The organism is Faecalimonas canis (assembly GCF_054601575.1).
Genome location: NZ_BAAHSI010000036.1, coordinates 1 through 57296, shown reverse-complemented (window position 1 = coordinate 57296; position 57296 = coordinate 1). Strand labels below are relative to the sequence as shown.

The following is a 57296-nucleotide window of genomic DNA, read 5'->3' as shown; positions in this document are numbered from 1 at the left end:
CCATTGGTTAGATGAAGGAAACTAAACCATGTTTACAAACATAGATGCAGGTATTGACACACACAAATCAATTATGTTACGGTGCTTTATGGCAAAAGAAAGCATATAAGCACCTACCAAATAGGTACTTTATTCTAAAAAGCAGATACGGACATTGCTTCAAGCGGCGTAAGAATACCATTCTGTTTATTTAGAGATTTTACTGGCTTTGTTTGTAGGTTTACGCAAGGGTGAAATTTTAGGGTTAAAATATTCAGAATTTTTCAAGAATTAGAAATTCGAAAAAAGGAAAATATGCAGTTGTTTGAAAAACTTGGAGAAGATAAACCAGAATTTGCTTGAACTCCTTCTGCAAAAAGCATATAATATGATGGGTTAGCATGCTGTCTCAGAATGTTATCTGCTGCTTTATATCAAATAATATCATATTCTCATATAGGGTGTTAAATGATAGAAAAAGCAGGACAAAATTTTTAAGAATTTAATTGCAAAATAAGTGATTTATAGTATTGAATTATGTTATGCAGTGCTATGTATTTTATGCAAGACTATGAAAATGGTGTATGATTATGCATAGTGTTGCACAGTAGAAAAAAGTAAATTTGTTACGCAAGGGCAAAAATCAGGTGAAAAACAGCATTTTTCATACTGAAAAGCGTCCCTGAAAATCAAAAAAAACAGCTATTTTTCGTGAAAATCGAAAAAGAAAAGAAGATTACTTTGTGGTATATATTAGACAAAAACGAAAGGAGAAATATGAGAAAACTAGCTTTAAATGATGAAATATTACTAAAAATCGAGAAGCCGGCCCGCTATATCGGGAACGAAGTGAACTCGGTGATGAAAGATAAGAACGAGGTGGATATCCGTTTCGCTATGTGCTTTCCGGACGTGTATGAAATTGGTATGTCCCACTTAGGAATCCAAATCCTTTACGATATGTTCAATCGCCGTGAAGATATCTGGTGCGAACGAGTATATTCTCCTTGGGTGGATTTGGATAAAATCATGAGAGAACAGCATATTCCTCTCTTTGCATTGGAATCACAGGACGCTATTAAAGATTTTGATTTCTTAGGAATTACAATTCAATACGAAATGTGTTATACGAATATTTTACAGGTATTGGATTTAAGCCAAATTCCTCTTTTCGCAAAAGACCGTGGAGAAGAAGATCCGATTGTTATCGGAGGTGGACCTTGCACATATAATCCGGAACCATTGGCAGATTTCTTTGATATTTTCTATATCGGAGAAGGTGAAACTGTCTACAATGAATTATTTGACGCTTACAAAGAAAATAAGAAAAATGGCGGTTCAAGACAAACATTTTTGGAAATGGCAGCAGAAATTGACGGACTGTATGTACCTGCTTTTTATGATGTGGAATATAAAGAAGACGGTACTATTTTATCCTTCACCCCAAATAATGTTCATGCAAAAGAAAAAATTCATAAACAGATGGTTTCTGATATAAGTGAGAGTCCTTATCCTGAAAAACCCGTTGTACCATTTATTAAGGTGACACAGGATAGAGTTGTTCTGGAAATAATGCGTGGGTGCATTCGTGGATGCAGATTTTGTCAGGCAGGTATGATTTATCGTCCGACAAGAGAAAAAAATCTTGAAAAATTAAAAGATTATGCTTATAAAATGCTTAAAAATACAGGACATGAAGAAATTTCTTTAAGTTCCTTAAGTTCAAGCGACTATAGACAGTTAGAAGGACTTGTGACATTTTTGATTGAAGAATTTAAGGGAAAGGGGATTAATATTTCCCTTCCATCACTGCGTATTGATGCATTTTCATTAGATGTCATGGGAAAAGTACAGGACATTAGAAAAAGCAGTCTTACTTTTGCACCTGAAGCAGGGTCACAAAGATTGCGTGATGTTATTAATAAAGGACTTACGGAAGAAATCATTTTAGAAGGAGCCGGACAGGCTTTTGAGGGCGGTTGGTCCAGAGTAAAATTATATTTTATGCTTGGACTTCCTACTGAAACAGAAGAAGATATGAAAGAAATTGCGCATTTGGCAGAAAAAGTTGCTAAACGCTATTATGAGGTACCAAAAGAAAAAAGAAATGGAAAATGTCAGATTGTCGCAAGTACATCTTTCTTTGTGCCAAAACCATTTACTCCATTTCAGTGGGCAACTATGTGTACAAGTGAGGAGTATATCGAAAAAGCACATATTGTTAATAACGAAATGAAAGCACAGTTAAATAAAAAAAGTTTAAAATACAACTGGCATGAAGCAGATGTTACCGTGTTGGAAGGCGTATTTGCACGAGGTGACAGAAAGGCCGGAAAAGTACTTTTAGAAGCTTACAAACTGGGCTGTCTGTATGATTCATGGTCTGAATATTTCCGAAATGATTTATGGATGCAGGCTTTTGAAAAAACAGGTATTGATATTAGTTTTTATAATTTACGCAAACGTGAATTAGATGAAATTTTCCCATGGGATTTCATTGACATCGGCGTAACTAAAAAGTTCCTGATACGCGAATGGACTCGTGCAATGGAAGGAAAAGTCACACCAAACTGTCGTATGGGTTGTTCCGGTTGCGGTGCTGCAATTTATGGAGGAGGTGTCTGCGTTGAAGGCAAGAATTAAATTTAAAAAATATGGAGCAATGAAATTCATCGGACATCTTGATATTATGCGATATTTTCAAAAAGCAATGCGAAGAGCAGATATTCCAATTGCTTTTTCAGGCGGATATAGTCCGCATATGATTATGTCCTTTGCAAATCCCCTTGGTGTAGGAGTGACAAGCGATGGAGAATATTTCGATATTGAATTGACAGAACCGATTTCTTCCGATATTGCGGTAAAGCGTCTGAATGATGTTATGGTTGAGGGAATGGAAATTGTAAGTTTTGTAGAAATTTCCGAAGATAAAAAAAAGACAGGAATGGCAATTGTTTCCGCTGCAGACTATATTTCTTCTGTGAAAAGTGGAAAATTGCCGGTTGACTGGAAAGAAAAAGCAAAAGATTTTATTTCACAGGATGAAATCCTTATCACAAAAAAAACAAAAAAAAGTGAAAAAGAAGTCAACATTAAACCAATGATTTATAGATTTGAAGTGAGAGAAGATTCTATTTATTCTCTTGTTGCAACAGGAAGCGTAGAGAACTTAAAACCGGGATTGGTTATGGAAGCATTTGTACGATATTTAGGAATAGATATGTCTTCATTAACATTTTCTCATCATCGTTTGGAAGTATACGCTGATGTTGGTACGGAAGAAAATAGAGAACTGGTTTCTCTAGAAAGTTTGGGAACAAAAATTGAAGCGTAAACTGATAATGACAAAACGGGAGGAAGATATAATCACCTCCGTTATAGAAAATGATGAGATAGTTGAAATTCATATAAGTAATATTGAAGAGAAATATCGACTTGGAAATATTTATATCGGAAAAGTTAAAAAAATTGTTTCTAATATCAATGCTGCTTTTATTGAGATTGATAAGGGTGTAGAATGTTATTATGATATGACCGAGCGTAGCAGCGAACCTATTCGTGTCGGAGAAGAATTTGTCGTACAGATTAGCAGAGAAGCCATAAAAACAAAACAGCCTACAGTAACAAGAAAAATTAGTTTTACGGGAAAATATTGCGTATTAACTGTCGGAGATAACCGTATCAGTTTTTCTTCTAAAATTGATAAAGAAAAACGAGAAGAATTAAAAGAATTTATGGAAAATTATCGCTCCAAAGAATACGGATTTATCTTAAGAACAAATGCGAAGGGAGCAGCAGTCTGCGAAATCACTGAAGAAATCGAAAGGTTTATTTCTGAATACGAACATCTTTTTCGCATTGCTCCTACTCGTGTTTGTTTCTCCTGCATAAAAGAAAATGAAAAGCCGTATATTACGGATTTGAAAAACATTTATCAGGAAGGTCTTACAGATATTTTAATTGATGATAAAGAAATTTACAGCAATGTATATTCCTTTTTGCAGCGAGAACAACCTGCGAATTTAGACAAATTACAATTATATGAAGACAAACAACTCCCTCTTGCAAAATTGTATAGTATTGAAAGTGTTATACAAAATGCATTAAAAGAACGTGTTTGGATGAAATCAGGGGCATATCTTGTTATACAGCCGACGGAAGCATTGACCGTTGTTGATATAAACACAGGTAAATGTATTGGTAAGAAAAAAGATGACACCGTTTATATGAAAATCAATATGGAAGCGGCAAAAGAAGTTGCAAAGCAAATTCGTCTGCGTAATTTGTCCGGAATCATTGTGGTTGATTTTATTAATTTAGATGATAAAGAAAAATGGGAAGAATTAATAAATTATTTTAAAGGATATTTGAGAAAGGATCCTATTCAAACTGTTCTTGTGGATGTTACGAAATTGCAGTTAGTTGAAATTACACGAAAAAAGGTCCGAAAACCATTACATGAAAGTATAAGGGGGTAATTTTGTGGCGAAAAAAGAAGCAAAAACAAATGCTGTCCGTATATTAGAACGGAGCAAAATTTCATTTGAAACAATGACCTATGAATGTCACGAATTTATAGATGGTATACATATTGCTGACAAACTTGGAATACCGCATGAAATCGTTTATAAAACAATTGTTACAACCGGGAAGAGTAAGTCACATTATGTGTTCGTTCTTCCGATTGAAAAAGAAATAGATTTTAAAAAAGCAGCAAAATCTGTAGGAGAAAAATCTTTGGAAATGCTTCCGTTAAAGGATTTAACACAATTAACAGGGTATGTTCGCGGAGGATGTACATCCATTGGAATGAAAAAGCAGTTTCCGACAGTTATAGACAAATCAGCATTTGATTTGCCACAAATGATTGTAAGCGGCGGTAAATTAGGATTGCAGTTAAAACTCTCCCCACATGATTTGGCAGATGTTGTTCGTGCAGAATTTGCCGATATAGTATTTTCGTAGGGAGGTTTTAATATGAAAAAAACAACTGTAATTTTCGACTTAGGAAAAGTTCTTGTTGAATATGATTGGCAATCTTATTTGAAAACGTTCTCCTTTGATGAAAAAATATTCCATACGATTGCAAATGCTATGTTTTTAAATGAAGACTGGGAAGAAGGAGATAAAGGTGCAGATACACAACAATGGTTATCATTATTTATTGAAAATGCTCCCCAATATGAAAAAGAAATTCGCAGGGTTTATAAAAATCTAGACGGGTGTGTTTATCGTTTTCCTTATACATTGGAATTAGTAGAATTTTTCAAAAAAAGGGGATTTCACATTTTCTTTCTTTCCAATTATTCAGAATACTTATTCGAGAGAACAAAAGAAACTCTTTCTTTTTTAGATAGATTTGATGGTGGAATCTTTTCTTTTAAAGAAAAATGTATCAAGCCAAACAAAACAATTTATGAACGTCTGTTGGAAAAATATCATATTTCTCCTGCTGAGGCGATATTTTTTGATGACCGAGAAGAAAATATTAGGGCAGCAGAAGAGTTAGGTATACAGGGGATTGTATTTACACCGGAAACTGCTGACAAAATTTTAAAAGGATAAATAATTGAAACAAAATAAGAGGGTATAAAATGAATATATTATTTTTTTTGAAACCGAAAAGCGAAATTGCATTTATACATAAAGAAGACACATTAAGGCAGGCAATTGAAAAAATGGAATATCATAAATATTCCTCTATCCCCATGATTGACAAAGACGGTAAGTATGTTGGAAGTATTACCGAAGGTGATTTGCTTTTGGGGATTAAAAATAAATATAATTTGAATTTAAAAGAGGCGGAATTAATACCAATCACCGAAATTGACAGAAGAACTGACTATAGAGCAGTAAACATTAATGCCGCCATAGAAGATTTAGTCGAAAAGGCCATGGATCAAAACTTTGTTCCCGTTGTAGATGATCAGGGAAATTTCATTGGTATCATAACACGAAAAGATATTATTGGATATTGTTACAATAAAATGACAAAAATCGAAAAATAGGTTGACGTATATAAAAAGAGATGCTATAATACAACGGTATGCCGCACAACGAGGTTATAAGTTTCATGTAAATGAACACCGAAGTTGGCGAGTAATGATAAATAGGAGGTGCCATATGTACGCAATTATAGCAACAGGTGGTAAACAGTACAAAGTAGCCGAAGGCGATATCATTAAAGTAGAAAAACTTGGTGTAGAAGCTGGAGAAACTTTTACATTTGACCAGGTACTTGCAGTAAGCGATTCTGAATTAAAAGTTGGAAACCCAACAGTAGCAGGTGCTACAGTTACAGCATCAGTAATTGGTGATGGAAAAGCAAAAAAAGTTATCGTTTACAAGTATAAAAGAAAAACTGGATACCATAAGAAAAACGGACACAGACAGCAGTATACAGCTGTTAAGATTGAAAAAATCAACGCTTAATTTAAAATTGGTGTCGTAAATGATTAAGGTATCAATTTATAAAAACGAAAAGCATGAGTATGTTGGTTTCAAGACATTAGGTCATGCAGGTTACAGTGAGCATGGACAAGATATTGTTTGCGCTGCTGTTTCCGTACTTGTGATTAATACAATTAATTCTATTGAAAAATTTACTGAAGAGAAGACTTCTTTAGTATCGGACGAAGAATCCGGTTATATTGATTACAAGATAGAGGGTAGACCGAAAAAGGAAGCAACATTATTACTGAAAGCCATGGTATTAGGTTTACGAGAAATGGCAAGTGACGAAAGTTACGAAGAGTATATTGATTTAACATTTGAGGAGGTGTAAGCCATGATGAAATTAAACCTTCAATTTTTCGCTCATAAAAAAGGAGTTGGTTCTACAAAGAACGGTAGAGATTCCGAATCAAAAAGATTAGGTGCGAAAAGAGCTGACGGACAATTTGTAAAAGCTGGAAATATTCTTTACAGACAGCGTGGAACTAAAATTCACCCAGGTCTTAACGTAGGACGTGGTGGAGATGATACATTATTCGCTTTAGTTGACGGTGTTGTAAGATTCGAAAGAAAAGGAAGAGATAAGAAACAGGTTTCTATCTATCCAGTAGCTGAATAATAATGAATAACATGGGCTTCAAATCTTTAGGTTTGGAGCCTTGTTTTGATATAGACGATATATAAAATATAGAAAGGAAATAAAAATATGTTTGCAGATAGAGCAAAAATCTATATACGCTCAGGAAAAGGCGGCGATGGTCATGTCAGTTTCCGAAGAGAATTATATGTACCAAACGGTGGTCCTGATGGCGGAGATGGCGGCCGTGGCGGAGATGTCATTTTTGAAATAGATGAAGGACTTAATACTCTAGCGGATTACCGTCACAGAAGAAAATATGTTGCAAAAGACGGTGAACAGGGTGGTAAAAGACGTTGTCACGGGAAAAATGCAGAAGATATTATTTTGAAAGTACCTGAAGGAACGATTATCAAAGAAGCAGAATCAGATAAAATTATCGCCGATATGTCCGGAGATAACAGACGACAGGTTATTTTAAAAGGCGGAAAAGGCGGTCTTGGAAATCAGCATTTTGCCACATCTACAATGCAGATTCCTAAATATGCTCAACCGGGACAACCTGCTCAGGAACTTTGGGTAAAATTAGAATTAAAGGTAATCGCCGATGTAGGACTTATCGGTTTTCCTAATGTTGGAAAGTCCACTCTTTTATCAAGAGTAACTAATGCAAATCCTAAAATCGCCAACTATCACTTTACAACAATTAACCCTAACTTAGGCGTTGTGGATATTGACGGTGCTGATGGATTTGTTATTGCAGATATTCCGGGGCTTATTGAAGGTGCTTCTGAAGGAATCGGTCTGGGGCATGAATTTTTGCGTCACATTGAACGTACAAAAATGATGATTCATGTTGTGGATGCAGCTTCTACCGAAGGACGAGATCCGATTGATGACATTTATAAAATTAATGCAGAATTAAAAGCATACAACGAAGATATAGCCAAACGTCCTCAAGTAATCGCAGCCAATAAAATAGATGCAATTTATACTGAGGATGAAGACCCCGTTGAAAAAATCCGAAAAGAATTTGAACCACAGGGAATTAAAGTATTTGCTATTTCCGGTGTGTCTGGAGAAGGTATCCGTGAATTGCTTTATTATGTAAGCGAACAGTTAAAAACATTAGATCAGGAAACAATTGTATTTGAGCAGGAATATTTCCCTGAAGAAGAATTAATTCATATCGATTTACCATATACAGTCGAAAAAGAAGACGATATGTATGTTGTAGAAGGACCGAAAATTGAAAAAATGCTCGGATACACGAACTTGGATTCAGAAAAAGGTTTTGCGTTCTTTCAAAAGTTCCTTAAAGATACGGGAATCTTGGATGAACTTGAAAATGCCGGTATTCAGGAAGGCGACACTGTTCGTATGTACGGATTACAGTTTGATTATTACAAATAGAAATAAGGAGAATAATAATGACAACAAAGCAAAGAGCCTATTTAAAAAGTCTTGCAATGACAATGGACCCTATATTCCAAATCGGAAAATCAAGTATGACTCCTGCGCTTACAGAAGCAATCGGAGAGGCTTTAACTGCACGAGAATTGATTAAAATCAGTGTTTTAAAAAACTGTGCAGATGATCCGCGAGAACTTGCTTCTATAATTGCAGAACGTACTCATTCACAGGTTGTACAGGTTATTGGAAAAAAAATCGTTTTGTATAAAGAAGGAAAAGACGATAAAAAGAAAATTGAATTGCCAAAATAATAATTGTGCAAGAGAGGTAATCATATGAAAATTGGAATTGTAGGTGGAACTTTTGACCCAATACACAATGGTCATCTTATGCTCGGTGCATATGCTTATGACAATTTTCAGTTAGATAAAATCTGGTTTATGCCGAACGGAAACCCGCCTCATAAATCAGAAGAAATTAACGTAGATTTCCGTTTGGATATGGTTAAACTAGCAATCGAAAATAAAGACGAATTTTGCTTAAGTACATTTGAAATAGAAGACGAAAAGCACTCTTATTCTTATGAAACTTTAGAAAAATTACGTCAACTATATCCACGAGATACATTTTACTTTATTATTGGAGCAGATTCACTCTTTACAATTGAATTTTGGAAAGAACCTGCCAGAGTATTACAAGCGTGTACCATACTTGCCGCCTGTAGAGATGATAAAGATATGAGTAAAATGAATAAACAGATTGAATATTTAACCGAAAAATATAATGCGGAAATCAAACTACTGACAATGCCTCTTATAGATATATCTTCCAGTGATATCCGTAGGAAACGAGAAAAAGGCGAGAATATTGACACTCTTGTTCCTCGCAAAGTATTGGAATATATCGAAACTCACAGATTATACGAGGTGAAATAAATGAAAACATTAAAAGAAATCGAAAAAATGTTGGAAGAAGTATTAACCACATCACGTTTTCAGCATACATTAGGCGTCATGTACACATCGGGAGCATTGGCAATGAAGTATAATGTAGATTTAGATAAAGCAATGCTTGCCGGACTTCTTCATGACTGTGCAAAGTGTTTATCAATCGATGAACAAAAACAGTTATGCCGAGAAAATGGTATCTCGTTATCTGAAAGTGAAGAAAAAAATCCGGCATTGATTCATGCGAAACTTGGTTCATATCTGGCAAAAACAAAATATGAAGTAACTGACGAGGACGTTTTAAACGCCATAGCGTATCACACCACAGGACGCCCAAATATGACCATATTAGAAGAAATTCTTTATGTTGCCGACTATATTGAGCCTGCAAGACATCATGCTGAAAATCTGCCGTTTGTACGCAGATTGGCATTTGAAAATATAGAGCAATGTATGTTGCAGATTTCCGGTGACATATTACATTACCTTCAGAACAATCAGAATAGTATCATTGATGTACTTACAAAAGACACTTACGAATTTTATAAAAACCAACTCGGATTGGAGGAAAAATAATGGAACAGGCAAAAAACATGGCACGTTTGGCATATGAAGCCTTATCAGAGAAAAAAGGAGAGGACATCCGTGTAATAAACATCTCTGAAATTTCTACTTTAGCGGACTACTTCATTATTGCCAACGGTACAAATGAAAGTCAGGTAAACGCTCTTGTAGAGAATGTAGAAGAAAAACTTGAAAAAGCAGGATATACATTAAAACAGCGTGAAGGTTACGGTCTTGGTAACTGGGTACTGCTTGATTTTGGTGATATTATTGTTCATGTATTTGATAAAGATAACAGACTTTTCTATGATTTGGAGCGTATCTGGAGAGATGGAAGAGTAGTGGAGAATATTGATGAACTATAACAATTTTAGTTTTACTTAGGAGGAGAATATGATAGGATTTGATTCTGCTATACTAACTATTATGGATTTACTTTTTCCCTTAGTCTTTTTATTGATAATTGGGATATTCATTATAACTATAATTAGAGGAATAGGGACATGGCATAAAAATAATAATTCACCAAGATTAACCGTGGATGCATCTGTTATTGCCAAAAGAACATCCATATCTCATCATACGCACACTAATGCGGGGAACCAGACAGGTGTGAATGGATCATACACTACAACTTCTACATCCTATTATGTAACGTTTCAAGTACTCAGCGGAGATCGAATAGAGTTCTCGGTTTCAGGAAAAGAATATGGAATTCTTGCAGAAAAAGATTATGGCAAATTAACGTTTCAGGGAACTCGATACGTAAGTTTTGAGCGAGAATACTAAAACAAAAGACGGAGAGTTGATAACTCTCCGTCTTTTGTTTTAAGGCTATACAATAAATAAAATCACTATTTCATCATACGAAAGACCCCTATAACTTTTCCTAAAATAGTTACCTCCTGTACAATAATTGGTGTCATTGTATCATTCTCAGGTTGAAGACGATAAATTCCTTCCTCTTTATAAAAAGTCTTAACAGTAGCGCCGTCTTCAACAAGAGCAACAACCATCTGTCCGTTGGATGCCGTATTACATTGTTCTACTAAAACATAATCTCCGTCCAATATCCCTGCGTTAATCATACTTTCCCCTTTAACCTGAAGCATATATACTTGATTATTCGGCATAAATTCAGCAGGAATAGGAAAGTAGTCTTCAATGTTTTCCTGTGCAAGCAAAGGCTCACCTGCAGCAACACGTCCAATCATAGGAACTTGCACAAGTTCCCTGCGTGTTAAATTAAACATATCATCAATAATTTCGATTGCACGAGGCTTTGTAGGGTCACGACGAATATATCCGTTCTTTTCTAAAGTTTCTAAATGTGAATGTACTGAAGAGGTAGATTTCAAATTCACCGCCTCACAGATTTCACGAACAGCAGGCGGATAACCTCTTTTTAAAATTTCTGATTTAATATATTCTAAAATTTCTGATTGTTTTTGACTTATTTTTCCGTATGACATAGAATAGTCCTCCCATAATTAACCTTTTCTTTATTCTAACATAAAACAATAAAAATAGCAAACAAATGTTTAGAAAATATGTTCGATTATTATTGACAAACAGATGTTCGTGATGTAATATATAGATATGAGGAACAAACGTTCGCAATACTATTCACATATTACAAGGGGGATAATTATGTTAGAGAAAAATTACAAACAGATGAAGAGAAAGAAAGCCAATATAAGAAGAAATGTTAAAGTCTTTTTAGTTTTACCTATATTGCTTGTCGTATTGGCAGGAACGATTTATTGCGGAGGCGTTCTTTCTAATGCACACGGTAATTTGGAAGAAGAACCTGTAGGGTTTAAATATTATAAAAGTATCGAAATCAAGCAGGGAGATACTTTATGGGGAATTGCTCAAAAGTATATGACTGATGAATATAACTCTCCGCAGGAATATATTGAAGAGATTAAGGAATTAAATGGTTTAACTTCAGATAACCTGAAAGAAAGTAAACATTTATTAGTCGCTTATTATGATGCATCATTTAAAGAATAGTACATATTGATTTACATAAAACTCATATGGTTTCATCCGGACAGACGGAAGACCATATGAGTTATTTTTTTACTTATAATGTATAAAAATAGTTCTTTTCTTTAAGTATATATCTATACGACAAATACCGATTTTTTAAATAGATATATACTTTTTCTTTTCAATATGCTATAATATCCATAAATTAAATGATTTTTACTATTTTAGAAAGGAACTATTTTTATGGCAAAAGAATCTAAAACTTATCATGAACTTATGTATATAGATAATACTTTGCGTTTACGTGACGTTCTGAATACGATGCCTAACTTTGTTAAAGATTATTTTCGTGCCATTGAACCGACCACTTCAGTTAAAACAAGAATTTCTTATGCTTATGACATCCGTATTTTTTTTAAATTTTTACTTGAAAACAACCCTGTTTATAAATCATATAAAATAACAGATTTTAAAGTTTATGATTTAGAGCAAATTTCTCCTGTAGATATTGAGGAATATCAGGAATATTTAAAAGTCTATCAAAATGATGATAAACAGATAACGAATGCTGAAAAAGGTCTAGCCCGTAAGATGTCCGCTTTGAGAAGTTTTTACAATTATTATTATAAGCATCAGATGATTGAGAAAAATCCCTCTTTATTCGTAGATATGCCTAAAATTCATGACAAAGCCATTGTACGTCTAGATACTGATGAGGTGGCTCTTTTACTTGAATATGTAGAAAATTGTGGAAATCAATTAACCGGACAGAAAAAAGTATATTACGAGAAAAATAAAATGCGGGATTTAGCCATCCTTACTCTTCTGCTTGGAACAGGTATCCGTGTATCCGAGTGTGTCGGGCTTGATATTTCAGATATTGACTTTAAAAACAATGGAATTAAAGTTATGAGAAAAGGTGGAAATGAAATGGTTGTTTACTTTGGACCTGAAGTACGAAAAGCACTTATTGATTACTTAGAAACAACAAGAAATACCATTACTCCCCTGCCCGAACATGAAAATGCCCTATTCTTATCTACACAGAAGAAAAGAATGGGCGTACAGGCCGTTGAAAATATGGTAAAGAAATATGCGCGCGAAGTTACTCCCAATAAGAAAATTACACCTCATAAACTCAGAAGTACATACGGTACATCTCTCTATAAAGAAACAGGCGATATTTACCTTGTAGCAGATGTTTTAGGTCATAGAGATGTAAATACTACAAAGAAACATTATGCTGCCATCGATGATGCAAGACGCAGGCAGGCAGCCGGTGCAGTAAAATTGCGAGAACCATAAAATAGAGGACGCTTTGGCGTCCTCTTCTCTTGTTATTATAATTGTTCTGAATCTAGAATAACGGTAAATGGTCCGTCATTTAGAAGCGACACTTTCATATCTGCACCAAACTGACCTTTCTGCACAGTTGGTATTGCCTTTTTGCATTCCTCAATAATGTATTCGTAAAGTTCATTTGCCTTATCTGGCGCTCCCGCCTCGGTGAAACTCGGACGGTATCCCTTCTTACAATTCGCATAAAGTGTAAACTGAGAAATCAAAAGAAGTTCTCCTGCCACATCCTTTAACGCAAGATTTGTCTTTCCGTTTTCATCTTCAAATATGCGTAAACCGACTAATTTTTTTACTAATTTATCTGCTATTTCCTTTGTATCCGATTGTCCGACTCCTATCAGAACGAGAAAACCTTTCCCAATTTTTCCAATTACTTCTCCTTCCACGGAAACAGAAGCTTCTGTAACTCTCTGAATAACAAATTTCATTTGTATTTCCTCCTATTTTTTATCAATTAACGCTATCATATCACTTTATCTACTTGTATTTCAAGTCAAAATAAGATACTATAAGCAAGACGTTTTTTTTAATATTGAAACTGGAAAGGAATATATAAAATGAAGTTACAACAGTTATTGAGTTTTACACGAAAAGCTATAGATGAATACGATATGATTCAGGAAGGCGATCACATTGCCGTTGGAATTTCGGGCGGAAAAGATAGCCTAACTCTTCTTTACGCACTTCACGGACTAAAAAGATTTTATCCGAAAAAATTTGAATTAAGTGCTATAACAGTTGATTTAGGATACAACGACTTCGATTTGTCACCTGTAGAAAATCTGTGTAAGGAATTGGAAGTACCTTATAAAATTGTAAAAACTGATATCGGACGTATTCTTTTTGAGGAACGAAAGGAAACCAACCCTTGTTCTCTCTGTGCAAAAATGAGAAAGGGTGCCTTAAATGAGGCTGTGAAAGAAATGGGCTGCAACAAAGTTGCATATGCACATCATAAAGATGATATTATCGAAACAATGCTTCTTTCACTTATCTTTGAAGGACGTTTTCACTCATTTTCTCCAAAGACTTATTTGGACCGTATGGATTTAACAGTTATTCGTCCAATGATGTTTGTCGATGAGGCTGATGTAATCGGATTTAAGAATAAATATGATTTGCCTGTAGTAAAAAATAAATGTTCTGTAGACGGACATACAAAACGCCAGTATGCAAAAAATCTTGTTAAACAATTAAATACCGAACATAAAGGAACAAAAGAAAGAATGTTTACTGCTATTTTAAACGGAAATATTTCCGGATGGCCTGAAAGAATACCGCATACACGATAGCAAAATAAACTCCCCTCTCTTCTAAATAACGAAGAAAGGGGAGTTTATTTTAAAGTTTTATTTCTTTAATATTATTCTTTACTTCAATATAAGATAAAATCGCATCTGCCGTTCCTTTTATACCCAACTTAGAACTGTCCAAGCACAAATCATAACTATCTGCCTCAGCCCACTTCTTATTACTGTAATAATTATAGTAACTTGCTCTTTTCTTATCTGTCTTTAAAATCAAATCTTTTGCCTTTGCGTCTGATAAATCATAAATACGGGCAATACGTTTGACGCGGGCAGATAAATCTGCGTGAATAAACACGCTTACCCTGTTTTCATAGGATTCTAAAGCATAGTCCGCACATCTTCCCACTAAAACACAAGGTCCTTGATTTGCAATTTTCTTGATGGCATCAAACTGTGCAAGGAAAATCTTGTGATTAATTGGCATATCCATAAAAGCATTTGGAGAATATCCCATAGAATATGTATCCATAACAAGTGAATATAGAAAACTATTTGTCGGTTTTTCATCGTGTGTTTCAAAAAGTTCCTCGCATATTCCACTTTCTTTTGCAGCAATTGCTAACATTTCTTTATCATACAATTTAATGTGTAACTCATCTGCCAGCAATTTTCCGATTTCACGGCCGCCGCTTCCGAACTGACGTCCGATTGTTATAATTGTATTCATTTCTTTCATATCAGTCACGCTCCTTACGCAAATCATAAATACATCAAAAATAATGTTAGTAATATTATATAATATTTTCATACGAAAGTACATATATTCTGAAAAATTACTTGGACATTTTTTTTAATTTTTCTAATAAATCAACAAAATATTGTGGTAAAGGCGCATCTACTTCTAAATATTCATTCGTTCTCGGATGATAAATTCCCAAAATTTTCGCATGCAGCGTTTGTCCCTGTAAATGAAACGTTGACTTTGCCGGACCATAAACCGCATCACCGACAAGTGCGTGATGTATGCTTGCCATATGTACACGAATCTGATGCGTTCTTCCCGTTTCCAACTGACATTCAATATAAGTATAGTTGGAAAATCTTTCCAATACTCTGTAATGTGTAATGGCAGGCTTTCCATTTTTATAATTAATGCTCATCTTCTTTCGATCAATCGGATGTCTTCCTATCGGTCCTTCAACAGTTCCCTCATCTTCTTTTATAACACCATGCACAATTGCATGGTAAACTCTTTTTATATTATGCACTTTTAAATCTTCTGCAAGTTTCTGATGTGCAAAGTCATTTTTACAGACAAGGAGTGAACCTGTCGTATCCATATCTATGCGGTGTACAATTCCCGGTCTTATTACCCCGTTAATACCGGATAAATTATCTTTACAGTAATACATCAATGCATTTACCAATGTTCCTGTATAATGGCCAGCACACGGATGTACGACCATTCCCTTTGGTTTATTAACAATAAGAAGGTCATCATCCTCATAGAGTATGTCTAGAGGGATGTTTTCGGGAAGAATATCCGGTTCAGATAAATCAGGAATTGTCATGTTTACCACATCATTTACACTAATTTTGTAGTTTGCCTTAACAGGTATTCCGTTTACCGAAATTTCTTTTTCTTTAATCAATTTTTGAATATAAGAACGGGATACATTTTCCAGTTGTTTAGACAAAAACAAATCAATTCTCACTCCATTATCATCTTCTTTTATGATAAACTGTTCTTCCTGCATATTACTTCATTCCTCTTCCATTTACTCTGAAACTGAAAATCTCATTGATTTCTTCATCTCTATACACAAATAACACAAGTATGGCAAGCAAAATTACACTCACCACAACAAAAATATCGGCAACATTAAAAATCGGAAAATCAATTAGTTTAAAATAAAAAAAATCAACTACATAGCCTAGGCGTAACCTGTCTATCATATTTCCAACCGCTCCGGAAACAATTAAAATACTGCAAATATGCAACGGTAAAAATCGTTTTCCTAATGGTAGTTTCACATACAAATATAATACCGCCGCAATAATTAAAATAAAACTAAAAATGAAAAAGGCTTTTTGATTCTGCAACATTCCAAATGCCGCACCCCTATTTTCTAAATAATTTAATTCAAAAACATTTTTAATAAGAACAAAAGGTCGTTGTTCCTTTAAATGTTCCACTGCTAAAAATTTTGTATATTGATCAAAAAGAATGCCTGCTATTACCGCTAAAACAGCGCAGGCATAATATTTTATTCGTTCTTTCTTCATACAAATCTCCTTCTGCTATATATATTTATGTAAAAGAACATAATAACGCCCTTTTTTCGTCTGGGAAAGAATTCCTTTATATCGAAAACGTCCCATTTTCCGCACTGAAACAATATCGTCTTCTTTAACAGTATAACTGTTTGTTGTAATCAGTTTCCCATTGACAAAAACACGTCCACCCTCAATCAGAGGAACAAGTTTACTTCTTGATAAAGGAAAAACTAGAGAAAGAAGACTATCCAAACGAACAGATGCAACAGTCCCTTTAATTTCCTCAATATTAGGCGTATATGAAAATATCTGCTCATCTTCCGCTTTCACATACACGGAAGTGTGACGTATTCTTGTCAAATTTCGGCAGATAAAATCTGCCAATGTATCCTGTACAAAAAGGTACGCATCTCTTTCTATCAACAAAATATCTCCTAATTTACATCGTTCAATTCCTAAATTTAATATAGCGCCAAGGTAATCTCTATGAGAAAGTTCCTCCGCAAACTTCTTCTGTAAAGGAGATATTTTTAAAATTTTTATTGGATAAAAATGAGTATAATAAAGAGCATCAGGTAGAAAAGCAACCATCTGACGCTCTGAATCACTATACCCTCCAAATGTTTCATACTGTGTAAAAAACTCATTTTTTGGTGTTGTGTGTAAAATATTCAATTCATTGAGATTTAAAAAATCGGAATAAGTGACAATTCCTTTCTGGTATGCCACCCTTGATAATTCCAACAGTCTTTTTTGTAGTACAATCTCTTCTTTCTGCATATTACTGTCCTTAAAATCTTGTTCGAATTGATGGTACATCAAAAGATGTATTTAATAAATCCTGCAAATCTCCGGAAATTTCTACATTTGTAGGTGTTACTAAGAAAATGTAGTTAGAGATTTTCTGTAAGTTTCCGCTGATAGCATATGTCGCACCTGAAGTAAAGTCAATAATACGCTGTGCAACTTCCAAATCAATTCCCTCTAAATTCAAAATAACTGTTCTGCCACTTAATAGAGTTTCTGTAATTTCTCTTGCATCATCTACTGCGGTCGGTTTAATTACGCATACTTCCATACTTGCTGCTCTCTTTCCATTCGGCTGACGCATTGGTGTCACCTTATTATTTGTATGATTGGATACAGAGGATTGCTTTGCCTTGTTTTCTCCCTGCAAATCAAAATCTTCAAACTCTTCCTTTTCTTTCTTAAAGAAAGACTTTTTCGGCTTTTCTTCGTATTCCTCAAATTCTTCCTCTTCGCTTAAGAAATCTTCCTCTTCATCATATTCGTCATCTAATTTCATAATATTTAAAAATTTGTCTAAAACACCCATTACTATGTACTCTCCTTACGTTTCTTATTCTATATTATAATTTCTAGCACCGAAGATAGATGTACCTACACGAACCATATTTGCTCCCTCTTCGACTGCTATAGTATAATCATTGCTCATTCCCATGGAAAGAATGCTCATAGTAATATTATCAATGTTTTTCTCTGCAATGTCAACAGATAATTTCTTCATTTTAGTGAAAATTTCTCGATTTTCTTCTGATTTTTTTACATTTGGTGCAACAGTCATTAATCCTTTTACGCGTATATGAGAAAGTGAACTTATTTCTCTTAAAAGTTTCTCCACATCTTCCGGATAAACACCATATTTGCTCTCTTCTTTTGCCATATTGACTTCAATCAAAATATTAACAACACAATTTTTCTTTTCGGCTTCCTTTTCAATCATTTCAGCAAGCCGAAAGGAATCCACCGAATGAATCAGTGACACTTTATCTACAATATATTTCACCTTATTTCGCTGTAAATGTCCAATCATATGCCATTGAATATCTTTTGGTAATACCTCATATTTATCAACAAGTTCCTGTACTTTGTTCTCTCCGAAATTTCTGCATCCGGCATCATACAGTTCTTGTATCATTTCTGCAGGCTTTGTTTTACTCACTGCTATTAAAGTTATATTTTCTTTATCTAACCCTTTTTCATTACAACTTTCATAAATATTTTTTATAACATGGTTCAGATTATCTTTTAACATTTTTTTACTCCTACTGTGCAATAATATCGTTTTCTTTTACATTTTCACTTTCTAATGCAATATGGTCATAATTTGATAAGCCAAATTCATTTTTTGCCTGAACAATATAGTATTCTTTACTTTCGCAAAGAATTTGGATTTGCTTAAATACCGTATATCCTTTATTAATCTGATAAACTCCGGTTAGTTTTTTCTGCTCGCCAACCACATATGTCATATTAGAATCCGGTTTAATAAGAATATCTCCTTCATTTAATTCCGATAAATCAAAATAAGCCAAATTATCTTTTGTGTAATATATATTCAACGGAACAAATTCTGTTGAATTTTGATTATCTTTCATTCTCCTTAATACACCTGCTTCGTCACTATTTCCACCTTTTGTAACATACTCTGTCGGTACAATAAAAAAAGGCTTCTTCACAATGGCAGATTTTGGAATTTTCAGTCCTGTATAATCTGTAATAATTAATTCTAAATCAAGAAAACGTTCGTCTGCATATCGTATCATTCCATCTGCAAAATGAAGATATACCATGTACTGTTCACCTTGTTTTCTGATGGAGAGAGTTCCAACCATTTCTTGATTATCTTTTAAAAACCGAACAGTAACACTTGCTCTGTCTTTTAATTCTTCAGCCGTCTTCTCCGTAATCGGCACAACTACGGACCAGTCTTCTGAGGTGATTAATTTATATATAGGTTCCCCGACAGAAACTTTCATATTATTCTGTAATTCTTTTGCATAATATTTTTCTTTATCAAAGTTGGCTGCTGTAACCTGATCCTCCGTAAAGGATTCATAACCATCCGTTTCATAAGCAATAACACCGTCATCCATACTTTGAAGTAAAACGTTTTCCGAATGGTTGTCCAATATCGTATCAAATACACTGCTTGAATTTGGAGAAGAAAAATCAGCCAATGTATTCTTTACCGAATCTTTGAAAGAATACACTTCTGAAAAACCGGAATCCGTAAAATTATCTGTAAAAGACCTTACCGTAAGACCGAGAGAATTTTGCTGCTCCTCTGTCAATTCTTTCGTCGGATTTTCACTTGAAGTATTTCCACTATTTTGATTAGAAAATTTCTCTGGAGATATTACACATACATTCGCCCCTAATTTCACTTTTTTATTCTCTGTAGAAGGATAATTTACATATCCGCTTTTCTCAGCAGAAATCACTTTTTCCTCCCGTATCGCTATTCCAGTATAACTTTCATCATTTAATATTGTGCCCATATGTACTTCATATGTTGATACTTTATCTCTTGTGACATAAGAAATAATCAAAATAATGAGATAAATAAATAAAATACCAAACAACACGATACCTATATTCATTTTCCATTTTTTTCGATAAACTAATATTTTTTTATTCTCTGCCAAAATAAAAGCCTCCTGTTTACAGACTGTTTAATGCAGCTCCGTTTAAGTAATTATAAAATTTCCCCTGATAATACCCTTTTTCTTCCATATATGCCAATGTTTCATCCTGTAATTTCCACCAGCTTGTATTCCAATTTGAAAATACTGCATCTTTTTCGGGAACACGACTGAATAGGCGTTCTACAATAATATCGGGACTTAAATAAGCCAAAAAAACTGCAAGTCGCTCTATATATTCTTCTTTGGAACATAAAGTAATTGTACCATGTTCATAAGCCTCACACAATGGTGTGTTTTTTGGTATATAAAGCGAATGTAGTTTCACAATATCTATCTTCAACGCCGACATTACTTTTGCTGTTTCAACCGTATCCCGCAGCGTATCATGTGGCAGGTTTAGAATTAAATGTGTACAGATGGAAAAACCGTATTTCTGTATTCTTTTTACAGCGTCAATATATTCTGCAAGTCCATGTCCTCTCGATATAAAATCAAGCGTATGATAATTTACCGTCTGCAATCCTAATTCCAGATGTATGGAAATGTGATACGTTTCTTGTACTGTTTTCAAAAATTGAAGATATTCTTCCCTCACACAGTCGGGTCTTGTGGAGATGGAAATTTCCACAATATCTTCAACCTTAACTGCCTCTAATATATATTTTTTGAATGTATCTAAAGGCATATATGTGTTTGTGTAGTTTTGGAAATATGCAATAAATTTCTTTGCGTGATATCTTCCTGCAATGTACTCTTTTGTTTTTTTCAATTGCTCTGTAACAGATATAGATGACTGCATTGCCTCAAATCCTGTCCCTACATCTGCACAGAAACTGCACCCATGTCCATTTATTCTGTTTGGACAGGTAAGGGGCAGATTGACAGGAAGTTTATATACCTTTTCTCCATATTTTTCTTTTAAATAATCGGAATATTTATTATATAAAATTTTTTCGTTCATCATTCAATCCTCTATGTATAAATTTTTATTTCCTGTACATACTACTCACATCATGAATAAGGAGGAAATTACATGAAATGGTTTGATAATACTGCACTTACTTTGGTTATCGTAGGTGCGATTAACTGGCTTTTAATCGGAATTTTCCAATTTGATATTGTTGCGTTCTTATTTGGAGAGTTATCTTTCCTTTCCAGAGCAGTATATACGATTATCGGGCTTTGCGGTTTATATTTAATCAGTTTATATGGACGAATTAAAGAAATGTAAAGTAACAAACAAAGGGAGGTCTTTTGCCTCCCTTTACTTATTCTGAAACTGCATTAAGCATTTTATTCATATTTTCATATACGAGAGGTTTTGTTTCTGCCCCCATAACAATAGAAACGTAAGGATACCCCTGTCCATTTTTCGATAGCAGAATCAGACATCTTTTTGCTTCCCCTGTATTACCTGTTTTTCCTCCGATTACAGTCAAATGCTCTGGTTTCTCTGCCTCACCCAATCCATAAAGATTTGTTGTTTCCAACTGCACTGTGTGAGCCGTACCGTCTGCATTTGTAACAGGCATATCATGTTTGATTTCTGATACAATTTTAATAAACTCATCATACTGAATACACTGATTAAAAATGAGATATAAATCATATGCCGTCGTATAATGATTATCGTCATGTAAACCATGCGGATTGACAAAATGTGTATGAGTAGCACCAATATCATACGCCTCTTTATTCATTAATTTTGCAAAGTTTTCTACACTTCCTGAAATATGTTCTGCAATGGCTACAGCAGCGTCATTTCCCGATGGAATGAGAAGACCGTACAATAACTCTCTTAAAGTCAGTTTATCCCCCTCTTTTATTCCACATAAAGAAGCGGCAGGAGGAAATTTTGTTGCCGTTTTGGAAACAGTTACCACATCGTCTAAATCACCGTATTTCAAAGCGACTAAAGCGGTTAAAATTTTTGTTGTACTTGCCGGATAAATCTTTTTGTAAATATTTCGTCCATACAATACTTCTTCATCATTAAGGCTAAATAATCCGGCAGCGCTTAATGCCATATCCGTATTAACTGATTTATAAGAAATATCCTCATTAGAATTCACGCAAAGCTTCTCTGCAAATCCTTCGGCTTTATACATCGTCTTTTTATATTCTCTACTTTCATACTCTGCCAGATTCTTTTCTGAAGAAGTACAACCGATAAGCAGTGAAGAACATAACACTCCGCATAAGAATATTTTGATACATTTACCTATACATTTCACGCCAATCCAAATCTCCTCGCTCTATTGCTAAAATTAAAATCTCTGCTGTAGCAACATTTGTTGCAATTGGGATATTGTGCATATCACATAAACGTACAACGTCATTCACATCCGGTTCATGTGGTTTTACATTCATCGGGTCACGAAGAAAAATCAAAGCATCAATATCATTCTGTGCAATTTGAGCACCTAATTGCTGCATTCCTCCAAGAGGCCCTGCAAGATATTTTGTAATATTTAAAATAGTGACATCTTCAATCAAACGCCCTGTTGTCCCTGTTGCAAATAAATTATGTTTCTTCAAAATGCCACGATATGCAATACAAAAGTTCTGCATCAGAGTCTTCTTCGCATCGTGTGCGATTAATCCGATATTCATTTGTAAATCACTCCTAACTAATATTTTTTCGGTTGTAAACCAACATTCAGCACTAATCCTATTCCAATAAAGAAAGTTACCAGAGATGTTAATCCGTAACTGACAAATGGTAAAGGAATACCTGTATTTGGGAAAATTCTTGTCGCCACACTAATATTGATAAAACTTTGTATTCCTATTAGTGCGGCTACTCCTCCGCAAATAATCTGCCCTGCCAAATTTTGTGCTTTCGTACCTATTATTATACATTGTATTACGATTAATAACAACAAAATTATTGTGATACAACATCCAACAAACCCTAATTCTTCTCCGATAATGGCAAAAATAAAGTCTGTCTGCGGTTCTGAAATAAAATTACCGTTTTTTACGGAAGTTGTTCCTTTATTATTCAACCCTTTTCCCGTTGCCTGTCCGGAACCGATTGCCATAAGGGAGTTAATCTGCTGATATGCTTCCTGATCGGCATATTTATCCGGTTCAAGCCATGAAAGAATACGTTTCTGTTGATATGGTTTAAGCAACTTCTGATTTGGCTGTACCGCAATGACTAAAAAGATAACTACCAAAGGAACTGCGATTAAAAGTACATTCCTAATAAACTTATAACTCAAGCCACCAATAAACATTAATACGCAAAAAAGTGTTGCAACACAAATCGTATTCGATAAATTAGGCTGTGCGACAATTAAAACAAGCGAAGGCAAAATTAAAAATACTGCCTTAATAATATTTTTCGGTTCGTTCAAATCATCCTCATGATCCATCAAAAATTTCGCAAAAAATATAATCATAAAGATTTTTGTCAGATCAGATGGCTGTACACTGATAACTTTCAAGTCAATCCATCTCTGCGCCCCATTTACTTCCTTACCGATTAATTTAACAAGAACCAATAGTCCTACATTAATGGCATACATAATCCATGAGAAATTTAAGAGCCAGTTATAATCTATCATAGAAACGATAAGCATGGCGATAACGCCCAAAAACACTCCCATGATTTGCTTTCCCTGATAACTTGGCTTAGCACTCCCCACAACAAGTATTCCTATTGTGGAGATTGCCAAGACAAGTACAATCAGAGAAATTTTCAAATTTTTAAGTTGATAATTTTTCATTAATTTCACTGTTTATCCTCCAGTTAATTACATTCCCCCGTTAATCTAATTGAAATATTTGACTGCGTAATTTCCACATCAAAAATTTCCGGGGATACTTCTATGTACTTTGAAACTGTTAAATATAGTTCATTTCGTAATTTTTCGAATGTATCGGGTGTACAATTTACTCTGTCGGAAATTAAAAGCACTTTCAGCCTGTCCTTTGCAATGACAACAGAGTTTTTCTTCTGTCCTGATTCAAATACATTCATTTTCCAACCTCCTAATTTTTCTGAAAGAGATTGGCAAGTTTTTTGAAAAAGCCTTTATGCTCATCTAAATCTAACAAAGGAACTTCTTCTCCTACAATACGGTGACAAATATTCTCATATGCCTGTCCGGAAAGACTTTCTCCACCCACAACCGCTTCTCCTTGATTTGTGCAAATAACTATATTTTCATCATCTGGAATAGCACCTAATAAGTGGATTGCAAGTATTTCCGTCACATCCTCTACCGACATCATATCTCCTCTTTTTACCATATCAATACGAATCCTGTTAATAATCAAATCCAACTGCTTAATATGGTTTTGTTCAAGCAAACCAATAATACGATCTGCATCACGAATGGCTGACACTTCCGGCGTTGTAACTACAATCGCTCTGTCTGCCCCTGCAATCGCATTTTGAAAGCCCTGTTCAATTCCTGCCGGACAGTCAAGCAAAACAAAATCAAATTCTTCTTTTAGTTCTGCTGTCAGTTTCTTCATCTGTTCCGGCGAAATAGCCGTCTTATCTTTCGTTTGTGCAGACGGAAGAAGATACAGTTCCTCATATCGCTTATCTTTAATCAAAGCCTGTTTTAACCGACAATTTCCTTCAATAACATCTACAAGATTATAAATAATACGGTTTTCAAGTCCCATAACGACATCTAAATTTCTTAATCCTAGATCTGTGTCGATAACAATTACTTTTTTATTCAGTTTCGCCAATCCAACACCGATATTTGCAGTTGTAGTAGTCTTTCCTACACCGCCTTTTCCTGATGTTACTACAATAATTTCGCCCATTTTAATTCCTCCTGTATGTAAGCCTCATCATCAAATATAGACTGAAACGTAATATTTTCTCCATTTTGCATTGCAATCTGAGGCATCATAGACATATATTCATTTTTAGTTACCATATCCTGCTGTGCCGCTAAATTTCCTATCTTCAATTGATGCGGCTGCATGGAAAGAGAAAAAACAAAAGAATTACGGTTTCCTGTAACTCCCGCATAAGCATTTCCTTTCAATGCACCAAGCACAACTATATTTCCTTTAGCGGCAATCGTTGCACCTGCCTCCACATCTCCTAAAAGCACAACACTTTTTTCAGATTCTAACACCTGTTTTTTGTGAAGAGTACCCTTACAGAATAATCCGTCTTTTAGACTTTCCTCCATAAGACTTTCCTCCACATATCTTTTGTACATTTGCTCGCGTTTTCTGTCATTGTCTATTATACATACAATTTCAATTTGAGCGGTTTTGGAAATCATCTCAATTAATTGATGTTCTTCATCTTTTGTGAGAATACGCCCTTCAAATGAAACGGCTAATTTTGCATGATGAAAAAATTTAACCGTATCACTGAAAATCCGACCTGCCTCATCCAAAAGTTCCTGAAAAGGCGCTTCCGGATGCAGTCGAATTAAGAGGCCGTACTTGTTACTTTTAATCGTAACTAAGCGATTCATTTTATTCTCACCCCTTTAAATTAATCTCCTACTGTCGCAGATGTTACAGAAGATGCTCCGTTATGAATAATCTCCGAACTGTCTGCTAAGTTGAAGTAATATCTTACAATATCACGCCCGATTTCAGCGGCAAATGCCGATTTATGACCGTTTGCGATACGAATAGCAACGCTGATTTCCGGCGCTTCACTTGGTGCAAAACCTACAAATAAAGCATGATCCGGATGCAGTTTACTCTGCTGTGCAGTACCTGTTTTACCCGACATTTTAAAATTAGATTTCTTCAGAGATTTGAAAACACTGCTTGAAGATATCATATCTTCCATTCCCTGATGGACAAGATTCCATGTTGTATTTGAAACCTCTTTTATTTCATTATTTACTTTTGGCTCATATTTTTTCACTGTCTTACCATCAACTGTTTCTACTTTGTTCAGCAAAGTCAAATCATAAACCGTGCCTTTATTTGCTACTGATGATACATAACGTGAAAGTTGTGTGACAGTATAATTGTTTGTACCCTGTCCAAAAGCAGAACGCACGGCATCTTCAGTAGAAATATTAGACTCTGATTCAGGAATTTCAATCCCCGACTTTTGATCTAATGCAAACATTTTTGCATATTTGGCTAAAATTTCAGTACCTTTTTTACTTGAGTAATTACCTTTTTCATCCATACTCATTCTATATGCCATTTCACTAAAGAAAACGTTACACGAATGAGAAATGGCACCTGTAATGTTTAAGCCGCCGTGTGACCCCGGGTAAATCCAACATTTTGGACTTGGCGTAATTTTTGTAAATTTACCTGTACAGGTAAATGTTGTTCCGCTTGTAATTACTCCTTCTGTCAAGCCTGCAACAGCCGAAATCGGTTTGAATGTAGAACCTGGAGCCGTTGTTTCCTGCGTTGCATTGTTATAGAGAGGTCTTGATAACCCCGTAACTAATTCATTATAATATTCAGAATCCATTGTATTTGCAAGTCGGTTGTTATCATATCCAGGATAAGAAACACAGGCTAATAAAGCACCTGTATTTACATCTGTAACAACCGCTGAAGCAGTACAAGGTTCAAGCCCTAATTGCCCCGGAGTAATTTCCAACGATTTAATCTTTCCACGGATAAAGTCATACGCATTTACTGTTCCGGCATTCAAAGCATTTACCTGCTTTTCATCATATTTTAAAACATCCTGTTCATATAACATCAGACAAATTTCTTTGCCGGTAACCGTTCCGTCTTTAATCATATATTTGTAAATAAGTTTGTCAAATCCCATGTTGGCAGACAGATACTCTTTGAGGAAAGAAATAATTCCTTCATACACTTCATTGGCATCAGAATAATCGCCTTTTCCTTCAATATAATCCTGAAGTTTTGAAGTATCCACCCAGTTTTTAGAGATTGCATACTGTAAATATTCTCTTAAACTGATACTGTCATCTTCTTTCCATGCCTTGTATGTTTTATCATCTGTGTCAATCTTATCTTTTACTAAGATGCCTGTATTTTTTGTCAGCACATCATTTGCAATATAACTCATATATGCCTGCATTTCTTTAGAAAGATTTTTATACGGTTTTGCCGAAGAAGAGTTCAATTCCTCTGTAATACGGTTCAGCATAACTTCTTTTCTCTTTACGAACTTCTGATAAACCGCTGCTTCTCTAGGTTTTGCATCTTTTTCCGAAAAATGTTTGATGTCTAAAATATTATTTGCAAAGAAAGAATTTAAAACATCATCAAACGGAAGTACTTTTACATCCTGTGTTCCGGGACGTTTCTCAAAATTCATTGTATTTTTCATATTGGCAAGAATAATACCTGCTAACTGTTCTTCCAAAATTTTATAAGTAGCAATTTGAAGGTTTTTATCAATAGATAAGTACAGATTATTTCCCGCCTCTGCTTTTGTCGTTTTATCTCTCTCAATAATTTTCCCTACATTATTTACATAAAGAACTTCTTTACCGTTTTTTCCCTGTAAAACGGAATCCATAGACTGTTCTAATCCTGCTTTTCCTATAATATCCGTTTTAGAATAGTCTTTTCCTTCTGCCTTAAAATTATCATACTCTTCTGTAGAAATTTTTCCTGTATATCCTAAAATAGAAGCAAAATACTTACTATTCGGATAATAACGCAGAGAATCTTCCTGAATGTCTACTCCCTGCAATGAATCTAAATTTTCCATAATTGCTGCCACTGTTTCATTACTGACATCCGAAGCAATTGTCGTCGGAATATACTTTTGGAAACTGTTCAATCCCATCGCATAGCGGACGTTTATCAATTTCAGAACCATTTCTTTGCTATAGTTCTTACGTTTAATTCCGTATCCATATGAATCATCTTCACAAAGATATTTAATAATGTCATTCGGTGTAGACCTTTTCTGTTGTTCTTTTAAATCACCAATCTTCGCTTTCCCGTATACATCCGCAATAAAACGCATTCTTGATGTTCCTTCCGGATGCAGAAAACTGTATTCGTTATTTTCATCTAAAACAATTCCAAAATCATTGATAATAGAATCACCGTTTTTTTCTATAATTCCAATAACTCTTTCGATTGTCTGATTAATCTTTTTATTTTTTTCTTCCTTATCTTCATAAGTACCGTTGTCTTCAATAGTTACCGTATATGCCAGTTTATTTTCCGCCAGAACCTGTCCATTTCTATCATAAATAATTCCTCTGGTTCCCTGCACTTCTCTCGTCTTTTGTATCTGTAATTTATAGTTATCCAAATAGTCCTGTCCATTTACAATCTGTAGACTGAAACATCTCTGAACCAGTATACCAAACATAATAAAAAATACAATAATGACAATGAACAATCTGGATTTCATCACTCCACTAATTGCCTCTTTTATCCGATTAAACAAATTTACTTGCACTCCTTTTCTCTTCGGTTTCAAGTTTTCGGTTAATGTGTAAAATAATTTGATACAACACTAAAGTTACTAAAATAGTATACATCAGTTCCGGCATAATAATATGCAACAAGTAATAAATAAAATCAAATTTACTTCTCATTAGATAGACGCATACATAAATAATAAGACCATATAATAATTCACTACCTGCAATCAATGCTAAAGGAAGTTTAATGTCTTCATCATAAAATAAACGTTTAAAGAAACCGTTTACATAACCGATAAGTGTATAAATCAAAGCATAAAAACCGATTACACCTTGTAACCCAAAAAATACATCTATCATTAATCCGCATATAAATCCCACAACCATTCCTTCATTTTTACCACGCATAAATCCAAATGAAGAAACAATCACAACGAGAAGATTAGGTGTGATGCCAGCCAATGAAAAACTTGGAAAGACTGTTGTTTCAAGTAAAAAGCAAACTACAATAATGAAAAGAGTTATAATTTTTCTTTTTATCTTCATTAGTCTTCTCTCCTTACTTCTTTTTCTGAACTAAATCTTTCTTCGTAGAAGTAATAACAAGCACTTCCTGAAGTTTCTTAAAGTCCACAACAGGCGTAATATAACCTGAGCGTGTTAAGTTGTTGTCATCTACATTAATTTCACTAATATATCCGATAAGGATACCCTGCACATATTTTGAACTGATTTGAGAAGTGACAACCTGTTCTCCTTCTTTAATTTTAGTATTATTGTTAGCAAGTTGTTCAAAACGGATACGCCCATCCGCAAGCAGTTTCAAATCCCCACGCACTACACAGGTATCTGATGTAGATAATACCATACCACTCACATTACTTTGGTCATCAATAATTGCACGCACTTCTGACGAATGCGGTCCTACTTTCGTAACAATACCGACAAGCCCTGCACCTGCGATAACATTCATATCTACTTTAATTCCATCTTCGCTTCCTTTATCAATGGTAAAGGTACTAAACCAATTGCTTCCATTATTTCCGATAACGCGAGCTCCAATCTTTTCATAATCCGAATATGTCTGGTCTAACTTATATAACTCACGCAGTCTTTCCAATTCATATTTATCCTGCTGCAAACGATTATTAGCAATTGTCAGGGAATCCACCTTCTTTTTCAACGATTTGTTTTCCGCTTTTACATCCTGTAATGTATCAAAGTTCTCTGTTAAATCACTCAGGTACATTCCTACCCTGTTAATTCCTTTTTGCATAGGTACAACCGTATAATCTGCAACTATTTTAAGAGGTCCGGATGCTTTATCCGAAACTAAGGACAACCCGATAAAAATGATACAGATTGTTGTAATAATTAATAACCAATATTTACTTGGTACTGATAGTTGATTTTTTCCTTTCATATTATCTCATCCACCTAAAATTTTCATCAAGCATTGAATATGCCAATTTTTGTAACTCTTTTGATAAAATTATTTTTTTCAGTCCATTGACTGCACTCAACTCAGGATTTTTTGCTAATGTTACTTTTAATCCCGTTGCTCCTTCCATATACGTTGCAAGTCCTCGCAAATTTGCAAGTCCTCCCGTCATATATATTCCCTTTTTCTTTACCTCCGTCAATACTTCCGGCGGAGTCCTTTCAATCAGAGATTTTATGGAACGGCTTATCTCCTCAAGTGATTCTTTTATGGCTGCCCTCACAAGACTGATGGAAACATCATATTGTGTTGGAACACCTGAAATCAAATTTCTTCCTGCAACGGAAAGGGTATGGTCACTTGCGTCATCGAAAATACCAAATTCCTTTCTAAGTGTTTCTGCCGTCAGCCTTCCTATAAGAAAGTCATGATTATGACGAACACGATTGACAATTGCTTCATCTAATGTTACTCCGCCGACTTTAACTATCCTGTTTAAAACAAGGCCGCCATAGGATAAGACTGACAATTCTGTGATTTCTCCCCCGAAATTAGCAATAAAAATACCTTTTTCGTTCTGCACATCCAATCCTATTCCCACTGCATCTGCAATACCGCGTTCTACAATATTAACTTCCTTTGCCTTAGCCGTTGAATGAATAACTAAATCAAAAAAAGCTCGTTTCTGTACTTCCGTAACATCTGTCGGAACAGCAATCATATATTTAGAACCGCGTGCAAATCTTTTGCCCTTTTTCAACAGATTTTGTAACAGATACTGTAAATCATTAAAATGAGAAATTTCTCCCTCTTTCATAGGGAAGACAATTTCTATATTATCCGGCGCTTTCTCATACATCTCATACGCCTCATCGCCTACAGAAAAAATGGTATCCTCATTTTCAATGGCAATCGCATTTTTTTCTGTCCAAATCGTATCCTTTTTTTTGTCATAAACTTTAACTTCATATGTTCCCAGGTCTAATCCATATATATTCCCTAGCATTCTATTTCCTCTCAATAAGTTATACCAGATTTTTCTCCGCCAAACTGGTATAACAGTTATTCCCAATAATAATATGGTCAAGCAATTCAATCCCAATTAAATTGCCTGCCTCTTTTATCCTTTTTGTAATTAAAATGTCTTCTTTACTTGGAGTCGGGTCACCGCTTGGATGATTGTGCAATAATATAATAGATACAGCATTCTTTTGCAGAGCCTCAATAAACAGTTCGCGTGGAGATACTAAAGATGCATTCACCGTTCCTTTTGAAATATCCGTTTCTCCTATTAATCTCGCTTTTGTGTTTAACATTAGAAGTTTCATATGTTCCTGCTGATGATGCCGCAGGTCTTCCATATAATACTCTGCAATCTTTGCGGCAGATGAAAAATCAAGACCTTTGATTGCGGAGGCTTTGGAAAGTCTTTTGCTCAATTCCACAATGCAAACTATCTGAAGTGCCTTTACACGTCCAATTCCGTGAATTTTCTTAAGTTGTGTCAAAGAGTATTGATGTAGATTGATAAGTCCCCCTCTTTGATTCAAAGGATATAAAATGCGTCTTGCCAGTTCAAGAGAATTACTGTTGATTGCTCCGTTTCTCAACAAGACTGCTAAAAGTTCAATGTCTGTCAAACTACTCACGCCTAAACGTTCGCATTTCTCATATGGACGTTCTTCTTCTATCATATCTTTAATTTTCTTTGTTTGACTCATTTTAATTATAGACTCATTACGACACAAGATTTATTTTAGCATACTTTAAAATCGGTGTATACACCCAACAAATTAAATTTTTCTGAAGAAGGGCGAATTTAGTCGAATGCACGGTGAATTTTTGCGATTTCTTCCGCTACCTTTAATCCGTCCATTCCTGCAGAAGTGATTCCACCCGCATATCCTGCTCCCTCGCCACAAGGGTAAAGCCCTGCGATTTCGCTCATTAGTCCTTCTCCCCTTTTTATTCTTACCGGAGAAGACGTTCTGCTTTCCACACCTGAAAGCAATGTGTCTTCCTGCGAAAATCCTCGAATTTTGTTGTTAAATTTTTTGATACCCTCCTCAATAGATAAGGCAATTTCTTCAGGAAAGATAGATCTGACATTAGCAAAATCATAATTCCCCTTCATTGATGGTGTCACTTTTCCAAAATGAGAAGATACCTGATTTTTACAAAAATCTTCATAACGCTGCACAGGAATTTTACCTCCCGCCAATTGATATGCCTTCTCTTCCAGTTTTCTCTGAAATTCCACTCCTGAAAGAGCGTTTATTCCACCGTAATCTTCTGGAGTTACCGTAACTATAATTGCACTGTTTGCATTCTTCCCATCTCTACTGTGATAACTCATTCCATTGACAGCTAAACGATTTTCTTCCGAAGAAGCATTTACCACATATCCTCCCGGACACATACAGAAAGAGTACACCCCTCTTCCGTTTTCCAATTGTTCCGCTACCTTATACGATGCTGCAGAAAGCAAAGGATTTTTCTCCATGCCGTATTGAGAGAAATTAATCATAGACTGTAAATGTTCTACACGTACACCAACGGCAAAAGCCTTTGCTTCCATTGGCACATTTCTCTTATATAACATTTCAAATGTATCTCTGGCACTGTGTCCGATAGCAAGCACAACTGTTTCACATGGAATTTTTTCTTCTCCATTGACAGTCAAAGAAACTACTTTTTTATCTTCTATGCAAATATCTGTTACCTGACTATGAAAACGTACCTCACCACCATATGAAATAATAGACTGGCGCATTCTTTTTACTACATCTATAAGAATATCTGTTCCGATATGGGCTTTATTTGTATAGCAAATATCCTCCGGTGCTCCATGCTTTACAAAAATCTCTAAAACTTTTTGGTTTCTCCCAAAGGAATCTTTAACAAGCGTATTTAACTTACCATCCGAAAATGTACCTGCACCGCCTTCACCGAACTGCACATTAGACACAGGGTTTAATTTACCTGTTTTCCAAAATGTTTCTACATCCTTTATTCTTTCATCCACCTCTGCTCCACGCTCCAATAAAACCGGACGATAACCGTAAAGAGCAAGCATATATGCACAAAAAAGCCCTGCCGGTCCGCTTCCGATAATAATCGGACGATGTCGCATAGAAATCTTTCCGCTCGGACAAAAATGATACTTAACAGACGGTGAAGGCATAATCTGATTATCTTTTACTTTACGCAAAATATTTTTTTCACTTGAAACCGTCACATCCACTGTGTATGTGTAAAAAATCTGCGGTTTTTTTCGTGCGTCAATAGACTGTTTAACAATTTTCACTTTTTTTATATCCGAAACAGATATACGCAGCATTTTTCCGATTTTCTTTTTCAATTCTTCCTGCGTATGTGTAATCGGTAATTTTATTTGATGAATTCTAATCATATTTTTTCCCTTTCGCCGCATTTTCTCCCGCTAAATATCCGGTTGCCCACGCCCACTGCAAATTATAGCCGCCACAAATACCATCCACGTCCAAAAGTTCTCCGGTAATATACAGGTCTTTTTCATATAAAGATTCCATTGTATTTATATCTATCTCGTTCAGACGAACACCGCCTGCACAAACTTGCGCCTGCTCAAAAGAATTTGTTTCCGTAATTTCTATCTCAAATCCCTTACATTTGTCAATCAGACGTTCCACTCTCTCTTTTTCTACTTCAGAAATAATAGTTCTTTCTCTTACTCCTGACGCTCGAAGTAAAATCGGCATCAGTTTCTTATTTAGCATTCCTATAAGAAATTCTCCTGCCTTCTTTTCAGCATTCTGTCGAATTCTATTTTCAAAAAGCGTTGACAGTTCTTCTCTTGTAAATTCAGGAAAAAAGTCTAGCCTTACTTTAGGTATTTTCTTCCGGTAAAGTGCAAGAGAAGCAAAACGGCTGATTTGAAAAACAGGAATTCCTGATATGCCATAGTCCGTAAACTGTACCTCTCCCGTATCTTCTCCACATAATCTGTTATCTACATAGAGCGAAATTTTTGCATCTGCCCTAACTCCTGCAATCTGCTTGAAAAACGTTCCATTCCCATGTAACTGTACAAGCGCCGGCACAACAGGGGCTATTGTATGACAAAACTCCTTTACCAGACTGTATCCGCTGCCGTCAGATCCAAGAGATGCTGCTGCTTTTCCTCCCGTTGCAAGAATAACGGAATCTGCCATATATATACCTGTAGATGAAACAATCTTAAATTGTTTTGCCTTCGTTATTTTCGTTACATGACTATTGCATATGATTTCTACCCGCTGCCGCTTCAACTCCATATTAAGCACATCTAAAATTGCCGCTGCCTGATTGGATTTCGGATAGTAATATCCATTTTTATTTTTAGGAAGAATACCAAGTGTTTCAAAAAAACAAAGTGTTTCCTGTGTACCGAATTTATTCAGCACAGTACCAACTCTTTCCTTATTTTCACTCCGAAAACAACTCTCTGTCATGTATTCATTTGTAAAATTACATCTGCCGTTTCCGGTTGCCAATATTTTCTTTCCCACTTTTTCTTTATGTTCTAAAATAAGCACGTCTGCTCCGTTTCTTCCCGCAATAATACCTGCAACAAGTCCCGATGCTCCTCCGCCAATAACGACAATTTTTTTACTTTTTTTCATACGATCCTTTCATTAAGGCAGTTTCACAAGTCCCGCCTGTACCAATTTTTCCAAACTCATTAAAATACCAAATTTTGCGTGTGTCCATGTAAGACCACCCTGAAAATATACTGCATACGGAGGTTTGATTGGTCCGTCCGCACTTAACTCAATAGAAGACCCCTGCACAAACGCACCTGCTGCCATAATTACATCACTGTCATATCCCGGCATTGCCCACGGCTCAGGAGTAACATAACTGTCTACAGGTGCTGCTGCCTGAATCCCCTGACAGAAAGCAATCACTCCCTCAGGCGTTCCAAACTCAACTGCCTGAATAATATCATGACGGCTTTCACTTCCGTTTGGAATAACCGGAAATCCCAGTTCTTCATATATATTTGCAGCAAATATAGCACCTTTTAATGCTCCACTTACAACTGTCGGTGCTAAAAACAATCCTTGATAAAACGACTGCATAACACCAAGCGAAGCGCCGACTTCTTTTCCAAGACCCGGAGAAGTAAGACGATAGGCACAATTTTCAATACATTCATTTTTTCCCGCAATATATCCGCCAATTGGAGCAAGACCACCTCCCGGATTTTTTATAAGTGAACCGACAACCATATCTGCTCCCACATCACTTGGTTCAATTGTTTCTACAAACTCACCATAGCAGTTATCTACCATACAGATTACATCAGGTTTAATCTTCTTCACAAAAGTAATTAGTTCACCAATTTGTGCAACAGAAAAACTCGGTCTTGTCTGATAGCCTTTTGACCGCTGGATAGTAACCAGTTTTGTTTTCTCTGTAATTGCTTTTTTTATATTTTCATAATCAAATGTTCTGTCTTCCAGCAAATCAACTTGACGATAAGTAATTCCGTATTCTGCAAGAGAGCCTTTTGATTCACGTATTCCAATCACTTCTTCCAATGTATCATATGGTTTCCCTGCCGGAGATAAAAGTTCATCACCCGGTCTTAAATTTGCACTTAATGCAAGTGCAAGTGCGTGTGTTCCACAAGTAATTTGTGGTCTTACTAAAGCAGATTCTGTGTGAAATACACTCGCATACACTTCCTCCAGCGTATCTCGTCCTAAATCATTATACCCATATCCGCTGGCATAATTGAAACACGCCTCACTTACTCTTCTGTCCTGCATTGCCTGAATAACTTTTAACTGATTAAATTCAGCAACCTCGTCTACCTTCTGAAAACGCTCCGTAAGTTTCTCCTCTATTTTCTTTCCAAAAGCATATACCTCTTCGGAAATTCCTAATTGTTTGTATTGTGTTTTTATTTCTAACATGGAAGTACAATCCTTTCTTTTATCTTTTCAAGAAGAAATGCTAAAATTTTCTCCTCATCATAATCAAATTCATCTTTATTTATCCAAATAACGTCCTTTTCACGCTTAAACCATGTAATCTGGCGTTTTGCAAAATGCCTTGTATCTCTTTTCAAAATATAAACTGCCTCTTCAAGAGAGAAGACGCCGTTTAAGTAATCCAAAATCTCTTTATATCCAAGTCCCTGCATGGAAGTCATTTCACGCGTATATCCCTTTTCCTTTAACATCTCGACTTCAGCAACAAGTCCTTCTTTAAGCATTTCATCAATGCGTAACTCAATTCGTTTATACAAATGTTCCCTTATATCATTTAATACGAAATAGCAAAATTGATACGGCGATTCTTTTTCTCTTTCCTTTTCATTATGCTCTGAAATCTTCTGTCCGGTCTGTTTAAAAAACTCTAACGCTCTTATTACACGTTTTACATTATTTGCATGAATATTTTGTGCAGATTTTTCATCGACTGCCTTTAGCATCTCGTGGAGATATTCCGCTCCTTTTGTATCGGCAATATGTTCTAATTCCCGCCTATACGCCGTATCTTCGTTATTCTCTGTAAAATCAATGTCATACAAAAGTGCCTGAATATAAAATCCGGTTCCGCCTACGACAATAGGTATTTTCCCTTTTGCATAAATTTCTTCCATCGCCTTTTTTGCCAAACGCTGAAATTTAACTACGTGAAATTCTTCATCCGGCTCTAATACATCAATTAAATGATGCTTTACTCCCTGCATTTCCTCCGGCGTAATCTTTGCCGAACCAATATCCATATGACGATATACCTGCATGGAATCCGCAGAAATAATCTCGCCGCCGATTGCTTTTGCCAGATTAATAGATGCCTTTGTCTTCCCTACCGCAGTCGGTCCCGTCAAAATAATTAATGGCTTTTTCATCATTCTAAACAATCCTCTTAAACTTTTTCTCTAACTCTTTCTTCGTCATTGCAATAATAGTCGGTCTTCCATGCGGACAATGATATGGATTTTCCAACTCTAATAATTCCCCAATTAATGTATTTACCTCCGCTACAGATAATTTTGCATTTCCTTTTACCGCCGCTTTACAGGACATGGATGCAATTTTCTCACCAATAATATCCGGTGCTTCTGCAGAAGTAATATCATCTGAAAGACTATCTAGCATTTCCATCAGCAGTTCTTTTTTTGCAATACTAAACAAATTGTCGGGAACTGCTCTCACCGCAAAAGAATCTCCTCCAAAATTTTCTATCTCAAATCCGATTTTCGTAAATAAATCCATATGCTCCGTCAATAAATGTGCCTCCTGCATGGAAAGATTTAAAATAATAGGAGGACTTAAATATTGAGAAGTAAACGTTCTTTCTTTCATACCATGCAGTGTTTTTTCATATAATACTCTTTCATGTGCTGCGTGCTGATCAATAATATATAACTGTTCCTGAAATTCCACAAGCCAGTATGTATCGAACACCTGTCCAATCAATTTATACTCCTGTACTGCCTTTTTCGTTAATAACTTCTCTTCAAAAAAATTTAACTGTTCTGCTTTTATTTCTTTCTGTATATCCGATGTTGGTGTCTGAGGTACACAAACAGAAGGAATATTCTGTTTTTCCCGTTCACGATTTTTATTGTAAGTAACAGCCTCTTTAATTCTGTCAATCTGTGCATTTCCCCGATGTAATTCCATCGTATCTTTCACTTCCGCCTGTGATGCCTGTCTATGATAAGATTCAACACGTTCTTTCATCTTTCGCATAAAATATGCTTCATCATGTACTTCCGGAACTTTTTTCTCAGGTGCAGCCATTTCCTTTACAGGTTTTGATAATTCCACCCGCGGAATCAAATCCGGTTCTATAAGTGTTTCTTTCACGGTGCGATAAACAAAATCATATACTTCCTGCTGATGACTGAAGCGAAGTTCCATTTTTGTCGGATGTACGTTCACATCAATTTCATTTCCATCCAGCCAGAAGTGAAGTACTGTAAACGGATATTTATGCTGCATTGTAAAATCTTTATACCCATCTTCAATCGCTTTCGCAATAATGTTACTCTTTACATACCTGCCGTTAATATAATAATTCTCGTAATTGCGATTTCCTCTGGAAATAAGAGGTTTTCCGATATAACCACTCACACGTATTTTTCCTTCATCTCGATTAACTTCTAACAGATTATTGGCAATCTCCCTGCCAAACACATGGTAAATAACATCTTTTACTTTACCGTTTCCCGATGTATGTAACTTGCTCTGCCCATTATTAATAAACTGAACGGATACTTCCGGATGGGATAATGCAAGACGTATCATTAGTTCATTTACATGGCTCGCCTCCGTCATCGGCGTTTTCAAAAATTTACGGCGGGCAGGTGTATTATAAAAAATCTGATGAACAAGAAAAGTAGTTCCTTCCGGTGCTCCTACGTCTTCAACACCTTTCTCCACACCGCCTTCTATTGTATATTTTACTCCAAAATCACTTTCTTTTGTTTTCGTAATTACTTCTACCTGTGCAATCGCCGAAATACTTGAAAGTGCTTCGCCTCTAAATCCAAGGGAAGAAACTGTTGCCAAATCTTTTTCAGAACGTATCTTACTTGTAGAATGACGCAAGAAAGCAAGGGCAACTTCCTCTTTGGGAATACCACATCCATTGTCCGTTATTCTAATAAAAGAAATACCACCTTCCTTTATCTCTACGGTAACAGCAGTTGCCTTTGCGTCAATCGCATTTTCCACCAATTCTTTTACAATGGAAGCTGGGCGTTCTATTACCTCCCCCGCCGCTATTTTATCAATTGTAATCTGATCCAACACCTGAATATTCGGCATATATCTTCCCCTTTTCTTCTACCATCTGTTTTTCAGTTTATTTTGCAAACGATAAATCGTATTCAACGCATCCATAGGTGTCATACGACTTACATCCAATTCTTCCAATTCTTTTAGCACATCATCGTCTTTAACCGTATCAAATAAAGACATCTGCGCCAAATCCACTTCGTCATATTTTTTCTGCTTTGTTCTTGCCTTTGAGTCCTGTCCCTGAATCTTAATATCTTTTACTCTTGTTGTAATATCTGCTTCGCTCAATTCACTGACAATCTCTTTTGCTCTTGAAATAACCGTATCAGGTACTCCTGCTAATTTTGCAACTTGTATTCCATAACTCTTATCCGCTCCGCCTTTTACGATTTTTCTAAGGAAAACAATATCATCTCCCTTTTCCTTTACAGCGATGCAGTAATTATTTACACTGTCAATCTTGCCCTCCAGTTCAGTCAATTCGTGATAATGTGTTGCAAACAAAGTCTTCGCCCCTAAAAGTTTTGCATTGCTGATATGCTCTACAACCGCCCACGCAATACTCAATCCGTCAAACGTACTTGTTCCGCGGCCGATTTCATCTAAAATAAGTAAACTTTTATTTGTAGCATTTCGCAAGATATTAGCGACCTCTGTCATTTCCACCATAAATGTGCTCTGTCCCGATGCTAAATCATCCGATGCCCCCACTCTTGTGAAAATACGGTCAACAATTCCTATATTTGCACTTTCGGCAGGTACAAACGTTCCAATCTGTGCCATAAGAACAATCAGAGCCGTCTGACGCATATATGTTGATTTCCCTGCCATATTTGGCCCTGTTATAATAGACACTCTATTTTTTTTGTCATCCAGCAACGTATCGTTTGCGATAAACATATCATTTGGAATCATTTTTTCTACAACCGGGTGACGTCCGTTTTTAATATCGATAACCCCTTTTTCATTTATCTTTGGGCGTACATAATTGTTTCTTTCGGCAACAAGCGCTAATGATGCAAACACATCTATTTTCGCAATTGACTTTGCCGTCTTTTGTATACGAACGACTTCATCTGCAATCTTATCACGGATTTCGCAATAAATTTCATATTCTAACGCATACAGTTTGTCCTCCGCCCCTAAAATTGTGTCTTCCAGTTCTTTCAATCTTGGAATAATATATCTCTCTGCATTTGCAAGTGTCTGTTTTCTTGTATAATAGTCCGGTACAAGTTCTTTATAAGAGTTTGTCACTTCTAAATAATAACCAAACACTTTGTTATATTTAATCTTTAAATTTTTAATGCCTGTTTTTTCCCGCTCTTCTGCCTCCAATTCAGCTAACCATGTCTTTCCTTCTGTTTTGGCACGTCGAAGTCTGTCCACCTCTTCATCGTATCCATCACGGATAATACCTCCTTCCTTCATGGCAAGAGGCGGCTCTTCCTTAATTGCACTTTGTACAAGTTCACACAAATCCGTCAATGTATCCAACTCACCGTGAAGTTTCACTAATAACGGAGAAGTCATATCCGACAAAATATATTTAATATACGGAAGCATGGCAAGGGAACTCTGAAAAGCAGTTAAATCTCTCGGATTTGCCGACTGGTATGTAATCTTACTGATTAATCTTTCCAAATCATAAACCGGAGTTAAATATTCTCGGATTTCCTCTCTGGCTATAGCGTTATCCTTCAATTCTCCTACTGCATCTAATCTGTCAAGAATATCTTCTTTATTAATCAAAGGCTGTTCCACATAACTTCGCAATGTTCTCGCCCCCATGGCAGTTTTTGTTTTATCTAAAACCCATAAAAGCGAACCTCTTTTTTGTTTTTCACGAAGTGTTTCGCACAATTCCAGATTTCTTCTTGTAGAACTGTCAAGCAACATATATTTTCCTGTTGTATAACCGGTAATTCCCGTTAAATGTGAGAGCGTTGTCTTCTGTGTTTCATAGAGATATTTTAAAAGTGCACCTGCTCCTATTACGCCACAGTTATAATCACCAAGTCCCAATCCCTCAAGTGAACTTACTTTAAAGTGCTCTTTTAATACTTTTTCGCACATAGCGTCATCAAAATACCATGCATCGAGAGAGTAAACTGCTATTCCAAGGCGATTTTTCAAATCATCTATATCAAGTCCACTCATATAAAAAGGCTCATTGCAGATAATTTCTGACGGTGCAAATTTAGCAATCTCGTCCAAAAGTTTTCTTCCTGTATCTAATTCCGTGACAAAATAATCTCCGGTAGAAATATCCGCAACCGATAAACCGTATCTGTCTGCAATATAGACAATACACATAATATAATTATTTTTCGATTCATCTAACGACTGTGTATTTAAGTTTGTACCCGGTGTGACGATACGGACAACCTCACGTTTTACAATTCCTTTAGCAACTTTCGGGTCTTCTACCTGTTCACAGATAGCCACCTTATAACCTTTAGATACAAGCCTTGTCAAATATCCCTCTACGGCATGATAAGGAATACCGCACATTGGAGCTCTCTCCTCCAAACCACAGTTTTTTCCTGTTAATGTCAATTCCAGTTCTTGCGATGCCGTTATTGCATCATCAAAGAACATCTCATAAAAATCTCCTAATCTATAAAATAAAATACAGTCTTGATACTGTTTTTTCGTTTCAACATATTGTTGCATCATTGGAGTCAACTCAGACATTTCCCATTTCCTCCTTATTTTTGCGGGGAACTCCCCCATTTTGTTCATATCTTATCAATCATAACAAATTTCAAAGTTCTTTTCAAGTTTCCCATTTTTCATAATACATGAAAATTCGGCTTTTCTTCCCTATAAAACCAATACAGAAAGTACCCGCCACCGATTATTCCCAACGCACATAAACCGGAAAAAATGATAGCAAAGGGAATGCAAATCTGTCCAAACAATTGAAAAGGCTGATCTGTATAATCCCAAACCTGCCATTCAAGCCATTTATTTACAACAACTCCGGTAATAAATTCACTGGCAACAACAAAAATCGTACACCTTACTATCTGTATCCATAAAGGCTCTCTCCATTTTAACATTAATCCCTGCCATACGCAGAAAACTGCACAAATTCCTCCCAGCACAAACATTGTCCAATGAGAAAATCCCCGAAAAAATACTTCAAATGTATAATAGATTGTTCCGCCTAACGCCCACACAAATAAATATTCACTTATTCTTTTCAAAGAAAAACGCCCTTTCTATCTACTTTATTGTTCTTAGTAAATAGTTTGGACGTATCTTCTTAAAATATGGGTGGTAGTTATTTCTTATTCCACTCTTGTACCGATATAATAAAATCCTTTACACTCTTCTAATTTCACATCAACAATTTTACCGATGAGGTCTGCATTTCCCGGAAAATGTACTAAAATATTATTGCTTAATCTTCCAGTCACAAGAGAAGCATCATGATCATTTAATGACTCTACTAAAACTTCTTGTGTTGTTCCTGTATGTATGCTGCATACTTCTGCTGAAATTTCCTGTACTTCTTTTAACAAACGATCAAAGCGGTCTTTTACAACATCTTCCGCAACCTGATTTTCCATTGTGGCAGCAGGTGTTCCTGTACGTTTTGAATAAATAAATGTAAATGCACTATCGTAACGAACCTGCTTTACAATATCCATTGTTTCTAAGAAATCTTCTTCCGTTTCCCCCGGAAAACCGACAATAATATCTGTTGTCAGAGATATGTCGGGAATAGCCGTTTTAATCTTTCTGACCAACTCTAAATATTGTTCTTTTGTATAACGGCGATTCATCTTCTGTAAAATCCGAGAACTTCCCGACTGCACAGGTAAATGCAAATGTTTGCAAATCTTTTTAGAGTTTTTCATTACTTCAATCAATTCATCCGACAAGTCTTTCGGATGCGAAGTCATAAAGCGTATTCTTCTAAGTCCTTCAATCTTCTCAACTTCCTGCAATAACTGCGCAAATGTCATTGGAGTTTCCAAATTTTTCCCATAAGAATTTACATTCTGTCCAAGAAGCATAACTTCCACAACACCATCTGCAACCAATCGTTCAATTTCTCTTATAATATCTTTTGGATTACGGCTTCTTTCACGCCCACGCACATATGGAACAATACAATAACTACAGAAATTATTGCATCCAAACATAATATTTACTCCTGATTTAAAAGAAAATTTACGTTCACTTGGCAAATCTTCCACAATTTTATCCGTATCTTTCCAAATATCAATTACCATGCGTTCCGATTCAAAACGTGTCACAATTAATTCCGCAAATTTATAAATATTATGCGTTCCAAAAATCAAATCAACAAAACGATAACTCTTCTTTAATTTCTCCACAACTTCAGGTTCTTGCATCATACAGCCACAAAGACCTATCATCATATGCGGATGCTCTTTTTTCACTCTCTTTAACTGTCCAAGACGGCCGTAAACACGCATATTGGCATTTTCGCGAACAGTACATGTATTATAAATAATAAAGTCTGCCTTTTCTTCGTCTGTTTCCTCCACATAACCAATCTTTTCCAAAATACCGACCAGTTTTTCGGAATCTCTTGCATTCATCTGACAACCGAATGTTGTTACACAAAAAGTAAGGGGACGCCCCAATTCCTCTGCCTGTGCAGAAACGTATTTTTTAGCTTTTGCCATATAATAATACTGTCTGTCCGGTTCAGTGACAGGTGCTTCTTTATTCAAATCAATTTCTTCTATTACTTTATCTAAATTTTCTAACATATGTTTTCCTTTCTCTTATCAAAAGTGATATATGACTTTACAATTATACGATATAGAAAACACTTTTGCAAGAATGCAATCCGTCTACACAAACTGATTTTTCAGTTCATCATACTCATATCCTATACCTTCAAGTTTATGTGAAATATCTGCTTTATTTATATTCATATCCTCACACAAAGCATCCAAGTTTTTATAATAATCTCTCAATTTTGTATTAACAACACTCAATAAAAGTATTGCATCTTTCGGTAAATTTATCATTATATCTCTCCTTCATCCGTCCATATCCTATCCGGATTTATATCGTATTGTTCTACAGGTACATACTCTGTTTCCTGAAAGGAAAATCCAATCCCAATTTTAAAGTGATTTGGATGTTTTTCAAGATACCTGTCATAAAAACCTCCGCCATAGCCAAGACGGTGTTTCTCTCTGTCAAAAGCAACAAGTGGCATAATAAACAAAGCCCCTTCTTCTATTGCTTCCTCATTTGTTTCCGGCGGTTCAAAAATTCCTCTATACCCCTCTTTCAGTTCATCCACATCCCGAATATAATAAAACTTCATTTCATCACCGCACACTTTAGGGACTGCCACACTCTTGCCATTTTTTAGGCTATACATAATAAAACGCCATGTGTCCGCCTCAAAACGATAGGACACATAGCAATAAATAATTTCACTTTCCCTGTATATTGGCTGTTCAAGAAGAAATGCCGTTAATTTTTCACTTCTTCTTTTCCACTCTTCTTCCGAAAGTGCTTCCCTTCTCTTTAAAATTTCTCTTCTAATTTGCTTTTTTGTTTCCAAACTTTTCTCCCAGATTTGTAATCGTTCCATCCTTCTCCTGAATGGAAATATTATTTAACTGACCACGAAGATTTCTTTTAAATGCGTCAATGTATTCTGCTCTTAATACTTTTTGTTCCTGAAGTTCCTCTGCTGTCAAACCTTCTGCTTTTGATTTTCTATATAACTCATTGATTCTCTGAATTTTTTCTTCTAACATCTCTTTTGTCCTTCCTTCTTTTTTATCAACTGGAGTAATTTTCCAAAAAACCGTACACCGCCTCAAGACTTAGAAGCCTTTTCCCTACTTTAACCTCTTTTGCCAAATCAATTGGAAGTTCCTCCATACGAATATTTGTATATTCAAACACTGTTTTTTTATCACTTTTATATACTGCAATAAACCCATTTAATTCCTGCAGATAATAAACATCTGGTTGAAATGCTTCGCCCTCCGTTGCAATGGAAGGATGTTTTTCTTTTGTTTCCTGTTTTAATTCCATTCTTGCATGACGATAACTCATCTGATATGCAACTGTCAATGCAGACAGGCAGACTACTGTTGCAATGAGAAAACGAATACCGTATTTCTTTTTCATAGGACAACCCCTTTTTTATTTACAGTATTCGCCTGTTGTTCTTAATCTATACAAGTAATGAAAGCATTTTTTCTAAAATAAGTCCTTCCCGTTTATTATACTCATACCTATACGTTTCCGCAATACAGGCTTTCACAAACTCATGTGCCTGTATAATATTTTCTTTTAACGGAATACCTTTCATATAATTTCCTAAAATAACTCCGTCAAACACATCTCCTGTGCCATGTATACTGTTTGGCTCACATTCAAGAAATAAACAGGCTTTTTTTCCATTTTCGCTGTAAAAAATCTCTGTCTTTTCTCCTGATGTCACACTTGTAATCACCATATCTTTTACACCGAATTGCAATAATTTCTCATATATTGCATTTCGATAAGCCAAATCCGGATTTTCTTTATACGCCATTTCTGCAAGAAAACAGGCTTCCGTGTAATTAGGTAAAATCAAATCAGAAACTGGCAGTAACTTTTTTACCGCCTGCAAATAATGGGTATCAAAGTTGCCGTAAAACCTTCCGTTATCTCCCATAATCGTGTCGGTCACAACTTTCGCTTCCGGAAAATGACTGATAAAATCCAAAACGCCTTCCACCATATCACAATTTCCTAAATAACCTACAAAAATAAAATCAAACATAACCTTTTCTTTTTTGTAGTGTTTTGCACATTCACACAGATAGCGGGGTGAAACCGGACATACCGCCGGCTTCCCATATCCGCCTGTATGGGTAGATAAAAGCATTGTAGGAATCAAACAAACTTCCACTCCCATTGTATTTAAAATTGGAATCATATTCACTGCTCCCGCTTTGCCCACCGCACATATATCGTGGAGCAGCGCTACCTTTTTTGTTGGTTTCATCTACACTTCCTCTTCTCTTAACAGGTGCAATTTCTTCAATAACCCTGCCAGTTTTCTTCCCTTTGGCATAGCAAGAATTTCATTTTCCGTAAGTCCGCCAAGCAAAAGTAGAGCTAAAGAGTAAATAACAATTGCTACACATACAGAAATAACCGTGGCTACCTTTTCCGGTACAATATTTGTAAGTGCTATCTGAACGATAAATGCAACTACTCCCATAATAATAGACGCAATCAACGGAAGAATAAATGTTTTATAATATTCCTGATGATAACCGATTGCTTTTCCTAGCGCGCGACCGTTTAAAATACACATACTGAGTGAAAATACAATTGTACTTCCGATAACCGCAAAAATATTCATCTTCAATACAACAAGCATGATGAACAATGAAATCAAATGAATTACAAGTGAAATCGCTGCATTTTTAATCGGTGTTGTCATGCGGTCAATCCCCTGTAGCATAGCATTCGTAATTGTAGACAACGAATAAAACGTAATTGTTATCGCTCCCGTTATTAATAAAAGTGCAGGCGTGGAATTATTTCCGTTAAATAGCAAATTCATAATCGGTTTTGCCAACACCATATATCCTATTGTACTTGGAATGGAAATAAGCATGGAAAAACGTGTCGCCAATCGGATTTTGCTATGTACTAACCTGCGATCACCCAATGTCATGGCAGCAGTCAGACTTGGAATAACTGATGCTCCTATCGCATTAGCTATAGCAAGAGGTACATTTACAAGTGTATTAAATTTCCCCGTGTACATTCCCCACAATGTTTCGTATTTTTCTTTAGCCATTCCCTGCGCAGACATGACATTGCTGAAAATGCCCGCATCCAAAATTTTTGTACTCTGATATACTGCCGTACTTAAAATTACAGGAAGAATTGTCATTAACAAAATAGGAAAGATTGTTCCGTATTCTTCCTGATAAGTTGTATGGTCACGTCTTAACTGTTTTCTGATAACTTTTCTATAGATAAACAAAACGAAAAGTAAAAACAAAAGTCCGAAAACCGCTCCTACAAATGTACCAAGCGTACCGCCTGCTGCCGCATAGGCCGGACCTAAATATTCTTTCCCTTTTGCTTCAGCCGCTTTTCGTCCAAATTCAAACAGATAACTTGCCCCGACAACACTGACAATCGCATTGACAATCTGCTCTAAAATCTGGGATACCGCAGTGGGAATCATTGTTCCCAAACCTTGAAAATATCCTCTCACTACACCCATAACGGCCACTACGAGAAGACAAGGCGCAAGCACCCTAAGTGCGTACTGACTCGGTCCCATCGCCATAATCTTTGCAGCAATAAAGTCTGCCCCAAAGAATACAATCAGACCGATTGCAGAACCGGACACAAGCGCAAAAACAAGCGCCGACTTAAATACTTTAAATGCGTTTCTCCTTTCACATTTAGACACCCTAGCCGATACCAATTTAGAAACGGCAAGCGGAAGGCTGTATGAAGTCAGAAGAAGCGCCAATGAATAAATTTCAAAGGCAATACCATAATATGCTTGCCCCTGATCTCCCATAATATTAATAAGGGGAATACGATAAATAACCCCTATAATTTTCGTAATAATTCCGGCAGAAGCCAAAATCATCCCCTGAACAAGAAATGCTCCCTCGTGTTTTTTCCCTTTTGTTTCCATGTATTATACCTCACCTAAGTTATCTTGTTATCCCTAACTGTTCCAAAATTTCCTTTTGTTTCTTTTCCATTTCCAAACGTTCCTGTTCTTCCATGTGATCATAACCAAGTAAGTGTAACATACTGTGCGCAATTAGAAAAGCATATTCTCTTTTTATTGTATGTCCATATTCCTTCGCCTGTGCAACCACTTTCTCTTTGGAAATAACAATGTCGCCAAGCATCAGTTCTCCTGTATCACAGTTAAAATAACTGTCGTCTTCCTCCAGAAAATCAAACTCTCCTGTTTTCTCAAAATCAATCATCGGAAATGATAATACATCTGTTGCTCTGTCTATCTGTCTAAATTCTGCATTCATCTCCTGAATTTCCTTATTCATCGTCAAAAGTAAATTAACTTCTGCTTCATAAGGACAATTTTCGTAATCTAATACGCCCTCAACAACTGTTTCTGCAATTTCTTCACAATCCAGTTCCAGTTTCAGTTCGCCTTCCTCTTCAAAATATACTGTCATTATCTTCTCCTTTTTTCGTGTATAGATGCACTTTTCTTCTCAAACTCCTCGTATGCTTTTACAATCTTTTGTACAAGCGGATGCCTTACAACATCTTTACTTGTCAGGTTGCAGATAGAAATATCATCTATATTTTTTAATACTTTTTTTGCAATATCTAATCCGGAAGTTGTTCCTGAAGGTAAATCCTTCTGCGTAGAATCACCGGTCACAACAACTTTTGAGCCAAAACCGATTCTTGTCAAAAACATCTTCATCTGAGCAGGTGTCGTATTTTGTGCCTCATCCAAAATAATAAATGCATTATCAAGAGTACGTCCTCTCATATAAGCAAGCGGTGCAACCTCAATTAATCCCTTTTCCGAATTTTTAATAAATGATTCTGCTCCCATAATCTGATACAGAGCATCATATAACGGTCTTAAGTATGGATCAATTTTACTCTGCAAATCTCCGGGTAAAAAACCCAATTTTTCTCCCGCTTCAATAGCCGGACGAGTTAAAATAATGCGTCCGACCTCATTATTTTTAAATGCAGTAATCGCCATCGCCATCGCAAGATATGTCTTTCCCGTTCCGGCAGGACCAAGCCCAAACGTAATCATCTGTTTTCTAATGGCATCCACATATTTTTTCTGTCCCAGCGTTTTAGGTTTAATCGGTTTTCCCTGTAAAGTGTGACAAATAATTTCCTTGTCAATCTGTAAAAGTCCGTCTGTGTTATCTTCAAAAGAAAGTGAAAGAGCATAATCTACATTCTGCTCCTGAATAACATTTCCTCTCTTAGATAATTCAAGCAACTGTGAAAGAACATTTTCTGCTTTTTCAACACAAGCTGCCTCCCCCAATATTTTCACTTCCCCATTTCTTGCAATCAATGTTACATGGAGAGTGCGTTCAATTTTTTTCGCAAATTTATCAAATTCTCCAAAAACATTTTTCTCATGTTCTGCAGAAACTTCCATAACTTTTTCAAGTATTCCCATTTAATCAACTCCTTTTGATTCTTTTTCTTTTATCTGAAGGATAGTCGTATCTTTTCTCATGTTTTCAGATTTAATCAGAGTCAATTTTCCCGCCGCCCTGACGTTTTTTGACCCTTTGTATATTTTAACATCTTTTTCAATTATTTCTACCCCTTTTTCTTCCAAATCTTTACAGAAATTTTGAAACTCATTGCTTAATATTTTCTGCATTTCCTTATCACTTCTTTTTTTCTTCTCCGGTACATATTCTTTTATACACTTTTTGCCATAAGATACAGGAAAATAAAAATGTTCTCCCAATCTCAACTTGTTTTCACTTGTATAAATTTCTTTATGTTTGAATTTATTCCGCAACAAGCCAAAGCCGAAAAAATGCTTCTTCGCTTTTAAAAAAAACTGCTTTCTTTCTTTTCCCGTATACTTCTTTTCTATATAATCTGTAGAAATTTCTGACTGATAAGAATTGGAAACTTTTAATCGGATATCTGCGTCAGCCGACTGATAACGATATTCGATAACTTCTTTTGCATCGTTTTTAATCTCCACTCTCCCACTGACAAGTACGTCCCCTTTCTTCACTTTATCTCCGACAGAAACAAGAGGCACTCCCGAACGAGCGATAATCTCCATAACCTCTCCATTTTCCGAGGCGACTAAGTCAGTAACCTTTTCCTCTTTATTTACTTTTTGTGGGACTGTATCTGTATTTTCCTTCACTTGAATCATTAAACGGCTTCCTTGTATAGAAACAGAAACCCATATCACATCATCAAACTCTTTTCGAATATCTTTTGCAATTCTCTCACAGTTAAGTTTTGATTTCGGCATACCGTGATATACATTTTTCGTTTCCAAAAACTCTAAAATCACTTCGTCCGTCTGTGAATAGTTTCCCTCAATATGAATATTCCATACAATCGTAGAAAAAATGTATATAGAAAGAACACAACCCGCCGCCCCGATAAAAAATACTTTTCGCTTTCTATATTTATGTAAAAAAAAAGGAAGACCATATCGATTTAAAATCACAACTTTTGTCTTCGTTTTCTTTAAAATAGGTTTTAATTTTCTAAAACCGCTTATGCTGATAAACATTTCATAATCATGCATATGCGGAGTAAGTCCCCATAGGTAAATATGATGATGACGGCATAAATTTAAAAATCGCTCCGGAGAATAACCGATAATTTTTATACACAGATAACCTTTTATATACCGAATAATAGAAAGTAGCACACATTTGCCTCCTTTAGCAATACTCAACCATTTTAATATGACCTGTTATTTTCATCTCGCCATTCGTATAATATTCAATTTGCATATTTTTTCCCGTTACCCGTATCTGACCGACTTTACTCCGAATGCGTATCACTGTATCCGTATATTCTAAAATCCCTTTATAATTTTCAACACAGACTTCCAACTGACCAGTCATTGTTATAATCGGTACACCAAATATAACATCCTTCGGAAGATTTGTTGCTGATGTCATTTTCTTTTTTAAAGACTCTTTCATCACAAATGCCACACATATAAGTTTATAGTAATATATGTATCTTCCCAAAATTTATTACTTGATAATGATATTTGCTTCCTTTTGTGTCAGATAACCAAACTCTACCATTTTCTCAACAACCTGACGCTGACGCTGTTTCGCCAAAGTCGGATTGACATCAAGAGAATATACAGATGGGGCGTTTGGAATCCCCGCCAACAAGGTCGCCTCATAATCTGTCATATCTTTCGGCAATTTATTAAAATATGCCATGCTTGCATCTTTTACACAATAGCAGTTATTTCCAAAGTATATGGAATTTACATATAACTCAAGTATTTCATCCTTCGTATATTTCTTTTCCATTTCTATTGCCACAAATACTTCCGCTACTTTTCGGACAAATTTTTTCTCCTGCGTAAAATAAAGATTTTTTGCCAATTGCTGCGTAATCGTGCTACCGCCCTCCACAAGTGACATTGCCTGAATATCATGAACTGCTGCCCTTGCTGTTGCTAATATATCAATCCCCGGATGCGAATAAAACCTGTGATCTTCCACAGAAATGATTGCCTCCTTATAAATCCGCGGTAATTCTTCAACCTGAGTATATTGCCTTTTGCTTCTGATTTCAGCAACTTTATCTTCAATACTCACTTCATTTACCGCATCTTTGTACATCGTATATCCTTCATAGGTCAAATAAGAACAAGCGCCAATACCTATGATAACAATACAAATAAAAATGTATTTTATAGTTTTTCTTACTGTACGCATAAATACTTCTCCTTCTATAGTAAATTATCTTACCAAAAAGTATTTTATCAAAGAAATCAAAAAAATGTTTTAGGATAATCTTAAGTTTTTATAAGAATTGTCTTTTGCATTTCCTATAATAAACAAATCCAACAAGATCTGCTAAAAACCAGCCAATCGGAATTGCCCACCATATTCCAACAACACTTATCCATTCTATAGCCGATAAAATATATGCAAGAGCAACTCTTGTTCCAAGGGAAATAACCGTCAGTACAATAGACATCTGCGGTTTACCCATTCCTCTATATAACCCATAAAACATAAACAAAAATCCAATCAGGCAATAAAAAGGACATACAATCTGAAGATAGCGAACTCCCTCTACGATTACATCCGTATCTCCCGCAGAAACAAAACATCCCATTAACTGTGACGCAAATAAGAAAACCAGCGTAGAAATAATGACACAAGTCATCAAAATCAATTTTACCGCCGCCTTCGTCCCTGTATGAATACGTTCGGTCTTACCCGCACCTCTGTTCTGTGCCACATAAGTTGAAAAGCCATTTCCAAAATCCTGCACCGGCATATAGGCAAAACTGTCAATCTTAACTGCAACTGCAAATCCTGCCATAACAGTGATTCCGAAACTGTTTACTAATCCTTGCACCATTAAAATACCGAGATTCATAATAGATTGCTGAATACTCGTCATTGCAGACTGATCAACGATTTTTTTTAACAGATTTTTCTTTATGGCAAACATTTCTTTCCTAAACTTCATTTCAGGAACACATTTCAACGTATATAATGCAATTCCCACTGCTGAAACAATCTGAGCAATCACCGTTGCGTATCCCGCTCCCTGCACCCCCATCCGAAACGGTACTATGAACAAATAATCTAACACGATATTTAACAAAGACGAAATAATAAGGAACACAAGCGGTATAAAAGAATTACCCATACTTCTCAAAACTGCAGCAAAATAGTTATATAAAAAAACAAAAAACATTCCCGCAAAAATAATTAGCAGATAATCTTTTGTCATGGTAAAAATCTCTTTCTCAATATTCAAAAGCCGTAAAATTTTTTCAATAAATAAAAAACTTAATGCATTAATAGCAACAGTAACTCCACAAATAAATAAAAATGATTGAAAAAAACTTTGTGATAATTGTTCTTTATCCTTTGCACTATAAAAATAAGAAAAAATAACTCCACTTCCCATACAAAGCCCAATAATAATGGACGTCAGAAAATTCATTGTCATGTATGAAGAACCAACCGCTGCCAGTGCGTTTGCACCGACAAACTTTCCAACAACAAGCGTGTCAACTAAATTGTAAAGTTGTTGAAACAGATTCCCTGCAATCAGTGGCAGCGAAAATAAAATAATCGCTTTCATTTCATTGCCTTTTGTTAAGTCTATATTTTTCGTTTTCATTATATCAAATGGTAAATCTGTTACCTATCCTTTCTCCATAATATAATTCAAAAGTCCGTGACATCCTTCGCAGACATCATTATATGTGTCATCAAAATTTCCTGTATACCATGGGTCTGCGATGTCGCGGGATTCTCGTGAGAAATCAAGTAATTTATGTAATTTCTTGTCCGGATCACTGCCGAAAATTTTCATCATATTTGTCATATTCCAAGAATCCATTCCCAAAATATAATCATATTCGCCATATTCTTTTTTAGTTACTTGGCGTGCACGGTGATTGCCGCATGGTATTCCTTGTTCTTTTAGTTTCTGCCGTGTACCATGATGTACCGGATTACCGATTTCTTCTCTACTTGTAGCGGCAGAATCAATATAAAATTTTTCCGCTAAATTTGATTTGTTTACTAAATCTTTCATAACATATTCTGCCATTGTCGAACGGCAGATGTTGCCGTGGCAAATAAATAGTACCTTTATTTTCTCCATTTTATCTCCTCATATCCTCTCAAAGCCTTATAAATACTGGCTTTTCAGCCTTTGTGCATTTTTTACTTGAAAGGTTCTTTTTTGAGTAAAAACTTACTAAATTTCTGATTATCTTTTCATAAGTTGGTAAATGCCGATATATCCCGTATTTTAGGGCTTTATCGGTATTTTCTTTTTGGAAGATACCTTGCATAAGCTGGCATTTACCAGCATGAAAATGCAACCAAAAGTAGTAAATGAGTAGTAAATATAAGCTCCGATATTAACAAGCCAGTCTTTCCAGTTCTGCTTTTGCAGATTGAAATGTACCGTGTGCATAATAGCCAAGTGTCATGGTTATGTTAGCGTGTCCCATGAGATATTGCAGAGTGTTAGGGTTCATTCCTTTGTTTGCCATATTCGTACAATAAGTATGTCGGAATGAATGTGGTGTGATGTTCGGTAACTTGTCCGTGTGATACTTGTTATACTTCTTAATCAGTCCTCGCACCATGCCCTCATAGTTTCCTGCAACTTTAGGCAAGCCCTCACGGTTTAAGAATAGAAAATTGCTGTAACCACCTACAATCAGCGGTTGTGCTTTTCCTCTGTTCTTTAGTATTCTTTGGATTGCTTGATAAGCCCGTTCTGTCAATGGAAGTTCCCGTTTTCCGTTTTTGGTCTTTGGCGTTTCAATATAGTAGCCGATTTCGCTATCTTTCAATAACTGGTGGTCTATATTGAGTATTCTGTTCTGCATATCAATATGCGTCGTCAGTCCGCAAAATTCAGAAATACGAAGTCCCGTTTCCAGCAGAAGCACAATCTCATCATAATACTTGCTGTAAATCTTATCCGTTTCCATAAAGGCAAGCAGGCGTTCTTCCTGCTCTGGTGTAAGGATAACTTTCTGCTCCGTATCATCTTCCAGAACATCACTTAGCCTAAATTCAAACGGGTTCTTTCTGATACAGTCGTCTTGTATCGCCATGTAAAATGACGCTTTCAAGGAACGCTTATAGTTATCAATCGTTTTGTAGGCATATCCTTTTTCACTCATTCTGATAGCCCATTCTTTAGCGTCCGACTGCTTGACGGTATCAATCGCTCTCATACCCAACGGGTCATTTTTCAGAGCGTTCATAAGATACTGTCGTCCTTTTTCAGTAGCCCTTTTGATGTTCTTTCTTTGGCTGTTCTTCTTGTCGTAGAGCTGGCAGACTGTCATTTTACCGCCTGCTGTGTCGATACCGTCGTTAAGGTCTTTTTTTATCTGTGTTTCTTTTTCCCTCAACGATATATCATCACGTTTTCCAGCAGGTGTCTTGTCTGTCGGTACAAGTTTCCAAGAATAAATAAATTGTGGCTTTCCGTATATATCGGTATATTTATAAACGTATCTTCCGTCTTTTCGCTGGCTCTCTCCATTACGCAAATTGCGATTTTTACTGTCTTTTCGTTTCACATTAGACATAGTGTAAAGCTCCTTTCCGTCATGGAATGAGCCGTGATACGCTACATTTATTATACCATATCTACGGCTCAATGACATTAGATTTCGTCCAATGTATCTATGATTTTTTCAAATTGTTTTCGCTTAATCTGAATACGGTTACCGTTCACGATAACCCAGCCAGCGTCAATGTTTTCTTCGGCTAATTTACGCAATTTCTTTTCGCCAATGCGGAAGTATTTGGACGCTTCTTCAATCGTCAGCGTATATTTTTCCCAGATAGGCACATCAGTATTGTTCATAATCTATGCACCCCCTTTACTGTGTGTCATTTTTTTCAAGCAGGCAGACGGCTTTGGAAAGCTCCGTTAGTATCTCAACTATTCCCATTCTTGTGGGCAGAACCGCACCATGCGGACGTATCATTATTCTGTGAGGATAGGTCGTGGCAAAGCGACTTTTCCAACGGTCGCTCTCGGATCACTGCGTGGATCGCTCGCTTTCTTTTGAAAAGGTCGTGGCGTACAGTTCCCGTGGCTCGCTATCTCACAAACGTATCTGTCTGCTTTATTCAGTTTTCAAAGAGCTGTGGCGAAAGCGGTATGCTTTCATGTAAAAGCAGGGAGCAGAGCAGGAAAGAGGGGATTAAACAAATCATGCTCTGCGGTTACTGCTTGTTATTCTTCGGTTTCTAAAGGAATATCAAAGTCCAAAATCATTTTAATAAGTGCTTCTCTGATACGTCCTTTTAATTCCATGTCTACGACTATGCAGACATTACCATATTTGTCGTAGAACGGACGCAAACAACATTTTGATATGTACGGGTCATACAATGCCAGTATCTTTTCAATCGCATTTACGTTGCCGTCCACAGCCGACGAGATAAGGTAAAATGACGGGCGTGTGTTATTCATCATTCATGTTCTCCTTTAATTTTTTCTTGATTTCTTCAAGTGAGTTCTTCCTACTGCGGAACGACGTTGAACGGTTAATCTTTAATCTGTCGCCGATTTCTGTATCGCTCATGCCTAAGAAGAAATACATCAACAAGATTTCTCTGTCTTTTTCAGACAGATACTTAATCGCTTCTGCTAAATCATCATCAAGGACACGAACCTCAATACCACATACATCAAAGGCGGTATAATCGCTTTCATATTCGTCCCAGACTGCCAGCTTTTCCACGACGATTTCTGGAAGTTCACAATAGGAAATTTCCTTATTTCTTCGTCGCTTTAATTCTTTGCGATAATTACGGACAATACCTTTTACTACACGTTTGAGCTTGCAGTCGAATTGACATTGTATTGTCTTTTGGAAGTCCGACGGTTTCATATCATCACACCCCCTTTCTGTTATGACGTGAAAAGTGTTTATCCCTCTTTCCGCACCATATCTGTACAGCAAGGTGTGATTTGTTGCATAAATTTGAAAAAAAGTGAAAAAATTTTTTCGGGTACAAAAAAAGCCCGCACAAAACATATAGTCTGTACGAGCTATTAAAGCTGTGAGATATTCAGTTGTTGATAAAATGCTGTTAGGTAGTGTATGACCGTATAAGATTATGCTTAAAACTTTCCATAATACAAGCCCCCTTACAGCACTTGATTTCTGTTAAACTTTTGTCTTTTTTGTAATCTTGTAAATATATTCTTCTGGCGTAGGGTGTTTGTTTCCAAAATACTTTCTGAAATTTGCCTGCACTTCTGGGTCGGTGCTGTTCATAGCTTCATCAATCGTCGCTTCAATATCAGCCCGAACATCAGCCAATGATACACCGCCAGCTTTTGCACCAGCTTTCAGTGCTTTTTTAATATCTCGTTTTTTCAATCCTATCATAAGCTCTCCTTTGTATTTAAAAAGGGTACAACTACTTTCAACCACTCGTCAGGCAAATATATTGCTAAATATCCATGATTATATCCTTTCGCTTCGTATATTTGACATGAAGGAACTAATTCTTTAAAGAGTTGTGCCGACTTCTTTACACATTTCATTTCTTTTGAACCATAACAATACATAATTTGTGCTTTCGTTTTAGAAATATCTTCTTTTAACTGATATTCTGCCATGTATGTGCGATACATATTATAAAGTGTATTCTTCTTTAATAAGGGCATATCATGTATATAATAATTTTCAATTTCTTTTGTAAATCTCATATTAGGAAACAATCGTAGCAAAACCATTTGACATTTGCACGAAAATCTACTAAACATCAATCCCCCAAAAAGACGGACTGTGGCAATACAAAATTTTTCCAATTTGGGTTGTGGATAACAAATACTTCCGTCTATGATAGCTTTTTGAGAAATATCAGCTTTAAGAGAAAGCATTTCTATCACAATCTGCCCCCCTAAAGATACACCACAAAGCAGAAAAAGCTGCCCATTACAATTTTGATTTATATACGAGATTAGTTTTTGGGCGCTATCTATTGTAGAGACATATTCTGTATTATATTCTTCTCCATGTCCATCTAGAGTTGGCAAAATAACATGATACTCTTTAGACAATGCTTTTGCTTGTCTTAAATAATTCCACCATGAATTTCCACCGCCATGAATTAACATAATATGCTGATTTTCTTTATCTCCAAACTCATGGAATTTCATTTATATTTCCTCCTCAAAAATCTGTTCTGTAATATTTTCTAATAGTTTTTTTACTGTAC

67 protein-coding genes are annotated in these 57296 nt (G+C 35.8%); 19 read left to right on the top strand and 48 right to left on the bottom strand.

The genetic code is table 11. The annotated features are described in order from the left end of the window. Positions 1 to 756 precede the first annotated feature (756 nt). The 15 genes from ACYPXO_RS10115 to ACYPXO_RS10045 all read left to right on the top strand — a co-directional run bounded on the left by ACYPXO_RS10115 (position 757) and on the right by ACYPXO_RS10045 (position 10722). Complete coding sequence (locus ACYPXO_RS10115; protein ID WP_459640446.1) at positions 757 to 2622, top strand: TIGR03960 family B12-binding radical SAM protein; 1866 nt, start codon at positions 757 to 759, stop codon at positions 2620 to 2622. After that, positions 2606 to 3313 carry a TIGR03936 family radical SAM-associated protein gene (locus ACYPXO_RS10110; RefSeq protein ID WP_459640445.1) on the top strand — a complete coding sequence of 236 codons (708 nt, stop codon included), beginning with the start codon at positions 2606 to 2608 and terminating at the stop codon, positions 3311 to 3313. Before ACYPXO_RS10115 ends, ACYPXO_RS10110 begins: the two co-directional genes overlap by 17 nt. A gap of 7 nt (positions 3314 to 3320) precedes the next feature. Next, positions 3321 to 4457, top strand: a complete 1137-nt coding sequence (locus tag ACYPXO_RS10105; protein ID WP_459640444.1) for a ribonuclease E/G — start codon at positions 3321 to 3323, stop codon at positions 4455 to 4457. Between the two features lie 4 nt (positions 4458 to 4461). Continuing rightward, complete coding sequence (gene ybaK / locus ACYPXO_RS10100; RefSeq protein ID WP_459640443.1) at positions 4462 to 4944, top strand: Cys-tRNA(Pro) deacylase; 483 nt, start codon at positions 4462 to 4464, stop codon at positions 4942 to 4944. A 12-nt stretch (positions 4945 to 4956) separates the two neighbouring features. Beyond that, positions 4957 to 5544, top strand: a complete 588-nt coding sequence (locus ACYPXO_RS10095; RefSeq protein ID WP_459640442.1) for an HAD family hydrolase — start codon at positions 4957 to 4959, stop codon at positions 5542 to 5544. 29 nt (positions 5545 to 5573) lie between these two features. Continuing rightward, positions 5574 to 5987, top strand: coding sequence for a CBS domain-containing protein (locus tag ACYPXO_RS10090; RefSeq protein ID WP_459640441.1), 414 nt, complete (start codon positions 5574 to 5576; stop codon positions 5985 to 5987). A gap of 115 nt (positions 5988 to 6102) precedes the next feature. After that, positions 6103 to 6411 carry a 50S ribosomal protein L21 gene (gene rplU, locus ACYPXO_RS10085; RefSeq protein WP_459640440.1) on the top strand — a complete coding sequence of 103 codons (309 nt, stop codon included), beginning with the start codon at positions 6103 to 6105 and terminating at the stop codon, positions 6409 to 6411. A gap of 19 nt (positions 6412 to 6430) precedes the next feature. After that, positions 6431 to 6763: a ribosomal-processing cysteine protease Prp gene (locus tag ACYPXO_RS10080; RefSeq protein ID WP_459640439.1), complete on the top strand. Its 333-nt coding sequence runs from the start codon at positions 6431 to 6433 to the stop codon at positions 6761 to 6763. 3 nt (positions 6764 to 6766) lie between these two features. Then, the gene (rpmA, locus tag ACYPXO_RS10075) at positions 6767 to 7051 is read left to right on the top strand and encodes a 50S ribosomal protein L27 (protein WP_459640438.1); all 285 of its coding nucleotides are present in this window, start codon (positions 6767 to 6769) and stop codon (positions 7049 to 7051) included. Positions 7052 to 7138: 87 nt separating this feature from the next. Beyond that, positions 7139 to 8422, top strand: coding sequence for a GTPase ObgE (gene obgE / locus ACYPXO_RS10070; protein ID WP_459640437.1), 1284 nt, complete (start codon positions 7139 to 7141; stop codon positions 8420 to 8422). A 17-nt stretch (positions 8423 to 8439) separates the two neighbouring features. Further along, positions 8440 to 8733 carry a ribosome assembly RNA-binding protein YhbY gene (gene yhbY / locus ACYPXO_RS10065; RefSeq protein ID WP_459640436.1) on the top strand — a complete coding sequence of 98 codons (294 nt, stop codon included), beginning with the start codon at positions 8440 to 8442 and terminating at the stop codon, positions 8731 to 8733. A gap of 24 nt (positions 8734 to 8757) precedes the next feature. After that, positions 8758 to 9357, top strand: coding sequence for a nicotinate-nucleotide adenylyltransferase (gene nadD, locus ACYPXO_RS10060; RefSeq protein WP_459640435.1), 600 nt, complete (start codon positions 8758 to 8760; stop codon positions 9355 to 9357). Then, a complete protein-coding gene (yqeK, locus tag ACYPXO_RS10055) occupies positions 9358 to 9945 on the top strand; it encodes a bis(5'-nucleosyl)-tetraphosphatase (symmetrical) YqeK (protein ID WP_459640434.1) in 588 nt (195 codons plus the stop codon). It begins immediately after the preceding gene. After that, positions 9945 to 10298, top strand: a complete 354-nt coding sequence (gene rsfS / locus ACYPXO_RS10050; protein ID WP_459640433.1) for a ribosome silencing factor — start codon at positions 9945 to 9947, stop codon at positions 10296 to 10298. Before yqeK ends, rsfS begins: the two co-directional genes overlap by 1 nt. Positions 10299 to 10326: 28 nt before the next feature. Continuing rightward, entirely contained in the window at positions 10327 to 10722 is a 396-nt protein-coding gene (locus tag ACYPXO_RS10045) for a DUF2500 domain-containing protein (RefSeq protein WP_459640432.1), read from the top strand. A gap of 65 nt (positions 10723 to 10787) precedes the next feature. On the opposite strand, the gene lexA is transcribed toward ACYPXO_RS10045, so the two are convergent. Beyond that, positions 10788 to 11405 (bottom strand): transcriptional repressor LexA, encoded by a 618-nt coding sequence (gene lexA, locus ACYPXO_RS10040; protein ID WP_459640431.1) that lies wholly within the window; start codon positions 11403 to 11405, stop codon positions 10788 to 10790. A gap of 178 nt (positions 11406 to 11583) precedes the next feature. Between lexA and ACYPXO_RS10035 the strand changes: the two genes are divergently transcribed. Further along, positions 11584 to 11949 carry a LysM peptidoglycan-binding domain-containing protein gene (locus ACYPXO_RS10035; protein ID WP_459640430.1) on the top strand — a complete coding sequence of 122 codons (366 nt, stop codon included), beginning with the start codon at positions 11584 to 11586 and terminating at the stop codon, positions 11947 to 11949. 222 nt (positions 11950 to 12171) lie between these two features. Then, positions 12172 to 13233: a tyrosine-type recombinase/integrase gene (locus tag ACYPXO_RS10030; protein ID WP_459640429.1), complete on the top strand. Its 1062-nt coding sequence runs from the start codon at positions 12172 to 12174 to the stop codon at positions 13231 to 13233. Positions 13234 to 13268: 35 nt separating this feature from the next. On the opposite strand, the gene dtd is transcribed toward ACYPXO_RS10030, so the two are convergent. Further along, the gene (gene dtd / locus ACYPXO_RS10025; RefSeq protein WP_459640428.1) at positions 13269 to 13715 is read right to left on the bottom strand and encodes a D-aminoacyl-tRNA deacylase; all 447 of its coding nucleotides are present in this window, start codon (positions 13713 to 13715) and stop codon (positions 13269 to 13271) included. 129 nt (positions 13716 to 13844) lie between these two features. On the opposite strand from dtd, the gene ACYPXO_RS10020 reads away from it, so the two are divergent. Next, positions 13845 to 14579 (top strand): tRNA 2-thiocytidine biosynthesis TtcA family protein, encoded by a 735-nt coding sequence (locus ACYPXO_RS10020; RefSeq protein WP_459640427.1) that lies wholly within the window; start codon positions 13845 to 13847, stop codon positions 14577 to 14579. A 49-nt stretch (positions 14580 to 14628) separates the two neighbouring features. Here the strand turns inward: ACYPXO_RS10020 and ACYPXO_RS10015 are convergent, their stop codons facing one another. The 8 genes from ACYPXO_RS10015 to ACYPXO_RS09980 form a co-directional block, all read right to left on the bottom strand. Further along, positions 14629 to 15273 carry a cytidylate kinase-like family protein gene (locus ACYPXO_RS10015; RefSeq protein ID WP_459640426.1) on the bottom strand — a complete coding sequence of 215 codons (645 nt, stop codon included), beginning with the start codon at positions 15271 to 15273 and terminating at the stop codon, positions 14629 to 14631. 97 nt (positions 15274 to 15370) lie between these two features. Next, positions 15371 to 16294 (bottom strand): RluA family pseudouridine synthase, encoded by a 924-nt coding sequence (locus ACYPXO_RS10010; RefSeq protein ID WP_459640425.1) that lies wholly within the window; start codon positions 16292 to 16294, stop codon positions 15371 to 15373. Between the two features lies 1 nt (position 16295). Continuing rightward, on the bottom strand, positions 16296 to 16823 hold the full coding sequence (lspA, locus tag ACYPXO_RS10005) for a signal peptidase II (RefSeq protein WP_459640424.1): 528 nt from the start codon (positions 16821 to 16823) through the stop codon (positions 16296 to 16298). Positions 16824 to 16838: 15 nt separating this feature from the next. Then, complete coding sequence (locus ACYPXO_RS10000) at positions 16839 to 17594, bottom strand: YlmH family RNA-binding protein (protein WP_459640423.1); 756 nt, start codon at positions 17592 to 17594, stop codon at positions 16839 to 16841. A gap of 10 nt (positions 17595 to 17604) precedes the next feature. Further along, positions 17605 to 18150 carry a cell division protein SepF gene (locus ACYPXO_RS09995; protein ID WP_459640422.1) on the bottom strand — a complete coding sequence of 182 codons (546 nt, stop codon included), beginning with the start codon at positions 18148 to 18150 and terminating at the stop codon, positions 17605 to 17607. Between the two features lie 24 nt (positions 18151 to 18174). Further along, positions 18175 to 18870, bottom strand: coding sequence for a YggS family pyridoxal phosphate-dependent enzyme (locus ACYPXO_RS09990; RefSeq protein WP_459640421.1), 696 nt, complete (start codon positions 18868 to 18870; stop codon positions 18175 to 18177). A 10-nt stretch (positions 18871 to 18880) separates the two neighbouring features. Further along, on the bottom strand, positions 18881 to 20263 hold the full coding sequence (locus tag ACYPXO_RS09985; protein ID WP_459640420.1) for an HlyD family efflux transporter periplasmic adaptor subunit: 1383 nt from the start codon (positions 20261 to 20263) through the stop codon (positions 18881 to 18883). Positions 20264 to 20279: 16 nt separating this feature from the next. Beyond that, entirely contained in the window at positions 20280 to 21224 is a 945-nt protein-coding gene (locus ACYPXO_RS09980) for a TIGR01212 family radical SAM protein (RefSeq protein WP_459640519.1), read from the bottom strand. 72 nt (positions 21225 to 21296) lie between these two features. On the opposite strand from ACYPXO_RS09980, the gene ACYPXO_RS09975 reads away from it, so the two are divergent. Further along, a complete protein-coding gene (locus ACYPXO_RS09975) occupies positions 21297 to 21494 on the top strand; it encodes a DUF378 domain-containing protein (RefSeq protein ID WP_459640419.1) in 198 nt (65 codons plus the stop codon). Positions 21495 to 21531: 37 nt separating this feature from the next. Here ACYPXO_RS09975 and ACYPXO_RS09970 read toward each other — a convergent pair whose 3' ends face one another. From ACYPXO_RS09970 to ACYPXO_RS09785, 38 genes are all read right to left on the bottom strand, one after another. Beyond that, positions 21532 to 22497 (bottom strand): D-alanyl-D-alanine carboxypeptidase family protein, encoded by a 966-nt coding sequence (locus ACYPXO_RS09970; RefSeq protein ID WP_459640418.1) that lies wholly within the window; start codon positions 22495 to 22497, stop codon positions 21532 to 21534. Next, entirely contained in the window at positions 22481 to 22876 is a 396-nt protein-coding gene (locus ACYPXO_RS09965; protein WP_459640417.1) for a methylglyoxal synthase, read from the bottom strand. Before ACYPXO_RS09965 ends, ACYPXO_RS09970 begins: the two co-directional genes overlap by 17 nt. A 17-nt stretch (positions 22877 to 22893) precedes the next feature. Next, entirely contained in the window at positions 22894 to 23997 is a 1104-nt protein-coding gene (locus ACYPXO_RS09960; RefSeq protein ID WP_459640518.1) for an FtsW/RodA/SpoVE family cell cycle protein, read from the bottom strand. Between the two features lie 23 nt (positions 23998 to 24020). After that, complete coding sequence (gene minE / locus ACYPXO_RS09955) at positions 24021 to 24251, bottom strand: cell division topological specificity factor MinE (RefSeq protein ID WP_459640416.1); 231 nt, start codon at positions 24249 to 24251, stop codon at positions 24021 to 24023. Positions 24252 to 24262: 11 nt separating this feature from the next. After that, entirely contained in the window at positions 24263 to 25054 is a 792-nt protein-coding gene (gene minD, locus ACYPXO_RS09950; protein ID WP_459640415.1) for a septum site-determining protein MinD, read from the bottom strand. After that, entirely contained in the window at positions 25036 to 25725 is a 690-nt protein-coding gene (locus tag ACYPXO_RS09945; RefSeq protein WP_459640414.1) for a septum site-determining protein MinC, read from the bottom strand. Before ACYPXO_RS09945 ends, minD begins: the two co-directional genes overlap by 19 nt. Positions 25726 to 25745: 20 nt before the next feature. Further along, positions 25746 to 28616, bottom strand: a complete 2871-nt coding sequence (locus ACYPXO_RS09940) for a penicillin-binding transpeptidase domain-containing protein (RefSeq protein ID WP_459640517.1) — start codon at positions 28614 to 28616, stop codon at positions 25746 to 25748. Beyond that, entirely contained in the window at positions 28609 to 29139 is a 531-nt protein-coding gene (gene mreD / locus ACYPXO_RS09935; protein ID WP_459640413.1) for a rod shape-determining protein MreD, read from the bottom strand. Before mreD ends, ACYPXO_RS09940 begins: the two co-directional genes overlap by 8 nt. Positions 29140 to 29152: 13 nt before the next feature. Further along, the gene (mreC, locus tag ACYPXO_RS09930; RefSeq protein WP_459640412.1) at positions 29153 to 30016 is read right to left on the bottom strand and encodes a rod shape-determining protein MreC; all 864 of its coding nucleotides are present in this window, start codon (positions 30014 to 30016) and stop codon (positions 29153 to 29155) included. Between the two features lies 1 nt (position 30017). Beyond that, positions 30018 to 31040 (bottom strand): rod shape-determining protein, encoded by a 1023-nt coding sequence (locus ACYPXO_RS09925; protein WP_459640411.1) that lies wholly within the window; start codon positions 31038 to 31040, stop codon positions 30018 to 30020. Between the two features lie 19 nt (positions 31041 to 31059). After that, complete coding sequence (gene radC, locus ACYPXO_RS09920; RefSeq protein ID WP_459640410.1) at positions 31060 to 31755, bottom strand: RadC family protein; 696 nt, start codon at positions 31753 to 31755, stop codon at positions 31060 to 31062. A 98-nt stretch (positions 31756 to 31853) separates the two neighbouring features. After that, positions 31854 to 33446 (bottom strand): NAD(P)/FAD-dependent oxidoreductase, encoded by a 1593-nt coding sequence (locus tag ACYPXO_RS09915; RefSeq protein ID WP_459640409.1) that lies wholly within the window; start codon positions 33444 to 33446, stop codon positions 31854 to 31856. Then, positions 33439 to 34677 carry a BaiN/RdsA family NAD(P)/FAD-dependent oxidoreductase gene (locus tag ACYPXO_RS09910; protein WP_459640408.1) on the bottom strand — a complete coding sequence of 413 codons (1239 nt, stop codon included), beginning with the start codon at positions 34675 to 34677 and terminating at the stop codon, positions 33439 to 33441. Before ACYPXO_RS09910 ends, ACYPXO_RS09915 begins: the two co-directional genes overlap by 8 nt. A 12-nt stretch (positions 34678 to 34689) precedes the next feature. Continuing rightward, a complete protein-coding gene (locus ACYPXO_RS09905; protein ID WP_459640407.1) occupies positions 34690 to 35976 on the bottom strand; it encodes a methionine gamma-lyase family protein in 1287 nt (428 codons plus the stop codon). After that, entirely contained in the window at positions 35970 to 36920 is a 951-nt protein-coding gene (miaA, locus tag ACYPXO_RS09900; RefSeq protein ID WP_459640516.1) for a tRNA (adenosine(37)-N6)-dimethylallyltransferase MiaA, read from the bottom strand. Before miaA ends, ACYPXO_RS09905 begins: the two co-directional genes overlap by 7 nt. 4 nt (positions 36921 to 36924) lie before the next feature. Then, positions 36925 to 38847: a DNA mismatch repair endonuclease MutL gene (mutL, locus tag ACYPXO_RS09895; protein ID WP_459640406.1), complete on the bottom strand. Its 1923-nt coding sequence runs from the start codon at positions 38845 to 38847 to the stop codon at positions 36925 to 36927. 18 nt (positions 38848 to 38865) lie between these two features. Beyond that, entirely contained in the window at positions 38866 to 41517 is a 2652-nt protein-coding gene (gene mutS / locus ACYPXO_RS09890; protein ID WP_459640405.1) for a DNA mismatch repair protein MutS, read from the bottom strand. A gap of 98 nt (positions 41518 to 41615) precedes the next feature. Continuing rightward, positions 41616 to 42032: a putative ABC transporter permease gene (locus ACYPXO_RS09885; RefSeq protein ID WP_459640404.1), complete on the bottom strand. Its 417-nt coding sequence runs from the start codon at positions 42030 to 42032 to the stop codon at positions 41616 to 41618. A gap of 84 nt (positions 42033 to 42116) precedes the next feature. Continuing rightward, the gene (gene miaB, locus ACYPXO_RS09880) at positions 42117 to 43574 is read right to left on the bottom strand and encodes a tRNA (N6-isopentenyl adenosine(37)-C2)-methylthiotransferase MiaB (RefSeq protein WP_459640403.1); all 1458 of its coding nucleotides are present in this window, start codon (positions 43572 to 43574) and stop codon (positions 42117 to 42119) included. Positions 43575 to 43658: 84 nt separating this feature from the next. Beyond that, entirely contained in the window at positions 43659 to 43838 is a 180-nt protein-coding gene (locus ACYPXO_RS09875; protein ID WP_459640402.1) for a DUF4250 domain-containing protein, read from the bottom strand. Further along, positions 43838 to 44386: a 5-formyltetrahydrofolate cyclo-ligase gene (locus ACYPXO_RS09870; protein WP_459640401.1), complete on the bottom strand. Its 549-nt coding sequence runs from the start codon at positions 44384 to 44386 to the stop codon at positions 43838 to 43840. Before ACYPXO_RS09870 ends, ACYPXO_RS09875 begins: the two co-directional genes overlap by 1 nt. Next, positions 44364 to 44585, bottom strand: a complete 222-nt coding sequence (locus ACYPXO_RS09865; protein WP_009757048.1) for a DUF896 domain-containing protein — start codon at positions 44583 to 44585, stop codon at positions 44364 to 44366. Before ACYPXO_RS09865 ends, ACYPXO_RS09870 begins: the two co-directional genes overlap by 23 nt. A 25-nt stretch (positions 44586 to 44610) precedes the next feature. Continuing rightward, the gene (locus tag ACYPXO_RS09860) at positions 44611 to 44964 is read right to left on the bottom strand and encodes a hypothetical protein (RefSeq protein ID WP_459640400.1); all 354 of its coding nucleotides are present in this window, start codon (positions 44962 to 44964) and stop codon (positions 44611 to 44613) included. A 46-nt stretch (positions 44965 to 45010) separates the two neighbouring features. Next, the gene (locus ACYPXO_RS09855) at positions 45011 to 45829 is read right to left on the bottom strand and encodes a bifunctional hydroxymethylpyrimidine kinase/phosphomethylpyrimidine kinase (RefSeq protein WP_459640399.1); all 819 of its coding nucleotides are present in this window, start codon (positions 45827 to 45829) and stop codon (positions 45011 to 45013) included. After that, positions 45830 to 47497 (bottom strand): putative polysaccharide biosynthesis protein, encoded by a 1668-nt coding sequence (locus tag ACYPXO_RS09850; RefSeq protein ID WP_459640398.1) that lies wholly within the window; start codon positions 47495 to 47497, stop codon positions 45830 to 45832. A gap of 19 nt (positions 47498 to 47516) precedes the next feature. Continuing rightward, complete coding sequence (gene ybeY, locus ACYPXO_RS09845; protein WP_459640397.1) at positions 47517 to 48011, bottom strand: rRNA maturation RNase YbeY; 495 nt, start codon at positions 48009 to 48011, stop codon at positions 47517 to 47519. Beyond that, a complete protein-coding gene (locus tag ACYPXO_RS09840) occupies positions 48011 to 48997 on the bottom strand; it encodes a PhoH family protein (RefSeq protein WP_459640396.1) in 987 nt (328 codons plus the stop codon). Before ACYPXO_RS09840 ends, ybeY begins: the two co-directional genes overlap by 1 nt. Next, positions 48998 to 50233 (bottom strand): sporulation protein YqfD, encoded by a 1236-nt coding sequence (locus ACYPXO_RS09835; protein WP_459640395.1) that lies wholly within the window; start codon positions 50231 to 50233, stop codon positions 48998 to 49000. It abuts the gene before it with no gap. A 13-nt stretch (positions 50234 to 50246) separates the two neighbouring features. After that, positions 50247 to 50513, bottom strand: a complete 267-nt coding sequence (gene yqfC / locus ACYPXO_RS09830; protein WP_459640394.1) for a sporulation protein YqfC — start codon at positions 50511 to 50513, stop codon at positions 50247 to 50249. 54 nt (positions 50514 to 50567) lie between these two features. After that, positions 50568 to 51269 carry a transglycosylase domain-containing protein gene (locus tag ACYPXO_RS09825; protein WP_459640393.1) on the bottom strand — a complete coding sequence of 234 codons (702 nt, stop codon included), beginning with the start codon at positions 51267 to 51269 and terminating at the stop codon, positions 50568 to 50570. An 88-nt stretch (positions 51270 to 51357) separates the two neighbouring features. Further along, positions 51358 to 52659 (bottom strand): MATE family efflux transporter, encoded by a 1302-nt coding sequence (locus tag ACYPXO_RS09820; RefSeq protein ID WP_459640392.1) that lies wholly within the window; start codon positions 52657 to 52659, stop codon positions 51358 to 51360. Positions 52660 to 52722: 63 nt separating this feature from the next. Then, a complete protein-coding gene (locus ACYPXO_RS09815; RefSeq protein ID WP_459640391.1) occupies positions 52723 to 53187 on the bottom strand; it encodes a low molecular weight protein-tyrosine-phosphatase in 465 nt (154 codons plus the stop codon). Positions 53188 to 53449: 262 nt separating this feature from the next. Next, positions 53450 to 54640 carry a tyrosine-type recombinase/integrase gene (locus ACYPXO_RS09810; RefSeq protein WP_144209896.1) on the bottom strand — a complete coding sequence of 397 codons (1191 nt, stop codon included), beginning with the start codon at positions 54638 to 54640 and terminating at the stop codon, positions 53450 to 53452. A gap of 77 nt (positions 54641 to 54717) precedes the next feature. Next, positions 54718 to 54921 (bottom strand): excisionase, encoded by a 204-nt coding sequence (locus ACYPXO_RS09805; protein WP_004613735.1) that lies wholly within the window; start codon positions 54919 to 54921, stop codon positions 54718 to 54720. A 375-nt stretch (positions 54922 to 55296) separates the two neighbouring features. Continuing rightward, positions 55297 to 55536 carry a helix-turn-helix domain-containing protein gene (locus tag ACYPXO_RS09800; protein WP_025487352.1) on the bottom strand — a complete coding sequence of 80 codons (240 nt, stop codon included), beginning with the start codon at positions 55534 to 55536 and terminating at the stop codon, positions 55297 to 55299. Next, positions 55529 to 55957, bottom strand: coding sequence for an RNA polymerase sigma factor (locus ACYPXO_RS09795; protein ID WP_008787630.1), 429 nt, complete (start codon positions 55955 to 55957; stop codon positions 55529 to 55531). The genes ACYPXO_RS09800 and ACYPXO_RS09795 overlap by 8 nt, the downstream gene beginning before the upstream one ends. A 279-nt stretch (positions 55958 to 56236) precedes the next feature. Continuing rightward, positions 56237 to 56461 (bottom strand): hypothetical protein, encoded by a 225-nt coding sequence (locus ACYPXO_RS09790; RefSeq protein ID WP_117576203.1) that lies wholly within the window; start codon positions 56459 to 56461, stop codon positions 56237 to 56239. After that, complete coding sequence (locus tag ACYPXO_RS09785) at positions 56458 to 57237, bottom strand: alpha/beta hydrolase (RefSeq protein ID WP_117576204.1); 780 nt, start codon at positions 57235 to 57237, stop codon at positions 56458 to 56460. Before ACYPXO_RS09785 ends, ACYPXO_RS09790 begins: the two co-directional genes overlap by 4 nt. Positions 57238 to 57296 lie beyond the last annotated feature (59 nt).

What these genes read in the sequence shown, in the direction of transcription:
- mreC (WP_459640412.1), bottom strand. Translation starts at nt 30,016, where the DNA reads ATGAAAGGAAAAAATCAACTATCAGTACCAAGTAAATATTGGTTATTA.
- rplU (WP_459640440.1), top strand. Translation starts at nt 6,103, where the DNA reads ATGTACGCAATTATAGCAACAGGTGGTAAACAGTACAAAGTAGCCGAA.
- rsfS (WP_459640433.1), top strand. Translation starts at nt 9,945, where the DNA reads ATGGAACAGGCAAAAAACATGGCACGTTTGGCATATGAAGCCTTATCA.
- ACYPXO_RS09850 (WP_459640398.1), bottom strand. Translation starts at nt 47,497, where the DNA reads ATGGAAACAAAAGGGAAAAAACACGAGGGAGCATTTCTTGTTCAGGGG.
- ACYPXO_RS09975 (WP_459640419.1), top strand. Translation starts at nt 21,297, where the DNA reads ATGAAATGGTTTGATAATACTGCACTTACTTTGGTTATCGTAGGTGCG.
- dtd (WP_459640428.1), bottom strand. Translation starts at nt 13,715, where the DNA reads ATGAAATTTGTTATTCAGAGAGTTACAGAAGCTTCTGTTTCCGTGGAA.
- ACYPXO_RS09925 (WP_459640411.1), bottom strand. Translation starts at nt 31,040, where the DNA reads ATGCTAGGGAATATATATGGATTAGACCTGGGAACATATGAAGTTAAA.
- rpmA (WP_459640438.1), top strand. Translation starts at nt 6,767, where the DNA reads ATGATGAAATTAAACCTTCAATTTTTCGCTCATAAAAAAGGAGTTGGT.
- ACYPXO_RS10115 (WP_459640446.1), top strand. Translation starts at nt 757, where the DNA reads ATGAGAAAACTAGCTTTAAATGATGAAATATTACTAAAAATCGAGAAG.
- minD (WP_459640415.1), bottom strand. Translation starts at nt 25,054, where the DNA reads ATGGGCGAAATTATTGTAGTAACATCAGGAAAAGGCGGTGTAGGAAAG.
- ACYPXO_RS09810 (WP_144209896.1), bottom strand. Translation starts at nt 54,640, where the DNA reads ATGTCTAATGTGAAACGAAAAGACAGTAAAAATCGCAATTTGCGTAAT.
- nadD (WP_459640435.1), top strand. Translation starts at nt 8,758, where the DNA reads ATGAAAATTGGAATTGTAGGTGGAACTTTTGACCCAATACACAATGGT.
- lexA (WP_459640431.1), bottom strand. Translation starts at nt 11,405, where the DNA reads ATGTCATACGGAAAAATAAGTCAAAAACAATCAGAAATTTTAGAATAT.
- ACYPXO_RS09805 (WP_004613735.1), bottom strand. Translation starts at nt 54,921, where the DNA reads ATGAACAATACTGATGTGCCTATCTGGGAAAAATATACGCTGACGATT.
- ACYPXO_RS10000 (WP_459640423.1), bottom strand. Translation starts at nt 17,594, where the DNA reads ATGCAGAAAGAAGAGATTGTACTACAAAAAAGACTGTTGGAATTATCA.
- mutS (WP_459640405.1), bottom strand. Translation starts at nt 41,517, where the DNA reads ATGTCTGAGTTGACTCCAATGATGCAACAATATGTTGAAACGAAAAAA.
- ACYPXO_RS09820 (WP_459640392.1), bottom strand. Translation starts at nt 52,659, where the DNA reads ATGAAAGCGATTATTTTATTTTCGCTGCCACTGATTGCAGGGAATCTG.
- lspA (WP_459640424.1), bottom strand. Translation starts at nt 16,823, where the DNA reads ATGAAGAAAGAACGAATAAAATATTATGCCTGCGCTGTTTTAGCGGTA.
- ACYPXO_RS09910 (WP_459640408.1), bottom strand. Translation starts at nt 34,677, where the DNA reads ATGAAAAAAAGTAAAAAAATTGTCGTTATTGGCGGAGGAGCATCGGGA.
- ACYPXO_RS10045 (WP_459640432.1), top strand. Translation starts at nt 10,327, where the DNA reads ATGATAGGATTTGATTCTGCTATACTAACTATTATGGATTTACTTTTT.
- yqfC (WP_459640394.1), bottom strand. Translation starts at nt 50,513, where the DNA reads ATGAAAGAGTCTTTAAAAAAGAAAATGACATCAGCAACAAATCTTCCG.
- ACYPXO_RS10080 (WP_459640439.1), top strand. Translation starts at nt 6,431, where the DNA reads ATGATTAAGGTATCAATTTATAAAAACGAAAAGCATGAGTATGTTGGT.
- ACYPXO_RS10105 (WP_459640444.1), top strand. Translation starts at nt 3,321, where the DNA reads ATGACAAAACGGGAGGAAGATATAATCACCTCCGTTATAGAAAATGAT.
- ACYPXO_RS09875 (WP_459640402.1), bottom strand. Translation starts at nt 43,838, where the DNA reads ATGATAAATTTACCGAAAGATGCAATACTTTTATTGAGTGTTGTTAAT.
- ACYPXO_RS09795 (WP_008787630.1), bottom strand. Translation starts at nt 55,957, where the DNA reads ATGAAACCGTCGGACTTCCAAAAGACAATACAATGTCAATTCGACTGC.
- ACYPXO_RS10095 (WP_459640442.1), top strand. Translation starts at nt 4,957, where the DNA reads ATGAAAAAAACAACTGTAATTTTCGACTTAGGAAAAGTTCTTGTTGAA.
- ACYPXO_RS09990 (WP_459640421.1), bottom strand. Translation starts at nt 18,870, where the DNA reads ATGTTAAAAGATAATCTGAACCATGTTATAAAAAATATTTATGAAAGT.
- minE (WP_459640416.1), bottom strand. Translation starts at nt 24,251, where the DNA reads ATGAATGTATTTGAATCAGGACAGAAGAAAAACTCTGTTGTCATTGCA.
- ACYPXO_RS09815 (WP_459640391.1), bottom strand. Translation starts at nt 53,187, where the DNA reads ATGGAGAAAATAAAGGTACTATTTATTTGCCACGGCAACATCTGCCGT.
- ACYPXO_RS09865 (WP_009757048.1), bottom strand. Translation starts at nt 44,585, where the DNA reads ATGTTAGAAGAAAAAATTCAGAGAATCAATGAGTTATATAGAAAATCA.
- miaB (WP_459640403.1), bottom strand. Translation starts at nt 43,574, where the DNA reads ATGTTAGAAAATTTAGATAAAGTAATAGAAGAAATTGATTTGAATAAA.
- ACYPXO_RS09945 (WP_459640414.1), bottom strand. Translation starts at nt 25,725, where the DNA reads ATGAATCGCTTAGTTACGATTAAAAGTAACAAGTACGGCCTCTTAATT.
- yqeK (WP_459640434.1), top strand. Translation starts at nt 9,358, where the DNA reads ATGAAAACATTAAAAGAAATCGAAAAAATGTTGGAAGAAGTATTAACC.
- ACYPXO_RS10010 (WP_459640425.1), bottom strand. Translation starts at nt 16,294, where the DNA reads ATGCAGGAAGAACAGTTTATCATAAAAGAAGATGATAATGGAGTGAGA.
- ACYPXO_RS09840 (WP_459640396.1), bottom strand. Translation starts at nt 48,997, where the DNA reads ATGGGAATACTTGAAAAAGTTATGGAAGTTTCTGCAGAACATGAGAAA.
- radC (WP_459640410.1), bottom strand. Translation starts at nt 31,755, where the DNA reads ATGAGTCAAACAAAGAAAATTAAAGATATGATAGAAGAAGAACGTCCA.
- mutL (WP_459640406.1), bottom strand. Translation starts at nt 38,847, where the DNA reads ATGCCGAATATTCAGGTGTTGGATCAGATTACAATTGATAAAATAGCG.
- ACYPXO_RS10030 (WP_459640429.1), top strand. Translation starts at nt 12,172, where the DNA reads ATGGCAAAAGAATCTAAAACTTATCATGAACTTATGTATATAGATAAT.
- obgE (WP_459640437.1), top strand. Translation starts at nt 7,139, where the DNA reads ATGTTTGCAGATAGAGCAAAAATCTATATACGCTCAGGAAAAGGCGGC.
- ACYPXO_RS09790 (WP_117576203.1), bottom strand. Translation starts at nt 56,461, where the DNA reads ATGATAGGATTGAAAAAACGAGATATTAAAAAAGCACTGAAAGCTGGT.
- ACYPXO_RS09825 (WP_459640393.1), bottom strand. Translation starts at nt 51,269, where the DNA reads ATGCGTACAGTAAGAAAAACTATAAAATACATTTTTATTTGTATTGTT.
- yhbY (WP_459640436.1), top strand. Translation starts at nt 8,440, where the DNA reads ATGACAACAAAGCAAAGAGCCTATTTAAAAAGTCTTGCAATGACAATG.
- ACYPXO_RS10090 (WP_459640441.1), top strand. Translation starts at nt 5,574, where the DNA reads ATGAATATATTATTTTTTTTGAAACCGAAAAGCGAAATTGCATTTATA.
- ACYPXO_RS10015 (WP_459640426.1), bottom strand. Translation starts at nt 15,273, where the DNA reads ATGAAAGAAATGAATACAATTATAACAATCGGACGTCAGTTCGGAAGC.
- ACYPXO_RS09905 (WP_459640407.1), bottom strand. Translation starts at nt 35,976, where the DNA reads ATGTTAGAAATAAAAACACAATACAAACAATTAGGAATTTCCGAAGAG.
- miaA (WP_459640516.1), bottom strand. Translation starts at nt 36,920, where the DNA reads ATGAAAAAGCCATTAATTATTTTGACGGGACCGACTGCGGTAGGGAAG.
- ACYPXO_RS09860 (WP_459640400.1), bottom strand. Translation starts at nt 44,964, where the DNA reads ATGAAAAAGAAATACGGTATTCGTTTTCTCATTGCAACAGTAGTCTGC.
- ACYPXO_RS10035 (WP_459640430.1), top strand. Translation starts at nt 11,584, where the DNA reads ATGTTAGAGAAAAATTACAAACAGATGAAGAGAAAGAAAGCCAATATA.
- ACYPXO_RS09785 (WP_117576204.1), bottom strand. Translation starts at nt 57,237, where the DNA reads ATGAAATTCCATGAGTTTGGAGATAAAGAAAATCAGCATATTATGTTA.
- ACYPXO_RS09800 (WP_025487352.1), bottom strand. Translation starts at nt 55,536, where the DNA reads ATGAATAACACACGCCCGTCATTTTACCTTATCTCGTCGGCTGTGGAC.
- ACYPXO_RS09960 (WP_459640518.1), bottom strand. Translation starts at nt 23,997, where the DNA reads ATGAAAAATTATCAACTTAAAAATTTGAAAATTTCTCTGATTGTACTT.
- ACYPXO_RS09855 (WP_459640399.1), bottom strand. Translation starts at nt 45,829, where the DNA reads ATGAAACCAACAAAAAAGGTAGCGCTGCTCCACGATATATGTGCGGTG.
- ACYPXO_RS09915 (WP_459640409.1), bottom strand. Translation starts at nt 33,446, where the DNA reads ATGATTAGAATTCATCAAATAAAATTACCGATTACACATACGCAGGAA.
- ACYPXO_RS09980 (WP_459640519.1), bottom strand. Translation starts at nt 21,224, where the DNA reads ATGAACGAAAAAATTTTATATAATAAATATTCCGATTATTTAAAAGAA.
- ACYPXO_RS10020 (WP_459640427.1), top strand. Translation starts at nt 13,845, where the DNA reads ATGAAGTTACAACAGTTATTGAGTTTTACACGAAAAGCTATAGATGAA.
- mreD (WP_459640413.1), bottom strand. Translation starts at nt 29,139, where the DNA reads ATGAAGATAAAAAGAAAAATTATAACTCTTTTCATTATTGTAGTTTGC.
- ACYPXO_RS09965 (WP_459640417.1), bottom strand. Translation starts at nt 22,876, where the DNA reads ATGAATATCGGATTAATCGCACACGATGCGAAGAAGACTCTGATGCAG.
- ACYPXO_RS09995 (WP_459640422.1), bottom strand. Translation starts at nt 18,150, where the DNA reads ATGGGTGTTTTAGACAAATTTTTAAATATTATGAAATTAGATGACGAA.
- ybeY (WP_459640397.1), bottom strand. Translation starts at nt 48,011, where the DNA reads ATGACAGTATATTTTGAAGAGGAAGGCGAACTGAAACTGGAACTGGAT.